The sequence below is a fragment of the Pseudomonas sp. NPDC089547 genome, assembly GCF_050280665.1.
GTDB lineage: Bacteria > Pseudomonadota > Gammaproteobacteria > Pseudomonadales > Pseudomonadaceae > Aquipseudomonas.
Genome location: NZ_JBNNVS010000018.1, coordinates 1 through 55785, shown reverse-complemented (window position 1 = coordinate 55785; position 55785 = coordinate 1). Strand labels below are relative to the sequence as shown.

Annotated in this window: 50 protein-coding genes, 1 tRNA gene and 1 pseudogene (1 of these 52 only partly in view); 22 read left to right on the top strand and 30 right to left on the bottom strand. The window is 62.9% G+C overall.

Annotation, left to right across the window (positions count from 1 at the left end; all coding sequences use genetic code 11):
• Nucleotides 1–778, bottom strand: the 5' portion of a protein-coding gene (rssB, locus tag ACQKPZ_RS14665) for a two-component system response regulator RssB (RefSeq protein ID WP_391132622.1). The gene continues 404 nt to the left of window position 1, outside the view; the window shows 778 of its 1182 coding nt (coding positions 1–778); it begins with the start codon at nt 776–778; the stop codon falls past the left edge of the window.
• 281 nt (nt 779–1059) lie between these two features.
• On the opposite strand from rssB, the gene ACQKPZ_RS14660 reads away from it, so the two are divergent.
• Complete coding sequence (locus ACQKPZ_RS14660; protein ID WP_427539187.1) at nt 1060–1359, top strand: PilZ domain-containing protein; 300 nt, start codon at nt 1060–1062, stop codon at nt 1357–1359.
• 166 nt (nt 1360–1525) lie between these two features.
• On the opposite strand, the gene ACQKPZ_RS14655 is transcribed toward ACQKPZ_RS14660, so the two are convergent.
• The gene (locus tag ACQKPZ_RS14655; RefSeq protein ID WP_264362440.1) at nt 1526–2233 is read right to left on the bottom strand and encodes an MlaA family lipoprotein; all 708 of its coding nucleotides are present in this window, start codon (nt 2231–2233) and stop codon (nt 1526–1528) included.
• Nucleotides 2234–2434: 201 nt separating this feature from the next.
• Between ACQKPZ_RS14655 and ACQKPZ_RS14650 the strand changes: the two genes are divergently transcribed.
• Together ACQKPZ_RS14650 and ACQKPZ_RS14645 are read left to right on the top strand one after the other, a co-directional pair.
• Nucleotides 2435–3001, top strand: coding sequence for a phosphonoacetaldehyde phosphonohydrolase-related protein (locus ACQKPZ_RS14650; RefSeq protein WP_427539184.1), 567 nt, complete (start codon nt 2435–2437; stop codon nt 2999–3001).
• Between the two features lie 122 nt (nt 3002–3123).
• On the top strand, nt 3124–3387 hold the full coding sequence (locus tag ACQKPZ_RS14645) for a DUF4404 family protein (RefSeq protein ID WP_427539181.1): 264 nt from the start codon (nt 3124–3126) through the stop codon (nt 3385–3387).
• A gap of 141 nt (nt 3388–3528) precedes the next feature.
• Here ACQKPZ_RS14645 and queF read toward each other — a convergent pair whose 3' ends face one another.
• Both queF and ACQKPZ_RS14635 read right to left on the bottom strand, forming a co-directional pair.
• Nucleotides 3529–4359 carry an NADPH-dependent 7-cyano-7-deazaguanine reductase QueF gene (gene queF / locus ACQKPZ_RS14640; RefSeq protein WP_391132533.1) on the bottom strand — a complete coding sequence of 277 codons (831 nt, stop codon included), beginning with the start codon at nt 4357–4359 and terminating at the stop codon, nt 3529–3531.
• Between the two features lie 67 nt (nt 4360–4426).
• The gene (locus ACQKPZ_RS14635) at nt 4427–4951 is read right to left on the bottom strand and encodes a cupredoxin domain-containing protein (RefSeq protein WP_427539178.1); all 525 of its coding nucleotides are present in this window, start codon (nt 4949–4951) and stop codon (nt 4427–4429) included.
• 178 nt (nt 4952–5129) lie between these two features.
• Here ACQKPZ_RS14635 and cinR point away from each other — a divergent pair, with 178 nt between their 5' ends.
• Nucleotides 5130–5810 (top strand): two-component system response regulator CinR, encoded by a 681-nt coding sequence (gene cinR, locus ACQKPZ_RS14630; RefSeq protein WP_427539175.1) that lies wholly within the window; start codon nt 5130–5132, stop codon nt 5808–5810.
• The gene (locus ACQKPZ_RS14625; protein WP_427539172.1) at nt 5810–7159 is read left to right on the top strand and encodes a heavy metal sensor histidine kinase; all 1350 of its coding nucleotides are present in this window, start codon (nt 5810–5812) and stop codon (nt 7157–7159) included. The genes cinR and ACQKPZ_RS14625 overlap by 1 nt, the downstream gene beginning before the upstream one ends.
• A gap of 143 nt (nt 7160–7302) precedes the next feature.
• Here the strand turns inward: ACQKPZ_RS14625 and ACQKPZ_RS14620 are convergent, their stop codons facing one another.
• The 3 genes from ACQKPZ_RS14620 to ACQKPZ_RS14610 all read right to left on the bottom strand — a co-directional run bounded on the left by ACQKPZ_RS14620 (nt 7303) and on the right by ACQKPZ_RS14610 (nt 10547).
• The gene (locus tag ACQKPZ_RS14620; protein ID WP_427539169.1) at nt 7303–8544 is read right to left on the bottom strand and encodes a lipoprotein-releasing ABC transporter permease subunit; all 1242 of its coding nucleotides are present in this window, start codon (nt 8542–8544) and stop codon (nt 7303–7305) included.
• Between the two features lie 61 nt (nt 8545–8605).
• Nucleotides 8606–9289: a lipoprotein-releasing ABC transporter ATP-binding protein LolD gene (gene lolD / locus ACQKPZ_RS14615; protein WP_391132543.1), complete on the bottom strand. Its 684-nt coding sequence runs from the start codon at nt 9287–9289 to the stop codon at nt 8606–8608.
• Nucleotides 9290–9296: 7 nt separating this feature from the next.
• Nucleotides 9297–10547 carry a lipoprotein-releasing ABC transporter permease subunit gene (locus ACQKPZ_RS14610; RefSeq protein WP_427539166.1) on the bottom strand — a complete coding sequence of 417 codons (1251 nt, stop codon included), beginning with the start codon at nt 10545–10547 and terminating at the stop codon, nt 9297–9299.
• Nucleotides 10548–10640: 93 nt separating this feature from the next.
• On the opposite strand from ACQKPZ_RS14610, the gene ACQKPZ_RS14605 reads away from it, so the two are divergent.
• Nucleotides 10641–11225, top strand: a complete 585-nt coding sequence (locus ACQKPZ_RS14605; RefSeq protein ID WP_391132547.1) for a PilZ domain-containing protein — start codon at nt 10641–10643, stop codon at nt 11223–11225.
• A gap of 31 nt (nt 11226–11256) precedes the next feature.
• Nucleotides 11257–11973 carry a glycerophosphodiester phosphodiesterase gene (locus ACQKPZ_RS14600; protein ID WP_391132549.1) on the top strand — a complete coding sequence of 239 codons (717 nt, stop codon included), beginning with the start codon at nt 11257–11259 and terminating at the stop codon, nt 11971–11973.
• Between the two features lie 48 nt (nt 11974–12021).
• Here the strand turns inward: ACQKPZ_RS14600 and sthA are convergent, their stop codons facing one another.
• The 3 genes from sthA to ACQKPZ_RS14585 form a co-directional block, all read right to left on the bottom strand.
• On the bottom strand, nt 12022–13416 hold the full coding sequence (sthA, locus tag ACQKPZ_RS14595) for a Si-specific NAD(P)(+) transhydrogenase (RefSeq protein ID WP_391132551.1): 1395 nt from the start codon (nt 13414–13416) through the stop codon (nt 12022–12024).
• Nucleotides 13417–13620: 204 nt separating this feature from the next.
• A complete protein-coding gene (locus tag ACQKPZ_RS14590) occupies nt 13621–14619 on the bottom strand; it encodes an FAD:protein FMN transferase (protein WP_427539164.1) in 999 nt (332 codons plus the stop codon).
• A 235-nt stretch (nt 14620–14854) separates the two neighbouring features.
• The gene (locus ACQKPZ_RS14585; RefSeq protein WP_016485650.1) at nt 14855–16318 is read right to left on the bottom strand and encodes a glyceraldehyde-3-phosphate dehydrogenase; all 1464 of its coding nucleotides are present in this window, start codon (nt 16316–16318) and stop codon (nt 14855–14857) included.
• Nucleotides 16319–16485: 167 nt separating this feature from the next.
• On the opposite strand from ACQKPZ_RS14585, the gene mfd reads away from it, so the two are divergent.
• Genes mfd through ACQKPZ_RS14570 form a run of 3 tightly spaced genes read left to right on the top strand, consistent with a single transcriptional unit; the run spans nt 16486 to nt 23836 of the window.
• On the top strand, nt 16486–19935 hold the full coding sequence (gene mfd, locus ACQKPZ_RS14580) for a transcription-repair coupling factor (RefSeq protein WP_427539161.1): 3450 nt from the start codon (nt 16486–16488) through the stop codon (nt 19933–19935).
• A gap of 9 nt (nt 19936–19944) precedes the next feature.
• Nucleotides 19945–20517, top strand: coding sequence for a CsiV family protein (locus ACQKPZ_RS14575; protein ID WP_391132560.1), 573 nt, complete (start codon nt 19945–19947; stop codon nt 20515–20517).
• Nucleotide 20518: 1 nt separating this feature from the next.
• A complete protein-coding gene (locus ACQKPZ_RS14570) occupies nt 20519–23836 on the top strand; it encodes an SNF2-related protein (protein ID WP_427539158.1) in 3318 nt (1105 codons plus the stop codon).
• Nucleotides 23837–23963: 127 nt separating this feature from the next.
• Here ACQKPZ_RS14570 and nagZ read toward each other — a convergent pair whose 3' ends face one another.
• Nucleotides 23964–24974, bottom strand: a complete 1011-nt coding sequence (nagZ, locus tag ACQKPZ_RS14565) for a beta-N-acetylhexosaminidase (RefSeq protein WP_427539156.1) — start codon at nt 24972–24974, stop codon at nt 23964–23966.
• A 71-nt stretch (nt 24975–25045) separates the two neighbouring features.
• Complete coding sequence (locus ACQKPZ_RS14560; RefSeq protein WP_427539153.1) at nt 25046–25753, bottom strand: TetR/AcrR family transcriptional regulator; 708 nt, start codon at nt 25751–25753, stop codon at nt 25046–25048.
• A gap of 215 nt (nt 25754–25968) precedes the next feature.
• Here ACQKPZ_RS14560 and lexA point away from each other — a divergent pair, with 215 nt between their 5' ends.
• Both lexA and sulA read left to right on the top strand, forming a co-directional pair.
• Complete coding sequence (lexA, locus tag ACQKPZ_RS14555; protein WP_264387500.1) at nt 25969–26577, top strand: transcriptional repressor LexA; 609 nt, start codon at nt 25969–25971, stop codon at nt 26575–26577.
• Nucleotides 26578–26590: 13 nt separating this feature from the next.
• Nucleotides 26591–27067: an SOS-induced cell division inhibitor SulA gene (gene sulA, locus ACQKPZ_RS14550; RefSeq protein WP_427539150.1), complete on the top strand. Its 477-nt coding sequence runs from the start codon at nt 26591–26593 to the stop codon at nt 27065–27067.
• A 50-nt stretch (nt 27068–27117) separates the two neighbouring features.
• On the opposite strand, the gene ACQKPZ_RS14545 is transcribed toward sulA, so the two are convergent.
• The 7 genes from ACQKPZ_RS14545 to ACQKPZ_RS14515 all read right to left on the bottom strand — a co-directional run bounded on the left by ACQKPZ_RS14545 (nt 27118) and on the right by ACQKPZ_RS14515 (nt 35652).
• Nucleotides 27118–27351 (bottom strand): hypothetical protein, encoded by a 234-nt coding sequence (locus tag ACQKPZ_RS14545; protein WP_201206570.1) that lies wholly within the window; start codon nt 27349–27351, stop codon nt 27118–27120.
• A 50-nt stretch (nt 27352–27401) separates the two neighbouring features.
• Nucleotides 27402–27917: a DUF6586 family protein gene (locus ACQKPZ_RS14540; RefSeq protein WP_391132572.1), complete on the bottom strand. Its 516-nt coding sequence runs from the start codon at nt 27915–27917 to the stop codon at nt 27402–27404.
• Between the two features lie 281 nt (nt 27918–28198).
• Nucleotides 28199–30808, bottom strand: coding sequence for a type I DNA topoisomerase (gene topA / locus ACQKPZ_RS14535; RefSeq protein WP_391132574.1), 2610 nt, complete (start codon nt 30806–30808; stop codon nt 28199–28201).
• A gap of 100 nt (nt 30809–30908) precedes the next feature.
• A complete protein-coding gene (locus ACQKPZ_RS14530) occupies nt 30909–31160 on the bottom strand; it encodes a DUF1653 domain-containing protein (RefSeq protein ID WP_025754461.1) in 252 nt (83 codons plus the stop codon).
• 77 nt (nt 31161–31237) lie between these two features.
• Nucleotides 31238–32413 carry an acetyl-CoA C-acyltransferase FadA gene (gene fadA, locus ACQKPZ_RS14525; RefSeq protein WP_013971712.1) on the bottom strand — a complete coding sequence of 392 codons (1176 nt, stop codon included), beginning with the start codon at nt 32411–32413 and terminating at the stop codon, nt 31238–31240.
• Nucleotides 32414–32444: 31 nt separating this feature from the next.
• Complete coding sequence (gene fadB, locus ACQKPZ_RS14520) at nt 32445–34592, bottom strand: fatty acid oxidation complex subunit alpha FadB (RefSeq protein WP_427539147.1); 2148 nt, start codon at nt 34590–34592, stop codon at nt 32445–32447.
• A 622-nt stretch (nt 34593–35214) separates the two neighbouring features.
• Entirely contained in the window at nt 35215–35652 is a 438-nt protein-coding gene (locus tag ACQKPZ_RS14515) for a hypothetical protein (protein WP_264362424.1), read from the bottom strand.
• A gap of 110 nt (nt 35653–35762) precedes the next feature.
• On the opposite strand from ACQKPZ_RS14515, the gene ACQKPZ_RS14510 reads away from it, so the two are divergent.
• Nucleotides 35763–36203 (top strand): universal stress protein, encoded by a 441-nt coding sequence (locus ACQKPZ_RS14510; protein WP_172225638.1) that lies wholly within the window; start codon nt 35763–35765, stop codon nt 36201–36203.
• Between the two features lie 125 nt (nt 36204–36328).
• Here the strand turns inward: ACQKPZ_RS14510 and ACQKPZ_RS14505 are convergent, their stop codons facing one another.
• A complete protein-coding gene (locus tag ACQKPZ_RS14505; RefSeq protein WP_427539144.1) occupies nt 36329–38257 on the bottom strand; it encodes an ATP-binding cassette domain-containing protein in 1929 nt (642 codons plus the stop codon).
• Between the two features lie 221 nt (nt 38258–38478).
• Here ACQKPZ_RS14505 and ACQKPZ_RS14500 point away from each other — a divergent pair, with 221 nt between their 5' ends.
• Entirely contained in the window at nt 38479–40404 is a 1926-nt protein-coding gene (locus tag ACQKPZ_RS14500; RefSeq protein WP_427539141.1) for a transglycosylase SLT domain-containing protein, read from the top strand.
• Nucleotides 40405–40523: 119 nt separating this feature from the next.
• On the opposite strand, the gene ACQKPZ_RS14495 is transcribed toward ACQKPZ_RS14500, so the two are convergent.
• Entirely contained in the window at nt 40524–41327 is an 804-nt protein-coding gene (locus ACQKPZ_RS14495; protein WP_427539138.1) for an MOSC domain-containing protein, read from the bottom strand.
• A gap of 55 nt (nt 41328–41382) precedes the next feature.
• Entirely contained in the window at nt 41383–42318 is a 936-nt protein-coding gene (locus ACQKPZ_RS14490; RefSeq protein WP_391132587.1) for a chemotaxis protein CheV, read from the bottom strand.
• Between the two features lie 352 nt (nt 42319–42670).
• On the opposite strand from ACQKPZ_RS14490, the gene ACQKPZ_RS14485 reads away from it, so the two are divergent.
• The 3 genes from ACQKPZ_RS14485 to ACQKPZ_RS14475 all read left to right on the top strand — a co-directional run bounded on the left by ACQKPZ_RS14485 (nt 42671) and on the right by ACQKPZ_RS14475 (nt 45091).
• Nucleotides 42671–43201 (top strand): histidine kinase, encoded by a 531-nt coding sequence (locus ACQKPZ_RS14485; RefSeq protein ID WP_427539135.1) that lies wholly within the window; start codon nt 42671–42673, stop codon nt 43199–43201.
• 344 nt (nt 43202–43545) lie between these two features.
• The gene (locus ACQKPZ_RS14480) at nt 43546–44442 is read left to right on the top strand and encodes a sensor histidine kinase (RefSeq protein WP_427539311.1); all 897 of its coding nucleotides are present in this window, start codon (nt 43546–43548) and stop codon (nt 44440–44442) included.
• Complete coding sequence (locus ACQKPZ_RS14475; RefSeq protein ID WP_427539132.1) at nt 44432–45091, top strand: response regulator; 660 nt, start codon at nt 44432–44434, stop codon at nt 45089–45091. Before ACQKPZ_RS14480 ends, ACQKPZ_RS14475 begins: the two co-directional genes overlap by 11 nt.
• Here the strand turns inward: ACQKPZ_RS14475 and yegS are convergent.
• On the bottom strand, nt 45075–45962 hold the full coding sequence (yegS, locus tag ACQKPZ_RS14470; RefSeq protein WP_427539129.1) for a lipid kinase YegS: 888 nt from the start codon (nt 45960–45962) through the stop codon (nt 45075–45077). The genes ACQKPZ_RS14475 and yegS overlap by 17 nt on opposite strands.
• A 310-nt stretch (nt 45963–46272) precedes the next feature.
• Between yegS and ACQKPZ_RS14465 the strand changes: the two genes are divergently transcribed.
• Nucleotides 46273–47520, top strand: coding sequence for a glycosyltransferase family 4 protein (locus tag ACQKPZ_RS14465; protein WP_391132597.1), 1248 nt, complete (start codon nt 46273–46275; stop codon nt 47518–47520).
• On the opposite strand, the gene ACQKPZ_RS14460 is transcribed toward ACQKPZ_RS14465, so the two are convergent.
• Entirely contained in the window at nt 47509–48735 is a 1227-nt protein-coding gene (locus ACQKPZ_RS14460) for a molybdopterin molybdotransferase MoeA (RefSeq protein ID WP_427539126.1), read from the bottom strand. The genes ACQKPZ_RS14465 and ACQKPZ_RS14460 overlap by 12 nt on opposite strands.
• Nucleotides 48719–49258 carry a molybdenum cofactor biosynthesis protein B gene (moaB, locus tag ACQKPZ_RS14455; protein WP_427539123.1) on the bottom strand — a complete coding sequence of 180 codons (540 nt, stop codon included), beginning with the start codon at nt 49256–49258 and terminating at the stop codon, nt 48719–48721. The genes ACQKPZ_RS14460 and moaB overlap by 17 nt, the downstream gene beginning before the upstream one ends.
• Nucleotides 49259–49444: 186 nt before the next feature.
• Between moaB and ACQKPZ_RS14450 the strand changes: the two genes are divergently transcribed.
• The gene (locus tag ACQKPZ_RS14450; protein ID WP_391132603.1) at nt 49445–49666 is read left to right on the top strand and encodes a YgdI/YgdR family lipoprotein; all 222 of its coding nucleotides are present in this window, start codon (nt 49445–49447) and stop codon (nt 49664–49666) included.
• Nucleotides 49667–49746: 80 nt separating this feature from the next.
• Nucleotides 49747–49823: transfer RNA gene (locus ACQKPZ_RS14445), tRNA-Pro, on the top strand.
• A gap of 67 nt (nt 49824–49890) precedes the next feature.
• Here the strand turns inward: ACQKPZ_RS14445 and ACQKPZ_RS14440 are convergent.
• The 3 genes and pseudogenes from ACQKPZ_RS14440 to ACQKPZ_RS14430 all read right to left on the bottom strand — a co-directional run bounded on the left by ACQKPZ_RS14440 (nt 49891) and on the right by ACQKPZ_RS14430 (nt 53461).
• On the bottom strand, nt 49891–50595 hold the full coding sequence (locus ACQKPZ_RS14440) for a methyl-accepting chemotaxis protein (RefSeq protein WP_427539309.1): 705 nt from the start codon (nt 50593–50595) through the stop codon (nt 49891–49893).
• Between the two features lie 228 nt (nt 50596–50823).
• Nucleotides 50824–50934 (bottom strand): annotated as a pseudogene (locus ACQKPZ_RS14435) (hypothetical protein); the annotation flags it as partial.
• Nucleotides 50935–51697: 763 nt separating this feature from the next.
• Nucleotides 51698–53461 carry an ABC transporter transmembrane domain-containing protein gene (locus ACQKPZ_RS14430; RefSeq protein WP_427539120.1) on the bottom strand — a complete coding sequence of 588 codons (1764 nt, stop codon included), beginning with the start codon at nt 53459–53461 and terminating at the stop codon, nt 51698–51700.
• Between the two features lie 209 nt (nt 53462–53670).
• Between ACQKPZ_RS14430 and ACQKPZ_RS14425 the strand changes: the two genes are divergently transcribed.
• Nucleotides 53671–53844, top strand: a complete 174-nt coding sequence (locus ACQKPZ_RS14425; protein ID WP_391132607.1) for a PA1571 family protein — start codon at nt 53671–53673, stop codon at nt 53842–53844.
• Between the two features lie 225 nt (nt 53845–54069).
• Here the strand turns inward: ACQKPZ_RS14425 and pdxB are convergent, their stop codons facing one another.
• Nucleotides 54070–55212 (bottom strand): 4-phosphoerythronate dehydrogenase PdxB, encoded by a 1143-nt coding sequence (gene pdxB, locus ACQKPZ_RS14420; protein ID WP_427539117.1) that lies wholly within the window; start codon nt 55210–55212, stop codon nt 54070–54072.
• Nucleotides 55213–55272: 60 nt separating this feature from the next.
• Nucleotides 55273–55515: a sulfurtransferase TusA gene (gene tusA, locus ACQKPZ_RS14415; protein ID WP_016500764.1), complete on the bottom strand. Its 243-nt coding sequence runs from the start codon at nt 55513–55515 to the stop codon at nt 55273–55275.
• Between the two features lie 14 nt (nt 55516–55529).
• On the opposite strand from tusA, the gene ACQKPZ_RS14410 reads away from it, so the two are divergent.
• The coding region (locus tag ACQKPZ_RS14410) for a hypothetical protein (RefSeq protein WP_427539114.1) at nt 55530–55785 on the top strand (256 nt) is incomplete at its 3' end.

Here is a 55785-nt window from a genome sequence, read left to right as displayed (position 1 = left end):
TATTGATCAGCCCTCGGTTGATATGGCTGAGCACTTCCGACGGCTTGAACTCGCGCATCTTGCTGCGCTTGAGCTCGAACATGAGGCGCGTGGTCATGAATTTCAACAGCACGGTCACAAACGCCGACGACGCGCCATGCCCGGAAACATCGGCGAGGTAGAAGGCAATGCGCCGGTCGTCCACGCGGAAGTAATCGACAAAATCACCCGACAGGTACAACGACGGGATGATCTGATGCTCGAAGGCAAAATCGCCTGCCAGCCAAGGGCTTTCCGGCAGCATGTTCATCTGCACCTGGCGACCGGCGGTCTGGTCCTCCTGCAACAGGTGCAGGCTGGCCTCCAGTTCGCGGTTGGCCGCTTCGAGCTTGTCGCGGTAACGCTGGTTTTCCAGCACCAGGCGCGAACGGTCGAGGGCGCGGCGCACCGAATGCTCAAGCACGGCCAGGTCTTCAAGCGGCTTGATCAGGTAGTCCGCAGCGCCCAGGCGCAAAGCTTCCACAGCATCACTCATGACGCCGGCACCTGACACCACGATCACCGGTAACTGGGGCGCACGCTCGCTGACCTGACGGATCAGTTCGAGGCCGCCCATCTGCGGCATGCGCAGATCGCAGATCACGAGATCGGGCTGGTGTTCTTCGAAGACCTGAAGCCCCTGCTGGCCATTACCGGCCTGGAGGACGCTGAAGCCACTGTCTTCAAGATAGGCGGCGAGGCTCGCACGGACCACGTCGTCGTCATCGATAATCAGCAGCGTTGCACTGGTTTTCTGCATGTGGGCGAACGGCGCCGATTTGGGTTTGTGCAGCGGTGTCGGCAAGGCAGACGGCCAGCTACGGGAATTCTTTGTGGTCACACTCTACTTGAGTTGTAGGACAAGAACACCTGACCGGCAACTGTCCGGCAACTGTGAGAGCTACCTTGTAAGGCGCAGACGGTACTCCCATCTGGCAGGCGTTTCAAGCATGCAAGGGCCGACCTCGCCGCTCTTTACAGGGCAAATCACCGGGAGTTATAAGAAAGTGGACCAGCGCAACCCGATGGGAAGGATGCAGCATGCCCCACACGCCCTCCAGCCACAGCGAGAAACGCGATTTCATCCGCATGCGCATCGACACCGAGGTGAACCTGTTGCACCAAGGCCAGGTCATTGCGGCGGTGTGCCTGGACCTGTCCAGCAGCGGTATGCAGGTGCAGGCCCCGCAGCGCTTCCAAGTGGGGGATCATATCGAAGTGAAGATTGATTCCGACCACCCGGCACTGAAAGGGCTGCACGCCAGCACAGAGGTGGTATGGATTGCCGACCAGCCGGGTGGGCAGCAGAAGTTCGGGCTGCGGATTCTGGCTATGCACTGAAGCCGCGCGCAACACCTGTAGGAGCGGCCTTGTGTCGCGATCGGGCCGCGAAGCGGCCCCAGATTTCAGCTTCGCCGCAAAGATTGCCGGGGCCGCTTTGCGGCCCGCTCGCGACACAAGGCCGCTCCTACAGGGGGGCAGCACCGAACCTCAGGATCGCGCGTGATCAGAAGTCGTCTTCGACTTCGCCGTCCTTCACCTTGAACTCGCGGTTCTGCAGGTAGGCGTTGCGAATGAAGATGTACTTGTCACCCTGGATCAGCTTCTCGGCCGACAGCAGGTCGGCACGGGTGTCGATCACGTCCAGCGCGAAGATCGAGTTGCGCGTCGGCACATGGTCGATGTAGCGGTAGGGTTTGGTGTAGGTATCCGGGTACTTGGCCACGCCGTCACGCACCGTGCTTGGGCCCAGCAACGGGATGACCACGTAAGGGCCGCTCGGCACGCCCCAGTAGCCCAGGGTCTGGCCGAAGTCCTCGTCATTGCGCTGCAGGCCCATCTTGGTGCCCACGTCGAAGAAACCGCCCAGGCCGAAGGTGGTGTTGACGATCAACCGCGCAGTGTCCACGCCCGCCGCATGGGGCTTGAGCTGCAGCAGGTCGTTGGCCAGGTTGGTCACATCACCCAGGTTGCGGAAGATGTTGTGGATACCGTCTTCAAGGAACTGCGGAGTAACCGCCTGGTAACCCTTGGCCAATGGCTTCAGGGCATAGGTGTCGAGGGTATCGTTGAAACGGAAGATCGGGCGGTTGACCGCTTCCCAGGGATCCTCCTCGGTGGCTGCCTGGGTGGCTGCCACGGGCGCCAGCAGCATGCTGGCGCAGACACAGGCCTGGGTGACTCGTTCGATCACACTGGCACCGATCCTACGCATAGATGTCTCTCCATCGAATTTCTCGGCCGCAAACGCGCCGGGGCGCGCTGCTGGTAAGGCGGCAGTATAGAGGCTTGCGGCCTGATAAACAGCTTTACACATTTTTGCTCAATATTTTGTGAACAACTGTTGCGCATCAGCCGATGTCACAGAGCGGTAACAATCAGCGAATAGCCTGCGGACTATTTGGGGGAAGTTGCCATGGACGCTGCACCCGCCTTCACTGCTGTGCTGTTCGGCTTGCGCGGCTGCCTGGTACAGGCCATCAATGGCGGCGCCCCCTCGCCCGCCCCCGGGGCCCTGGCTACCCTTGCCAGCCTGCGTCAGCGCCAGGTGCCATGCATCTGGCTGGATGACCTCAACGCCAGCCAAAGCAGGCGCCTGGCCCACGTATTACCCGACTGGCTGCCGGGGCATTCCGTCAACGGCGTACGCTGGCCTGCGCCCAACGCTTGCTGGCAGGCGCTGATGACCCTGGACAGCGAACGCCTGGACGGCTGCGTACTGGTCAGTGGTGACCCGCGCCTGCTGCAATCAGGCCTCAATGCGGGGTTGTGGACCGTGGGCCTGGCTGCCTGCAGCCCGTTCTGCGACCGTAGTTCGCAGCAATGGCAAGCCCTGACCCCGCAGGAACAGGACCTGGCCCGCGGCAAGGCGACGCTGGAGCTGTTCGGCCTGGGCGTGCACTCTGTGATCGACCACCTGGAGGCGCTGGACACCTGCCTGCAGGACATCGCCCAACGCCGGCGCAAGGGTGAAAAACCCTGATACAGCACCTTTGACGCGGATCATGCAAAGCGGCGACAGGTGGATTACGCTGAAGGTAGGCCAGAACCTTTGCCGCTTCGCTGAGGTCCATGGCTTGCCAAGCCATTGATGGAGAACTGCCAATGCCTGCCCGCGAATTGCAAGAGCGCCTGAACAACTTGCGCGAGCAACTGGACCGCAACGTACCGCTTTCGGAAGAAGAGTTGGCCGCGCTGCACGAAGAGGCGCGCCAGATCGAGGCGCAACTGAAACTTGAAGAAGCCACGCCAGACAATAACCTGGTGGATGGCGTGAACCTGGCAATCGAACGTTTCGAGGCCGACCACCCCGACCTCACCGCCACCCTGCGCAGTATTGCCAATTCATTGCACAGCATGGGGATCTGAAACAGCCGGGCTGCTTCGCAGCCCTTTCGCGACACAAGGCCGCTCCTACAGGTACAGCGCAAACCTCTGATCTTGCGCTGTACCTGTAGGAGCGGCCTTGTGTCGCGAAAGGGGCGCAGAGCGCCCCAGCGTACTTGAACCTTACTGCCGCACCAGGCGCTTGTTATCCGGGTTGATCGCCCCGGTGCTACGGTACGGGTTGATATCCAGCCCACCCCGGCGCACATAGCGCGCGTACACCGTCAGGTGCTCCGGCTGCAGCAGGTTCTTCAAATCCAGGTAAATGCGCTCCACGCACTGCTCATGGAAGTCGGCATGCTGGCGGAAGCTGATGAGGTAGGTCAGCAAGCTGGCATGGTCCAGCGCCCTACCCTTGTACTCGACCACCACGCTACCCCAGTCCGGCTGGCCGGTCACCGGGCAGTTCGACTTCAGCAGGTGGCTGTGCAAGGTTTCTTCCACCACCCGCTCCGCGTTGCAATGCAGCAGCTCTGGCTGCGGCTGCTCGTAGTTGCTGATGGCAACGTCCAGCACATCGATGCACTGCCCCGGCAAAGCCGTCACACCCTGGGCCTCGACCTCGGCCAAGGTGCGCACCTTCACGCCTACCGGCTTGCCAGCAGCGGCAGACAGGTCTTTCTCAAGGCAGGCCTGCAGCTCGCCCGGCGAAGCGAACACCGTCTGGTTCAGCGAGTTGAGGTACAGCTTGAACGACTTGGACTCGATGATGTTCGGGGAATCAGCAGGGATGGCGAACTCGCCAATCGCCACCACCGGCTTGCCCGACGGCAGCAGCCAGCTGAGTTCGAAGCAGTTCCAGTAATCCACGCCCTGCCAGGGCAAAGTCTGCGCGGTGACGCCCAGTTCGGCCCACTTGGCGGTACGCGGGATCGGGAACAGCTGTTCCGGGGAGTAGGTGGCGATGTATTCGCTGGACTTGCCCAGCGGGGAATGTTCGGCAGCAGGATGCATGGAAACTGACCTAGAGGTTCGAATTGCCCCTAGTCTACCGGTTTTGCACCCTGCCTTGGAGCGCAAGTCACTCGATGGTCAGTGCCCCGACCATGCCGGCCTGGTAATGCCCCGGTACGTTGCAGGCAAACTCGATGGGCGCCGACTTGCGGAACGTCCAGGTCAGCTCGGCGCGCTGGCCGGGCATTACCAGCACGGTATTGCCGCCGCCATGACCATGGCCGCCACCGTGGTCCATCATCTGGCCGTGGTCCATGCCTTCATGGTTCATGCCTTCATGGTTCATGCCCGCCGTGAACAGCTTGCCCTGCATGGCCACCATTTCCTTCTGGTGTTCGGCGTGCATGGCCTTGTCGCCCAGGTTGAATTCGTGGGGCAGCTTGCCCTCGTTGACCAGCACGAAGCGCACTGTCTCGCCGGCTTTTACCTGCAGGTTCCTGGGCTCGAAGGCAATGTCCTTGAGCACCACGTCTACGGTACGGGTGGCTTTGGCCGCCGGGGCTGGCTCACCGAAGGCGAAGGTTTGCGACTCGCCGGCAAAGGCAGGCAGGCTGGCCAGGGCAAGAGTGGCGGCGATGAACAGGCGTTTCATGATGACTCCGGGGATGCACAACGGGATGCAGCCACATTAGTCAGTGGCGACTGGCAGCTACCTGACAGGCAGATTACAACTTTGTCAGCTTGAGCGACCCTGAAGATCGTCACGTATCATTTCAGCATCACTCGCTCCCACGGGGGCTTTGCATCGCCTGCTGGAGTCAAACCACCTGATGAAACTACTGATCGTCGAAGACCAGGCCCGCACCGGCCAGTACCTGAGCCAGGGCCTGAGCGAGGCCGGTTTTGCCACCGAACTGGCAACCGATGGCGAGACCGGCCAGTTTCTGGCCCTGACTGGCGACCATGACCTGCTGATCCTCGACGTGATGCTGCCCGGCCGGGATGGCTGGCAAATCCTGCAAGCCGTACGCCACGCCGGCCTGGATACGCCTGTCCTGTTCCTTACCGCCCGCGACGCCGTCGAAGACCGGGTGCATGGCCTGGAACTGGGTGCCGACGATTATCTGGTCAAGCCGTTTGCCTTTTCCGAACTGCTGGCCCGGGTGCGCAGCCTGCTGCGCCGTGGCAACAGCCCCAGCCTGGACACCACCCTGGGCCTGGCCGACCTGCGGCTGGACCTGATCCGTCGCCGCGCCGAACGCGCTGGCCAGCGCATTGACCTGACTGCCAAGGAATTCGCCCTGCTCGAACTGTTGCTGCGCCGCCAGGGCGAAGTACTGCCAAAATCGCTGATCGCCTCGCAGGTATGGGACATGAACTTCGACAGCGACACCAATGTGATCGAAGTGGCGATCCGCCGCCTGCGCTTGAAGATCGACGACCCGCACACCCACAAGCTGATCCACACCGTACGCGGCATGGGCTACGTACTTGAAGAGCGCACCGAGTAATGCGTCGGGTTTCCCTTGGCAACCGCCTTGCCCTGTTGTTCGCCGCCTGCACCGCCGCCGTCTCGCTCGGCGCCGGCCTGTTGTTCAGCCGGGCCAGCGAGCAGCACTTCGTTGAACTTGATCAGCAACTGCTGGACTCGCGTCTGTCGCTGCTGCGTACCCAGCTGGCAGGCGTCAGTACGCCTGAAGCGTTACAGGCCCGCCTGCCCGCCCTGCGCGTTGAACTGAGCCACCAGGCCGACCTGGCCCTGCGCATCAGTGGCAACGATGGCGCCACCTGGTTCGAAAGCCGTACCGGGCTGCCGCTGCCCCCCCTGCCCGCCGGGCTGGCCACCCTGCATGCGCCAGGCACCGACTACCGCAGCCTGGCCGTGCACCTGGCGCAGGGCACACCAACGTCGCCGCAACTCACGCTGTACCTCGACATCACTCATCACCAGCACTTCCTGCAAGGCATGCAGCGCTTGATCTGGCTGACGGTCGGCTTGTCTGCGCTGCTCACCGCACTGCTGGGGGCCTGGGCTGCCCGCAGCGGGCTGCGCCCCTTGCGGCAGATGGGCCAGGTGGCCGCCAGCGTGTCGGCACGCTCGCTCACCACCCGCCTGCCGGTGGCGCAAATGCCCGAAGAGCTGGCCGAGCTGGCCAGCAGCATGAATGCCATGCTGCAGCGCCTGGACGATGCCTTCCAACGCCTGTCGGCGTTTTCTGCCGACATCGCCCACGAGTTGCGTACGCCGCTGTCCAACCTGCTGACCCACACACAGGTCACCCTCACCCGCCCGCGCAGCCTGGAGGAATACCGCGAAGCGCTGCATGGCAACCTGGAAGAGCTGCAATGGATGGCGCAGATGATCAACGACATGCTGTTCCTGGCCAAGGCTGACCACGGCCTGCTGGTGCCAGGGCAAGTGCCTTTGGCGTTGCATGAGGAGGTGGATGCGTTGCTGGAGTACTACGCGCCGCTGGCCGAGGACAGTGACGTGCAAATGCTTCGTGAGGGTGAAGCCGTGCTGGACGGTGATCGGCACATGCTGCGCCGGGCACTGTCCAACCTGCTGGATAACGCGCTGCGCTTTACCCCGGCAGGCGGGCAAATCCGGGTGACGCTGGGGCCCGGGCCGAGTATCAGTGTGGCAAACACTGGCGCGGCCATCGACCCCGCTGCTTTACCGCGACTGTTTGACCGTTTTTATCGGGTGGACCCGGCGCGGCGGGAAGGCAGTAGCGAGCATGCGGGGTTGGGTTTGGCGATTACCCGGTCCATCGTGCAGGCCCATGGCGGGCGTATTCGGGCGGAGTGTGACGGTGGCTGGACGCGGTTTGTGATCGAGTTCACTGAAGCTCGGTGAACCGGGGGCTGCTTTGCAGCCCATCGCGACACAAGGCCGCTCCTACAAGGGACCGCGATCCATTAAAGTTGACGCGAACGCTTGTAGGAGCGGCCTTGTGTCGCGACAGGGGCGCAAAGCGCCCCCAACAATCCCACAGGAAACTAGACAGCCAGGCCAATCGCCGGCTGCACCTGCGATGCCCGGTAAGCCGGGTAAATGGTCGCCAGGAAGCTCATCACCAACCCTGCAGCGCAGATCATCACCACATCCCCCCACTGCAACTGCGATGGCAAGCTGCTGACGAAGTACACATCCGAGGTAAAGATGTGCTGCCCGCTCACCCGCTCCAGCCAACCGACGATCTGGCTGACATTAAAAGCGGCAATCACACCCAGTACGCCACCAATCAGCGTGCCGACAATGCCGATCAGGCTGCCCTGGACCATGAACGTGCCCATGATCTGCGCCGGGGTGGCCCCCAAGGTGCGCAGGATGGCAATGTCCGGCCCTTTGTCGTTCACCACCATCACCAGGGTGGCGATGATGTTGAATGCCGCGACTGCAATGATCATCATCAGCAGCAGGCCGATCATCGTCTTTTCCATCTTCATGGCACTGAACAGGCTGCCCTGGGTGTGCGACCAGTCATCGGCGCGGTAGGCATCGCCCAACCCGGCAACAATGGCCTTGGACACCTGCGGCGCGGCATACAGGTCGTGCAGCTTCAGGCGTACGCCCTGCACCTGACCCGGTGCCCAGCGCTGCATCTCGCCGGCGTCGGCCACGTGGATATAGGCCTGCGAACCATCCAGCTCAGCGCCGACCTTGAAGATACCGACCACCGTCAGGCGCTGCATGCGCGGGGTGATACCGCCCGGCTCCTTGCTGATTTCCGGCACGATCAAGGTCAGCTTGTCGCCGGTATTCAGGCGGAAGCGCCGAGCGGTCAGCTCGCCGATGACCACACCGAATTCGCCCGGCTGCAAGTCCTGCAGGCGGCCCTGCACAATGTGCTGGCCAACGATCGAGACCTTGCCCTCTTCGGCCGGGTCGATACCGCCCACCTGGATCGGCTGCATCGCACCCTTGTACGACAGCATGCCCTCCATTTCGGTAATCGGCGCTGCCGCCATCACCGCCGGGTTCTGCATGGCCGCGTCGGCCACCTTGTGCCAGTCGTCCAGCGGCTGCACGCCAAGGATGGCGGCATGCGGCACCAGGCCGAGAATGCGCGAGCTCATTTCGCGCTGGAAGCCGTTCATCACCGACAACACCACGATCATCGCCAGCACGCCCAGCGACAGGCCGATCATCGAGGTCATCGAAATGAACGAGATGAAGTGGTTGCGGCGCTTGGCTCGGGTGTAGCGCGCGCCGATGAAGATGGGCAAGGGTCTGAACATGTACGGAATCACCCAAAGAAAACAGGAAAACGGGGCGGCACCTGCCACCCCGGGCTGTCGATCAGATCGCCACCAGGTGGCCGTCGTCGAGCTTCAATACACGGTCCATCTGCCGCGCCAGGTTGAGGTCATGGGTGACCACCAGGAACGCCGTGCGTGATGCGCTGGACAGCTCCCGCATCAGCTCCTGGATGCCTTGGGCGGTATGGTGGTCGAGGTTACCGGTCGGCTCGTCGAGCATCACCAGGCCGGGGCGGTTGACCAGCGCACGGGCAATCGCCACGCGCTGGCGCTCACCACCGGACAGCTCGGCCGGCTTGTGGTTGAGGCGGTGGCCCAGGCCCACGCGCTTGAGCAGCGCTTCGGCACGTTCGCGGGCTTCGGGAATGGGCGTGCGGCCAATCAGCAGCGGCATGCACACGTTCTCGATGGCGGTGAACTCCGGCAACAGGTGGTGGAACTGGTAGACAAAGCCCAGCTCGCGGTTGCGCAGCAGCCCGCGGGCACGTTCGCCCAGCGCCGACAGTTCTTCGCCCGCCAGCCAGACGCTGCCCTGTGTTGGCCGGTCGAGGCCGCCCAACAGGTTGAGCAAGGTGCTCTTGCCAGAGCCCGAGCTGCCGACGATGGCAATGCGCTCACCGGCGTGCAGCTCCAGGTTGAGGCCGGACAGCACCTGCACCGACTCCGGGCCCTCGTCGTAGGACTTGCCCAGGTTGCGGCAACTCAGAACGGCTTTATCACTCATGCGCGACTCACTCATAACGTAGCGCCTCTGCAGGCTGGGTGCGGGCCGCACGCCAGGCCGGGTACAGGGTGGCGAAGAAACTCAGGACCAGCGCCGCACCGCAGACCATGTACACGTCCTGGGCCTGGATCTGCGACGGCAGGTAATCGATGAAGTACACGTCGGCATTGAGGAACTTGTGCCCGATCAGTTTCTCGATGCCGGCGATCGCTGCGCTGACATTCAGCGCCGCAAGGATGCCGACCACGGCACCGAGCAGGGTGCCAATCACCCCGATCACCGTGCCTTGGACCATGAAGATGAGCATGATCTGCCCGGGGGTGGCGCCCAGCGTGCGCAAGATGGCGATGTCGCCACGCTTGTCGTTTACCACCATCACCAGCGTGGAAATGATGTTGAACGCAGCCACCGCCACGATCAGCAGCAACAGCAGGCCGATCATGGCCTTTTCCATGCGGATCGCCTGGTACAGGTTGCCGTGGGTACGGGTCCAGTCGCGGCTGTAGTACTCCTGGTCACCCAGCTGCTGGGCGATGCTCCAGGCCACCCGAGGCGCCTGGAACAGGTCATCGAACTTCAAGCGCAGGCCCTGCACCTGATCGGGCTTCCAGCGGTGCAGGCGGGACAGGTCGCTGATGTTGGTCAGGCCCAGGTAGCCATCGATCTCGCCCGCGCCCACGTGGAAGGTGCCTACCACGGTGAAGCGCTTCATGCGCGGGAACATGCCGGCAGGGGTCACGCTGACCTCGGGGGCGACGAAGGTGAGCTTGTCGCCGATGGCCACGCCCAGCTTGGCCGCGGCCTTGTCGCCGATCATGATGCCCCACTCGCCCGGCGCCAGCTGGTCGAGGCGGCCTTGCAGGACGAAGTTGTCGATGATCGACACCTCACGCTCGCGGGCCGGGTCGATACCGTTGAGCAGCACCTTCTGCACCTTGCCGTCATGGGTCAGCAGGCCCTGCATCTGGGTGAACGGCGCTACCGCCACCACCTGCGGATTCTGCTTTACTTGTTGGGCAAGGGCTGGCCAATTGCCAATCGGCTGACCGCTCTCCAGCGTGGCATGGGGGATCATGCCCAGCACGCGGGTGCGCATCTCATGGTCGAAACCGTTCATCACCGACAGCACCACGATCATCACCACCACGCCCAGGGCGAGGCCGATCATCGAGGTCAGGGAAATGAACGAGACGAAGTGATTACGGCGTTTGGCACGGGTATAACGCGTGCCGATGAATGCGAAAAGAGGTCTGAACATGTCGGGGCTTGTTCGGATGAAAGGGAACGTCCTTGTGGCGAGGCGCCAACGGCGGCTTTACACTCGGACCACCGCCGCTACCTTGGGTTCGCCATGACGACATTAGACGAAGAAGATCGCCGCGAATACTACCGCATCGAAGATCGGATCGCACTCCAAATCAGCCCCCTCAGCGCGGCCGAAGCCCTTGACCCAGATGTATTGCAAGATGATTCCCCGCTGTTCAACCTGCTCAGCGAACTGCACCTTTCCGACTTTGAGTCGCAGCACCTGCTGCGCCAGCTGAGCGACAAGGACCGCACCCTGGCCGCCTTCCTGAAGGCGCAGAACAAACGCCTCGACCTGCTCAGCGCAGTCGTGGCACAAACCCTGCTCGGCGAAGTGGGCCAGCCCCTGCCGGTGGTCATTTCCGAAGGCGGTATCGAATTTGCGCAAGCCACGCAGATTGCCCCCGGCACCCGGGTAAAAGTGAAAATGGTGCTGATGCCGCGCGCCCATGGCCTTCTGCTGCGCGGCAGGGTTACCCATTGCGACCCGCTTCCTGAAGGTGGCTTTGAGGTAGGCACCGAATTCATCGACATGACCGACGCCCAGCGTCAACTGCTGGCCCGCCATATCCTGCAGCGCCAGCAACAACAACGGCGCCAGCAGCTGGGACAGAACGACCCCGCCTCCTGAGGCCATTTCCCCCCGATTTGAAGGAACGAACGTGACTCTGATCTACGGCCATCGCGGCGCCAAGGGCGAAGCGCCCGAAAACACCCTGACCAGCTTCCGCCAGTGCCTGTCCCACGGCGTCACCCGCTGCGAACTGGACCTGCACCTGTCGGCCGACAATGAGCTGATGGTAATCCATGACCCAACCCTCAAGCGCACCACCGGCAGGCGCGGCAAAGTGGTCGAGCACCCGGCCGCAGACCTGGTGAAGATCGACGCCCGCAAAGGCGGCCCGGGCCATGTGCAACCCTGCCCGATCCCGAAACTGGAAGAACTGTTCGAGAAGTGCCCGTTCGAACACTGGCAGCTGGAGGTCAAGAGCGCTTCGCGTACCCGCGCCGCCACTACCGTGCTGGCAATCCGCGAACTGGCCCAGCAATACGGCTTGCTGGACAAGGTAACCATCACCTCCAGCTCACGCGAAGTATTGGGCGCTGCGCTGGAACTGGTGCCGGACGTGAAACGCGGGCTGGTAGCCGAATACGCCTGGCTGGACCCGTTGAAGGTGGCACAGAACTACGGCTGCGAGATGCTCGCATTGAACTGGACGCTGTGCACCCCCGAGCGCCTGCTCAAAGCACAGGGCCAGGGTTTGCACGTGTCGGTGTGGACGGTCAACGAACCGGCACTGATGCGCAGGCTCGCTGACTTTGGCGTGGACAGCCTGATTACAGACTTTCCCGGTTTGGCCAAGACCACCCTCGGGTAGGGTTGAAATCGGTCTCTCCGACCGGCTCAGGCCACCGGTCGGAGCCGCTCAAAAAAGCCGGTTCAGGCCGTCGTAGGCAGCTACCCGGTAGGCTTCGGCCATGGTCGGGTAGTTGAACGTGGTGTTGACGAAGTACTTCAGGTTATTCAGTTCGCCCGGCTGGTTCATGATCGCCTGGCCGATGTGGACGATTTCCGAAGCCTGGTAGCCGAAGCAATGCACGCCGAGGATTTCCAGGGTTTCGCGGTGGAACAGGATTTTCAGCATGCCCTGCGGCTCGCCGGCAATCTGCGCACGCGCCATACTCTTGAAGAAGGCCTTGCCCACTTCGTACGGCACCTTGGCCTGGGTCAGCTCTTGCTCGTTCTTGCCGATCGAGCTGATTTCAGGAATGGTGTAGATGCCGGTCGGCACGTCGTTGACGAAGCGCCAGCTGCCATTATCGACGATGCTGCCGGCAGCCGAACGGCCCTGGTCATGGGCAGCACTGGCCAGGCTTGGCCAGCCGATCACGTCACCGGCGCCATAGATGTTCGACACGGCAGTGCGGTAGGCCTCATCGACTTCGATCTGGCCACGGCTGTTAACCTTGATGCCGATGTTTTCCAGGCCCAGCTTGTCGGTGTTGCCGGTACGGCCGTTGCACCACAGCAAGGCGTCGGCCTTGATCTTCTTGCCCGACTTCAGGTGCAGGATCACCCCGTTGTCCAGGCCTTCGACGCGCTCATACTCTTCGTTGTGGCGAACGGTGATGTTGTTGTTGCTGAAGTGGTAGCTCAGCGCCTGGGAGATTTCCGAGTCCAGGAAGCTCAGCAGCTGGCCACGGTTGTCTACCAGCTCTACCAGCACGCCCAAACCACTGAAGATCGAGGCGTATTCGCAACCGATCACGCCAGCACCGTACACGATCAGCTTGCGCGGGGTGTGGCTGAGGCTGAGGATGGTGTCGCTGTCGTAGACGCGCGGGTGATGGAAGTCGATATCGGCAGGGCGGTACGGGCGCGAGCCGGTGGCGATGATGATGTGCTTGGCGTTGAGTTTTTCCACCACGCCGTTCGGGCACACGACCTCGACGGTTTGTTCGTCGGCGAAGCTGCCGGTGCCGAAGAACACGTCGACACGGTTACGGGCGTAATAGCCGGTGCGCGATGCAACCTGCTTGGAAATGACCTTCTCGGCGCTTTTCAGCACGTCAGGGAACGAGAACCAGCGCGGCTCGCCGATGGCACGGAACATCGGGTTGGTGTTGAACTGCATGATCTGCCGCACCGAGTGACGCAGTGCCTTGGACGGGATGGTACCCAGGTGCGTGCAGTTGCCACCGACCTGGCGACGGTCATCGACCATCGCCACCTTGCGCCCTGCTTTGGCGGCGTTCATTGCCGCGCCTTCACCGGCCGGGCCGGAACCCAGCACCACTACGTCGTAGTTGTAGACAGCCATGCGTACTCCTTCAGAACTGGCCCGCAAGCCACGGTCGCTCGCGGGGCGCGATCATGCCGCCGGGGCGTCATGAGAAAATTCGGGTGCAGTCTAATCAAGCGTGAACGCCGCGCACATTAACCCTTGGTCGCGTCGTAGGCCAATTTTGCCCGCACTACATATGGTTCACCCATTCCCTGGCGGCAATCATCCCTGCCTGCGCTTTCAATCGCCTTTCACTGCCCGTTCGAATGCGGGCGTAGCTCGAGAGACGAAGCCACCCTCGGCCCGAGTCACCAATACTGCAGCCAGGCCATGCGCCACGGCAAAATCCCAGCCACGCTCAGGGCCCAGGATCAGCAGCAACGTCGAATAGCCATCGGCCTGCAGCGCCGAGGCATCGAGCACGGTGACGGCGGCCAGGTCGTGTTGCACCGGGCGCCCGAGGCGGGCATCGAAGGTGTGCGAATAGCGCCGGCCATTCTCCTCGAAATAGTGCCGATAGTCACCCGAGGTTGATACTGAAAGGCCATTGACCGGGATGATCTGGCGGGCGATCTGGCGGTCTTCGCGGGGCAGCTCGAGGGCAATGCGCCAAGGGCTGCCATCAGGCTTGCGGCCGAGCGCCTTGAGCTCGCCAGTGGCTTCGGCGACAAAGCTGGCTACGCCCATGGCTTGCAGGCGTGCGGCGATCAGGTCGACAGCGTGGCCGGCGGCGATGCTGTTGAAGTCGAGCTGCACCGGGGCGTCCTTGCACAGGGTCTGACCATCGATGCGCAAGTGCCAGTAGCCCACGCGCTGGCGCACCTGGGCCAGGGTTTGCGGGTCTGGCACCTGCTCGTGGCGGGCCTGGGGGCCAAAGCCCCACAGGTCCAGCAACGGCTCGACGGTGAGGTCAAAGGCACCGTCGCTCTGCTCGGCCAGGTGCTGGCCGAGGTTGACCAGTTCGAGCATGTCGGCCGGCAGGGCCAGGCATTGATTGGCGGGCAACTGGTTGAACTGGCTGACGGTGGAGTCGCCGCGGTAGGTCGAATAATGCTGATCGATGTCGTGCAGGATGGTTTCGACTGCCGCCTGCACTTGCGCCGGCGCCGGGCCACCGGGCTCGCGCACGTACTGGATGCTGTAGCTGCTGCCCATGGTCGGGCCGCCAAGGCGCTCCAGGGTGGGGCCTTGGTTGCAAGCGGTGAGCAGCATGAGGGTAAACAGAAGAGCTGTGCGCAATCGGATTTTCTCGGTTCTACATGCCTGCACGGTCATTGTAGGAGCGGCCTTGTGTCGCGAAAGGGCCGCAACGCGGCCCCAGCAATTTTGCCTCTGCGCCGAAATCTTGGGGCCGCGTTGCGGCCCTTTCGCGACACAAGGCCGCTCCTACAATGACCGCGCCAGCACGAACAATATTCAGGCAAAAAAAACGGGAACCCGAAGGTTCCCGTTTTTTTATTGCCTTACAAGTGCATTAGCGTGGAAACGCTGGCGGGTTCACACCGGCCATGTCTTCCATCACGCGAACCACCTGGCAGCTGTAACCGAACTCGTTGTCGTACCAAACGTACAGGACAACGCGGTTGTCATTGGCGATGGTGGCTTCGGCGTCAACCACACCGGCGTGGCGCGAGCCCACGAAGTCGGTCGAAACCACTTCCTGCGAGCTGACGTAGTCGATCTGCTTGTGCAGTTCCGAGTGCATGGCGGTCTGGCGCAGGTACTCGTTGATCTCGTCGCGGTTGGTGGCCTTTTCCAGGTTCAGGTTCAGGATGGCCATCGACACGTTCGGCGTCGGCACGCGAATGGCGTTGCCGGTCAGCTTGCCCTTCAGCACTGGCAGTGCCTTGGCAGCTGCGGTAGCAGCGCCGGTTTCGGTGATGACCATGTTCAGCGGCGCGGCACGGCCACGGCGGCTGCCCTTGTGGAAGTTGTCGATCAGGTTCTGGTCGTTGGTGAACGAGTGAACGGTTTCGACGTGGCCGTTGACGATGCCGTACTTGTCGTTGACAGCCTTGAGCACCGGCACGATGGCGTTGGTGGTGCAGGAAGCAGCCGAGATGATCTTGTCATCAGCAGCGATGTCACCGTGGTTGATGCCGTGCACGATGTTCTTCAGCGCGCCCTTGCCAGGTGCGGTGAGGATCACACGGGCAGCGCCCGGGCAGGCCAGGTGCTGGCCCAGGCCATCGGCATCACGCCATACGCCGGTGTTGTCGACGATCAGCGCGTTTTCGATGCCGTACTGGGTGTAGTCGACTTCGCTCGGGCTCTTGGCGTAGATAACCTGGATCAGGTTGCCGTTGGCGGTGATGGTGTTGTTGGCTTCATCGATGGTGATGGTGCCATCGAACGGGCCGTGTACCGAGTCACGACGCAGCAGGCTGGCACGCTTGACCAGGTCGTTTTCGGCACCCTTGCGCACAACGATGGCACGCAGGCGCAGGCCGTCGCCACCACCGGTCTTCTCGATCAGGATGCGCGCCAGCAGGCGACCGATACGGCCGAAACCGTACAGGACAACGTCGGTGCCTTTACGGGCCGAAGCGTTCTGCTGGCCAACCACATCGGCCAGCTCTTCACGGACGAACTGCTCGGCAGTGCGGCCATTGCCTTCCTGCTTGAACTTGTTGGCCAGCTTGCCCAGGTCAACCGAAGCGGCGCCCAGTTTCAGCTCGCTCATGGCCTTGAGCAGGGGGAATGTCTCGTGGACGGACAGTTCGGTTTCGTCGGCTTGACGATGACGCGCAAAGCGGTGCGCCTTGAGGATCGAGATAACCGAACGGTTGATCAGGCTACGGCCATAAATCGAGCTCACCACGTTGTTGTTGCGGTAGAGCTGACCGATAAGCGGGATCATCGCTTCAGCCAGGGCTTCACGATCAATCCACTCACCAAGACACTGGTCGGGCTTCTGAGTCACGGGAACCTTCCACATGTAGGGACAGAAAAAAGGGGCTACATTATGACGCCCCGACGCGGAACGGGCAATGAGCGCCTGTCGTGGCGACGCAAGCCAGCATTCACGCCCTTTCGAGCCTGACAGCCGGCACCGTCACCGGTACAATCGGTCTCTTTGCCGCAACGCTTGGAGTGCAATCTCCCGTGTCAGTTCTGCGCCTACCGCACATGTCGGCCACGGCCGGCAAACAAACCTGGGGCAACCTGCCCGGTGCCGCCCTCAGCCTTGCCATCGCCGAGGCTGCCAGCAACGCTGGCCGCTTCACCCTGCTGCTGACGGCCGACAGCCAGGCCGCCGACCGTCTGGAACAGGAGCTGCGCTTCTTTGCCCCGGACCTGCCGGTGCTGCCGTTCCCCGATTGGGAAACCCTGCCCTACGACCTGTTCTCGCCGCACCAGGACATCATCTCCCAGCGCATCGCCAGCCTGTACCGCCTGCCGGAGCTGAGCCACGGCATCCTCGTGGTACCGGTCACCACCGCCCTGCACCGCCTGGCACCCACGCGCTTCCTGCTGGGCAGCAGCCTGGTGCTGGATGTGGGCCAGACCATCGACGTGGAGCAGATGCGCTTGCGTCTGGAGGCCAGCGGCTACCGTTGCGTCGACACCGTCTACGAGCATGGCGAGTTCGCCGTGCGCGGCGCATTGATCGACCTGTTCCCGATGGGCAGCAAGCTGCCGTACCGCATCGATCTGTTCGATGACGAGATCGAGACGCTGCGCACCTTCGACCCCGAAACCCAGCGCTCGATCGACAAGGTGGATTCGGTACGCCTGCTGCCGGCGCGCGAGTTCCCCATGCAAAAAGAGGAAGTCACCCGCTTCAAGGCACGCTTTCGCGAACGCTTCGACGTCGACTTCCGCCGCAGCGCCATCTTCCAGGACCTGGCCAGCGGCATCATCCCCGCCGGTATCGAGTACTACCTGCCGCTGTTCTTCGAAGAAACCTCGACCCTGTTCGACTACCTGCCAGCCGACACCCAGGTGTTCTCGCTGCCCGGCGTGGAGCAGGCCGCCGAACACTTCTGGAACGACGTGCGCGGCCGTTACGAAGACCGACGCGGCGACCTCAGCCGGCCACTGCTGCCACCGGCCGAGCTGTTCCTGCCGGTGGAAGACTGCTTCGCCCGGCTCAAGCAATGGCCGCGCGTGGTGGTCAGCAGCGAAGACCTCGACCCAGGCGCAGGCCGCGAGCGCTTCCCGGCGCGCGCCCTGCCCAACCTGGCCATCGAGGCAAAGGCCAACCAGCCGCTGGCCGAACTGGCCAGCTTCCTTGACCAGTTCCCCGGCCGCGTGCTGTTCACCGCCGAATCGGCGGGCCGCCGCGAAGTCCTGCTGGAGCTGCTGGAGCGCCTGAAACTGCGCCCGCACACCGTCGACGGGTGGGCCGACTTCATCACCGGCAGCGAACGCCTGGCAATCACCATCGCCCCACTGGACGACGGCCTGGTGCTGGACGACCCAGGCCTGGCCCTGATTGCCGAAAGCCCGTTGTTCGGCCAGCGGGTGATGCAACGCCGGCGCCGCGACAAGCGTGGTGAAACCGCCAACGATGCCGTCATCAAGAACCTCACCGAGCTGCGCGAAGGCGCGCCGGTGGTACACATCGACCATGGCGTGGGCCGTTACCTGGGCCTGGCCACCCTGGAAATCGACGGCCAGGCCGCCGAGTTCCTCACCCTGGAATACGCCGAGAACGCCAAGCTGTACGTGCCGGTGGCCAACCTGCACCTGATCGCCCGCTACACCGGCAGCGACGATGCCCTGGCACCGCTGCACCGGCTGGGTTCGGAAGCCTGGCAGAAGGCCAAACGCAAGGCCGCCGAGCAGGTGCGCGACGTGGCCGCCGAGCTGCTCGACATCTATGCCCGCCGCGCCGCGCGCAAGGGTTATGCGTTTGCCGACCCGTCCGCCGATTACGCCACCTTCAGCGCCGGCTTCCCGTTCGAGGAAACCCCGGACCAGCAAGCCGCCATCGAAGCCGTGCGCGCCGACATGCTGGCACCCAAGCCAATGGACCGTCTGGTGTGCGGCGACGTGGGTTTTGGCAAAACCGAAGTAGCCATGCGCGCCGCGTTCATCGCCGTGCACAGCGGCCGCCAGGTGGCCGTACTGGTGCCCACCACCCTGCTCGCCCAACAACACTACAACAGCTTCCGCGACCGCTTTGCCGATTGGCCGGTAACCGTGGAAGTGATGAGCCGGTTCAAGTCGGCAAAGGAAGTGGCAGCCGCCGCCGCTGACCTGGCCGAAGGCAAGATCGACATCCTCATCGGCACCCACAAGCTGCTGCAGGATGACGTGCGCTTCAAGGACCTGGGCCTGGCCATCATCGACGAAGAACACCGTTTTGGCGTGCGCCAGAAGGAGCAACTCAAGGCCCTGCGCAGCGAGGTCGACATCCTTACCCTGACCGCCACGCCAATCCCGCGCACACTGAACATGGCCGTGGCGGGCATGCGCGACCTGTCGATCATTGCCACGCCGCCAGCGCGCCGCCTGTCGGTGCGCACCTTCGTCATGGAGCAGAACAAGAGCACGGTCAAGGAAGCACTGCTGCGCGAGCTGCTGCGCGGTGGCCAGGTGTATTACCTGCACAACGATGTGAAAACCATCGAAAAATGCGCCGCCGACCTGGCCGAGCTGGTGCCCGAGGCACGTATCGGCATTGGCCATGGGCAAATGCGCGAGCGCGAGCTGGAACAGGTGATGAGCGACTTCTACCACAAGCGCTTCAACGTGCTGGTGGCATCGACCATCATCGAAACCGGTATCGACGTGCCCAGCGCCAACACCATCGTCATCGAGCGCGCCGACAAGTTCGGCCTGGCCCAGTTGCACCAGCTGCGCGGCCGGGTCGGCCGCAGCCACCACCAGGCCTACGCCTACCTGCTCACGCCCACCCGGCAGAAAGTCAGCGCCGACGCCGAGAAACGCCTGGAGGCCATCGCCAACACCCAGGACCTGGGCGCAGGCTTCGTGCTGGCTACCAACGACCTGGAAATCCGCGGTGCGGGCGAACTGCTGGGCGAAGGCCAGAGCGGGCAGATCCAGGCCGTGGGCTTCACCCTGTACATGGAAATGCTCGAACGTGCGGTGAAGGCCATTCGCAAAGGCACCCAGCCGAACCTCGAACAGCCACTGGGCGGTGGCCCGGAGATCAACCTGCGGCTGCCGGCGCTGATCCCCGAGGACTACCTGCCCGACGTGCATGCGCGGCTGATCCTGTACAAGCGCATTGCCTCGGCTGCCGACGAAGAAGGCCTGAAGGACTTGCAAGTCGAGATGATCGACCGCTTCGGCCTGCTGCCGGAGCCCACCAAGAACCTGATGCGCCTGACCTCGCTGAAGCTGCACGCAGAAAAGCTCGGCATCAAGAAAGTCGATGCCGGCCCCAATGGCGGCAAGCTCGAGTTCGAGGCCGAAACCCCGGTCGACCCGCTGACCCTGATCAAGCTGATCCAGGGCCAGCCCAAACGCTACAAGTTCGAAGGCGCGACCCAGTTCCGCTTCCTGGTGCCGATGGAACGCCCCGACGAACGCTTCAATACCCTGGAGGCGCTGTTCGAGCGCCTGACCCCACAGCCTGCCTAAGGAAGATCCATGCGTGCCATCCGTTGCCTGACCCTGCTGCTGGCGCTGTTCGCCCCGGCCGCCTTCGCCGAAGGCCTTTATCAGGTAGAAATGATCCTGGTGCGGCAGAACAGCGTGCCCGCCTTTACCAGCCCGTTCGCCCCGGAAAACTGGAGCGCCGGCGCCCCGCGCCTGGAAAAGGACGCCGAACGCCGCCTGGCACTGGAAGACGAAGCCACCCGCCTGGAAGCAACCGCCGACTACACCGTGCTGCTGCACAAGGCCTGGCAGCAGCAGGTTGGCAGTGAACCCAGCCGCATCGCCCTGGGCGAAGGTACCGAGCAGTTCGGCCACTTCCCCATCGAAGGCAACCTCAGCATCGCTGAAGGCCGCTTCATCACGGTCGACGCCAATTTCTGGGTCAACCAGCTGGACGGCAACGGCAGCGTGCTGCAAAGCGAGCAGTTCAAGCAAAGCAACAGCAACGTCAAGGGCGGCCAGCTGACCTTCCTCGACGGCGGCCACCTGGCCGTGCTGCTGAAGGTGACGCCGCCAGGCACGCCGAAAATGCCGGTGATGGACCCGGAGATGATGGAGCAGTGATGTGAGCGATGGCGATGCGCAGCAGCTGTTGAGGGCCTACCCGGACTGGGTCGACTTCATCGAGGCCGGCGCGATGGCACGAGGCCGCAATTATGCCGCGCAAGAGCAGGCTCGCATCCTGTCGCAGCATGGCCCAGTGATCGAAGCCATCTGCAAGGGCTCGGCAGGCCAGACCTACCAGCAAACCATTCGACTGGTCGTCAACCATGGCGACCTGCGCGTGTTCGGGCGCTGCACCTGTCCGGTTACGCACAACTGCAAGCACTGCGTTGCGGCGCTGCTGCAGTTACAGGGCAGCCTGGACCCCGAAGCCAGCCAGGATCAATCCAGCCTGTCGCTGCCACCAGACCTGAACCTGTGGGTTCAGGCCCTTGAGTCCCCATCCCAGCCTGCAACACCTCAAGGCCCCGCACGCAAAGGCCCGGCAATCTACTACCGCATTCATGTGGATCAAGCGATTTGGCGACTCGAACCGATCAAAGGCACCCGCCAGGCAGACGACACACTGAAGATCGGTCGCATCACATCGATGCCCGAGATGCTGTACTACACGCCTCGCTACGTCACAGAAGATGATGCGCGGCTTTTGCGCCTGATCGATTCCCGTAGCGAAACAACTACACCCGCAGCACAACTGGAAGGCAAACAGGGTGGGGAGCTCTACAGCTACGCCCTTGCCACTGGCCGCCTGCTATTCGAGGACGACTTGACCCCACTGTCCCCCGGGCCGGAGCTGCATGCCGAGTTTCGCTGGGTCAGGCTGGACAATGGTAGCTACCGCGGCGCCTGGTACCACGAAGGCCACGAGCCGTTGCAGGCGGTGCCCATCGAGCCGATGCACTATGTCGACAGGCAGCAACATTTGACCGGCACGCTGCGCCACGACCTCGACCCCTTCATTGCCAGCCAGCTTGCGCGCGCCCCCGTTGTACCCGAGCACCTGGTTATTCCCTTGAGCCATCGATTGAACGCCTTGAACCGCCACGTCCCCACCCCCACGACCGTGAGCACCGAGCAAATCGATGACGTCACGCCAAAGGGGCGGCTGACCCTGGGCAGCCTCGAATTCAGCGCCTATATGCCCAAGACGGGCCGCATGCAACGGCAGATGCAACACCGCGCCGCACTGGCGTTTGACTACGACGGCCTGCGCGCCAATGCCAGCGACGACAAGCCACTGACCCGCTTGGCGGGCGCCACCAGCCAACGCATTCGCCGCCAGTCCCAGGCCGAACAGGCGCTGCGCAAAACCTTGCGCGACCTGGGTTTCAAGGCCGCCACCCGGCAGAGCAAAGCCTTGCCCGACAGCGCCGGCGAAATGTTTCAGCTGCCAGACGACGAAGCTTGGCTACGCTTTGCCCGCGAAGGCCTGCCGCGCCTGCGCGAGGCCGGTTGGGACATCGACATCCACCGTGATTTCGCCTTCAACCTGCAAGAGGTGGACGACTGGTACGCCACCATCGACGAAGCACCCGGCCATGAATGGTTCGACCTGGAGCTAGGCATCGTGGTCGATGGCCAGCGCCACAGCCTGCTGCCGATCGTGCTGCAACTGCTGCGCAGCAACCCGGAGTTGCTGCGCCCCAGCGAGCTGGCCCGGCGCAGTGACGACGAACACTTGCTGATCGACCTCAACCGCGGCCGCCTGGATGCCCCGGCCCTGCGCGTCGCCCTGCCTTATGGCCGAGTGAAATCGGTCATGGCCACCCTGGGTGAGCTTTACCTGCACGAGCATGCCGCTGGCCCCGCGATGCGCCTGGAACGTGCCGACGCGGCGCGCCTGAACGAAATCGAAGGCATACCCCTGCTCTGGGAAGGTGGCCAGCATGTACGCGACCTTGGCCGCCGCCTGCGCGATGCCCGCGACCTGCACGCGGAACCGCCAGCCGGGCTGCAGGCCAGCTTGCGGCCCTATCAGCAACAAGGCCTGAACTGGCTGCAGGCACTGCGCGAAATGGGCACCGGCGGCATCCTCGGAGACGACATGGGCCTGGGCAAGACCCTGCAGGCCCTGGCTCACCTGCTTCTGGAGAAACAGGCCGGGCGCCTGAATGCTCCGGCCCTGGCAGTCATGCCCACCAGCCTGATACCCAACTGGCTGGACGAAGCCCAGCGTTTTGCCCCCGACCTGCGGGTGCTGGCACTGCACGGGCCTGGGCGCAGCAAGTATTTTGCCAAGCTCCAGGAATACGACTTGGTCCTGACCACCTACGCGCTGATGCCGCGCGACCTCGAACACCTGCGCACTCAGCCCTGGCATGTACTGGTGCTGGACGAAGCGCAGAACATCAAGAGCAGCACCAGCAAGGCCGCCCTTGCCGTCTGTGAATTGCAGGCCGCCCAGCGCGTCTGCCTGACCGGCACGCCGATGGAGAACAACCTGGGCGAGCTGTGGTCGATATTCCACTTCCTGATGCCCGGCTGGCTGGGTGACCTCAAGCGTTTCAACCAGGACTACCGCACGCCGATCGAGCGCCACGGCGACAGCGAGCGCATGGCCCACCTGGCCAGCCGCATCCGCCCGTTCCTGTTGCGCCGTACCAAGGAGCAGGTGGCCACCGAGCTACCCGCCAAGACCGAGATGGTGCACTGGGTCGAGCTCAGCGACGCCCAGCGTGACACCTACGAGGCCGTGCGGGTGGCCATGGACAAGAAAGTCCGCGATGAAATCGCCCGTAATGGCGCCGCACGCAGCCAGATCGTCATCCTCGACGCCCTGCTGAAGCTTCGCCAGGTGTGCTGCGACCTGCGCCTTGTCAAAGGCGTGGAAAGCAAAGGCAACCAGGCCGACAAAGGCAAGCTGGGCGCACTGCTGGAAATGCTCGAAGAGCTGCTGAGCGAAGGCCGTCGCGTGCTGCTGTTCTCGCAGTTCACCTCGATGCTGGCATTGATCGAGCAGGAGCTGGAAAAGCGCAAGATCCGCTACAGCCTGCTGACCGGTGACACCCGTGACCGGCGGACGCCTGTGCAGCAGTTCCAGCAGGGTGACAGTGAAGTGTTCCTGATCAGCCTCAAAGCCGGGGGTGTCGGGCTGAACCTGACGGCTGCGGACACGGTGATCCACTTTGACCCCTGGTGGAACCCGGCCAGTGAAAACCAGGCCACCGACCGCGCCTACCGCATTGGCCAGGACAAACCGGTGTTTGTGTTCAAGCTGATTACCCGGGGCACGGTGGAGGAGAAAATCCAGTTGCTGCAACAAGAGAAAGCGGCGCTGGCGGCAAGCCTGCTGGATGGAGGCCAGGGTGGGCAGTGGCGCATGGGCGATGAAGAAATCGAGGCGCTGTTTGCGCCATTGCCCGGAAAGCGCGGGCGATAAAGCCTGAGTCTTCTGGCGCTTTTACCGGCCTCTTCGCGGGCACGCCCGCTCCCACAGGTACTGCGCATGCCTTGAAGGCTATGCGCCCCCTGTGGGAGCGGGCGTGCCCGCGAAGAGGCCAGTACAGTCAATCGACCAGTTGAGCCTCTTTCAACGCCCCCAACGCCTCCAGCCAGCGCGGCTGCTGTCGGTAATCGGTCCGCGCAAACCCTTGCCCACGCATCCGCGCAATGCGCGCCGAGGGTTTCACCTTCATCCGCTGCGCCGCGCTCAGCGCCAGCTCTGCCGCCGCCCGGTCATTGCATACCAGGCCCATGTCACAGCCTGCGCTCAACGCAGCCTCGATACGGCTTGCCGCATCACCCACCACATGCGCACCGGCCATCGACAGGTCATCACTGAAGATCACCCCGTCAAAGCCCAGCTCGCCACGCAGGATGTCCTGCAGCCAGCGCCGCGAGAAGCCGGCCGGCTGGTTGTCGACCTGCGGGTAAATGACATGCGCCGGCATCACCGCCGCCAGCTGCCCGCTCAGGCGGCTGAACGGCACCAGATCGGCCTTGCGCAGTTGTTCGAGGCTGCGCTCATCGGTCGGGATGGCCACATGCGAGTCGGCCTCGGCCCAGCCATGCCCCGGAAAGTGCTTGCCACAGGCAGCCATGCCCGCTGCATTCATGCCACGGATGAACGCGCCGGCCAGTTGCGTGGCGCGCAGCGGGTCACCCTCGAAGGCGCGGCTGCCAACCACGGCGCTGCGTTGGTGATCAAGGTCGAGTACCGGGGCAAAGCTCAGGTCCAGGCCAACCGCCAGCACCTCGGTCGCCATCAACCAGCCGCACTGTTCGGCCAGGTATTCGGCATTGTCGTTGTCAGCCAGCGCACGCATGGCCGGCAGGCGCACAAAGCCCTGGCGCAGGCGCTGCACACGGCCACCCTCCTGGTCCACCGCCAGGATCAGCTCGGGGCGAATGGCGCGAATCGAAGCACACAATTCACGCACCTGGCGCGGGCTGTCGATGTTGCGGGCAAAAATGATCAGGCCAGCCACTTCGGGCTGGCGCAGCAGGTGACGGTCTTCGGCGGTCAGCCATTTACCGGCGATATCCACCATCAGGGAGCCTTGTAGGCTGACGGGCATGGGTAATCCTTCATTGAAGACTGAACAGAAGCCGCGCTAGCTTAGCCCAAGCGCCCCGCCCCGCCCAGCCTTCAAGCCTTGGCGGTGGTGGCGCTGGTCTTGGTGCGCGGGCGCAGCTGGGCGGCAGCCATGGCGTCGTCGGTAACACCGCTGTCGGCGCGCATGCCCGCCGCCAGGAACGGTACCATCAGGCGCATGACCTGCTCGATCGAGGTATTGATGCCGAAGTCGGTCTCGGCAATTGCCCGCAGCGCCTTGATACCCGACATGCTGAAGGCCGCAGCGCCGAGCATGAAATGCACGCGCCAGAACAGTTCCAATGGCGGAATACGCGGTGCGGCCTCGTTGACCAGCAGCATGTAGCGGCGGAATACCTTGCCGTACATGTCCTCCAGGTATCGCCGCAGGTGGCCCTGGCTCTGGCTGAAGGCCAGGCCCAGCAAGCGCATGAAGATAGACAGGTCGTTGTTGCTGCGCGGCTGCACGGCCAGCGCCTGCTCCACCAGCATTTCCAGCAGCTCTTCGAGGCTGGGCTTGTGCTCTGGCTTGGCCTGGCGCCGCTCCAGCTCACGCTCAAGGCTGGCGCAGAATGGGCCGAGGAAGCGCGAGAACACCGCCTGGATCAACGCCTTCTTGGAGCCGAAGTGATAGTTGACGGCCGCGAGGTTGACCCCGGCCTTGCTGGTAATAAGCCGCAACGAGGTCTCGGCGAACCCCCTTTCCGCGAACAGCTGCTCGGCAGCATCGAGAATGCGTTCAACGGTTTCCGATTGGGCCATGACTGCTCCGAGTGCTCCGCCAGACAAACAGGTGTTTGAAACATACGTTTCAGCCCTGCGTCTGTCAAGGCTCGGTGACCGGGCGGTCGCCATTTAAAAACGCCAGACAGCCGGCTGCAAGCGCCACCCACGCTGTTTATTGCTTCTTTTGGCTTGCAGCGCATCCAGTACTGTATATAATCCCAGTCACTGTACAAAAAGACAGAGCGCTCACCATGTTGAAACTGACGCCACGCCAAGCTGAAATCCTCGCGTTCATCAAGCGCTGCCTGGAAGACAACGGCTTTCCGCCAACACGCGCCGAGATCGCTCAGGAGCTGGGCTTCAAGTCGCCCAATGCCGCCGAGGAACACCTCAAGGCCCTCGCCCGCAAAGGCGCGATCGAGATGACCCCGGGCGCCTCACGCGGCATCCGCATCCCGGGCCTGGAAGCCAAGGCCGAAGAAAGCGGCCTGCCGATCATTGGCCGGGTTGCTGCCGGCGCACCGATCCTTGCCGAGCAGCACATCGAGCAATCCTGCAACATCAACCCGGCCTTCTTCCACCCTCAGGCCGACTATTTGCTGCGCGTACACGGCATGAGCATGAAAGACGTCGGCATCTTCGACGGCGACCTGCTGGCAGTTCACACCTGCCGTGAAGCGCGCAATGGCCAGATCGTAGTGGCCCGCATCGGCGACGAAGTGACCGTCAAGCGCTTCAAACGTGAAGGCAGCAAGGTCTGGCTGCTTGCCGAAAACCCCGAATTCGCCCCTATCGAAGTCGACCTGAAAGAACAGGAACTGGTGATCGAGGGCTTGAGCGTCGGCGTCATTCGCCGCTGATCCAGGAGGCGTCATGCAGCAGTTCATTCACGCACCCGAGCAAGCCCAGTTGCCACTGTTCGAAGCATTCCTCGCCCAGCCCGTACTACCGGGTCTTAAATCCAGTGAGCCGACACGCAAGAGCAGCCAACCCGAGCTGTTCAGCGAACTGTCACTGCGCGGCGCCCCTGGGCACTGCCAAAGCCTGCTGGCACCGGTTTTGCGCGAGCTGAGCGAAGAAGACGAGACCCGCTGGCTGACCCTGATCGCCCCGCCGTCGAGCCTGACTCAGGCCTGGCTGCGCGACGCCGGCCTCAACCGTGAACGTATCCTGCTGCTGCACCCTCGCAGCAACCAAAGCCCGCTGCAACTGGCTTGCGAAGTGTTACGCCTGGGGCTCAGCCACACCGTGGTCAGCTGGCTAGGCAGTGTCAACGCCACTTCACGCCAGCAACTGCTGCGCGCAGCCAGTGCCGGAAATGCACAAAGCCTGAACATCCGCCTCGGCTGATGTTCAGGCTTTGCCTGTCAATTCAAGTAGCCTGACGCCCAGCTGCTGCATCAGTGCAGCACACGCGGCCCTTCATCTTTCTCCAGCTCGCCATCCATCAGGCGACCGGCCATCTGCACACCCACGCTGAGCATGGCCTTGGCCACTTCAACATGCTGACCCTGCAGGAATACCTTGGCGTCTTCCGAGAAATCCAGGGTTACCAGAGAGCCCTCATCCTCGGCGCGACGCAGTTCGATGCGGCCATCAGGCAACTCGACAATTTCCAGAAAAGACGTAGACATAAATGGCAGTTCTCCGCGAAAGGCCAACATTGTACCAGCCGAAGCGGCTATCAGCACTCACTCAACGCGTCGCGGAAACGTCTCACCAAACCTTTGAGGTTGTTGCGCCAGCTTTCCAGCTCGGCACGGGACAGCGCAGGGTGCTCGGGTTCATCAAGGTTGACGGCCTGGATCAGGGGCTGGGTAACATCCGTTTTCGGCGTTTTCTTCGCGACAGGTGGTCGGAACAAATCAGCATAAGCACCTAGCATTTGCGCTAGCCAGGTTTCGCGCTGACGGGCAATTTCCAACAGCTCAGCCACTTCCGGAATGGCGATACCATTCAGCGCGTCGTCGGCCAGCGCTTGCTCAACCGTTGCCACAACCGGCAAGCGATAGAAACCACCGATTTCATGGCACAAGCCCAGCAGCGCGCCGTACAGGTGGAACAGCGCCGACTCGCGCTCGGCCTGCACCAGGCCCTGGGCGTTCATGGCCTGGCTTTGTTCAGCCTTGGCCATGGACTCCAGGGCCAGGCCGGCAAAGAACAGTTTCTGGTTGGTGCGGGTGTAGAGTTCCTGGGCCATTTCTGTGCCCTCCCATGAGGCTGCAAGGCGGATAGCTGCATCATAAATGATTGGGGCCGCTTTGCGGGGTTGCCCCCTCACCGGTTAACGCGGTCAGTGTAGGAGCGGCCTTGTGTCGCGAAAGGGCTGCAAAGCAGCCCCAGGATTTCGGCGCCAATGCATAAATTTCTGGGGCTGCTTCGCAGCCCTTTCGCGACACAAGGCCGCTCCTACAAGTACCGCGCAGGCCAGAAGATTGATGCAAGAGCCGACATGGCGGCCCCAATTACTGCACTGATGAATCAGCGCTTGTCTTCAACCTTCCACGCATTACCGTCGTAGAACGCCTTCCAGCCGGTCGGCTTGCCATCAACCTCGGACTGCACGTACTGCTCCTTGGTCTTGCGGCTGTAACGGATTACCGCCGGGCGGCCTTCCGGATCCTTCTGCGGCGCCTCGCACAGGAAGTGGTACTTCGGGTCGATCTCATGTTTGTGCGGCACAATTTCCAGCACCAGCGGCGCACGGGTTTCGCGGTTCTTCGGGAACTGGCTGGCGGCCAGGAACAACCCCGAAGCGCCATCACGCAGCACGTAGGTGTCGTCGACCTTCTCGCACTTGAGCTCCGGCATGTCCACCTTGTCCATCTTCGGTGGCGCCGCTTCGCCGCTCTTGAGCAGCTTGCGGGTGTTCTTGCACGCCGGGTTGGTGCAACCGAAGAACTTGCCAAAACGGCCGGTCTTCAACTGCATCTCGCTGCCGCACTTGTCGCACTCCAGGCTCGGCCCTTCGTAGCCCTTGATGCGGTAGTTGCCTTCTTCGATCTCGTAGCCGGCGCAATCCGGGTTGTTACCGCAGATGTGCAGCTTGTGCTTCTCATCGAGCAGGTAGGCATCCATCGCCGTGGCGCAGATCGGGCAGCGGTGCTTGCCCAGCAACACTCGGGATTCCGACTCACCCTCATCATCAGCGGCAATCTCGTCGCCCGGCACCAGGTTGACGGTGGCCTTGCAACGCTCTTTGGGCGGCAGGCTATAGCCCGAGCAGCCCAGGAATACACCCGTGGAAGCGGTGCGGATCATCATCGGCCGGCCACATTCCTTACAGGCAATGTTGGTCATGGTCGGCTGGTTGGCGCGCATGCCGTCTTCGCTGGATTCGGCAGTCTGCAACTTCTTGCTGAAGTCGCCGTAGAACTCGTCGAGCACGTTCTTCCAGTCACGCTCGCCCTGGGCCACGTCGTCGAGGTTCTCTTCCATGTCGGCGGTAAAGCCGTAGTCCATCAGGTTGGAGAAGCTCTCCGACAGGCGCTCGGTGACGATATCGCCCATCTTCTCGGAATAGAAGCGGCGGTTGTGCAAGGTCACATAGCCGCGGTCCTGGATGGTGGAGATGATCGCCGCATAGGTCGACGGGCGACCAATACCGCGCTTTTCCATTTCCTTGACCAGGCTGGCTTCGGTGAAGCGCGCCGGCGGCTTGGTGAAGTGCTGGCTCGGGTCGATCTGGATCAGCTTCAGCGCTTCGCCCTGGACCATTTCAGGCAGCACATCGTCTTCGCCCGGCTTGCTCTGCTGTGGCAGTACGCGGGTGTAACCGTCGAACTTGAGGATACGGCCCTTGGCGCGCAGCTCGAAGTCGCCAGCGGCCACGGTGACGCTGGTGGAAAGGTACTGGGCTGGCGGCATCTGGCAGGCCAGGAACTGGCGCCAGATCAGCTCGTACAGGCGTTCGGCGTCGCGCTCCATGCCAGTGAGCTTGGTCGGGTGGGTATTCACATCGGAAGGACGAATGGCTTCGTGCGCCTCCTGGGCCCCTTCCTTGCTGCCGTAGACCAGCGGCGCATCCGGCAGGTACTGCTTGCCGAACTCGCGCTCGATGTAGCTGCGTGCCATGTCCAGCGCATCGGCCGACAGGTTGGTCGAGTCGGTACGCATGTAAGTGATGTAGCCGGCTTCGTACAAGCGCTGGGCCATCATCATGGTCTTCTTCACCCCGAAGCCCAGGCGATTACTGGCCGCCTGCTGCAGGGTGGAGGTAATGAACGGTGCCGACGGCTTGCTGCTGGTCGGGCGGTCTTCACGCTTGACCACGCTGTAGCTGGAGGCCTTGAGCTTCTCCAGCGCGGCCATGGCCTGAGCTTCGTTCAGCGGCTTGAAGGCCTCGCCCTTCTCGCGTGCCACCTCGAAACGCACCTTGGCGTTCTTGGCCGTACCGAGGTCGGCGTGGATCTCCCAGTACTCTTCCGGGATGAACGCACGGATTTCGCGCTCGCGCTCCACCACCAGCTTTACCGCCACCGACTGCACGCGGCCGGCAGACAGGCCACGGGCGATCTTGGCCCACAGCAGCGGCGAGACCATGTAACCCACCACACGGTCGAGGAAGCGGCGCGCCTGCTGGGCATTGACCCTGTCGATGTCCAGTTCGCCCGGCTGCGAGAAGGCCTCCTGAATGGCCTTTTTGGTAATTTCGTTGAACACCACGCGCTTGTAGCGGGTGTCGTCGCCGCCGATAGCCTCGCGCAGGTGCCAGGCAATGGCTTCCCCTTCGCGGTCCAAGTCGGTTGCGAGATAGATGGTGTCGGCATCCTTGGCCAGGCGGCGCAGCTCTTCGATCACCTTTTCCTTGCCAGGCAGGATCTCGTACTTGGCCTTCCAGCCATGATCGGGGTCGACGCCCATGCGTGCCACCAGCTGGCGGCGGGCCTTCTCTTTCGGCGAAAGGGCCGGTGCCTCACCCGCGGCCTTGCCACGCTTGGCGGCCGGCTCTTTGCTTGCGCTGGCCGAACCGCTGGTGGGGAGGTCTCGGATATGGCCGATACTCGACTTCACCACGTACTGGTTGCCCAGGTACTTGTTGATGGTCTTGGCCTTGGCCGGGGATTCCACAATGACCAGCGATTTGCCCATGGATCGGAGTATTCCTGAATCTGAAGATAAAAAACGCGTCAGGTGCCGGACGCGGCACCGCTATATATAGTGGCAAAAGTGTGAGGTCAAGTTCGAACGATCATGCGTGCGACTTGCCCAGCAACCCAGGCAGCCCCTCTTCGGCCTTGACCAAAGCAAAGCGTGGCACTTGCTCGCCGTCAACCTCGACAGATTCCTGGAACATCGAAAGTGGCCGCACCCAGAAGCTGTAATCACCATACAGGCACTGGTAGAACACCATCCACTCTTCGCTCTCGGAGTGCCGCGCAACACTGAAGACACGGTACTCAGGCCCTTTGTAATGCCGGTATACGCCTGGTTGTATCTGCATGTTGCCCACCCTCTTGACTAAACCTGAAAAAAACAAAAACCGGGGCACAAGGCCCCGGCTGCTGTCCCGCTACGCGATCAGACGCGTTCGAAGACAGTGGTGATACCTTGGCCAAGGCCGACGCACATGGTCGCCACCCCCAGGGTACCGCCATTCTGCTTCATGACGTTGAGCAGGGTGCCCGAAATACGGGCCCCGGAGCAACCGAACGGGTGGCCCAAGGCAATGGCGCCGCCGTGCAGGTTAACCTTCTCATCCATCTTGTCGAGCACTTTCAAGTCTTTCAGCACAGGCAGGGCCTGTGCGGCGAAGGCTTCATTGAGCTCGATGAAGTCGATGTCGGCCATGGTCAGGCCGGCACGCTTGAGGGCTTTCTGGGTCGACGGCACCGGGCCATAGCCCATGATTGCCGGATCGACACCGGCCACCGCCATCGAACGGATCACCGCCAACGGCTGGATACCCAGGTCCATGGCGCGCTGGCCAGACATCACGATCATGCACGAAGCACCATCGGTGATCTGCGACGAGGTACCGGCAGTGACGGTACCGCCTTTCGGGTTGAACGCCGGCTTGAGCGACGCCAGGCCTTCAAGGGTGGTTTCCGGGCGAATGGTTTCGTCGAAATCGAACACCTTCAGGAAGCCGTTCTCGTCATAGCCCTGCATCGGGATGATTTCGTCCTTGAACTTGCCTTCGACCGTGGCCTTGTGGGCCAACTGGTGCGAACGCAGGCCGAACAGGTCCTGCTGCTCACGGGTGATGCCGTGCATCTTGCCGAGCATTTCCGCAGTCAGGCCCATCATCCCGGAAGCCTTGGCAGCATGCAAGGACAGGTGCGGGTTGGGGTCAACGCCGTGCATCATGCTGACATGGCCCATGTGCTCCACGCCACCGACCACGAACACATCACCGTTACCGGTCATGATGGCCTGGGCAGCGGTGTGCAGTGCGCTCATCGACGAGCCACACAGACGGCTGACGGTCTGCGCTGCAGACGTATGCGGGATCTGGGTCATCAGCGAGGCCATGCGGGCGATGTTCCAGCCCTGCTCCAGGGTCTGGTTGACGCAGCCCCAGATCACGTCCTCGACCTCTTTCGGGTCGACCTTGTCGTTGCGCTCCAGCAGCTTGCTGATCAGGTGCGCCGACATGTCTTCGGCGCGGGTATTGCGGTGCATGCCACCCTTGGAGCGGCCCATTGGCGTGCGACCGAAGTCGACAATCACCACGTCTCTTGGATTCAGGCTCATATCAAATCTCTCGCTCTAGCTCGTTGACCGCTCAGTTGAAGAAGCGCTGGCCGTTCTTGGCCATTTCACGCAGCTTCGCAGTCGGGTGGTACAGCGGCCCCAGATCGGCGTACTGATCGGCCAGGGCGACGAATTCGGCCACACCGATCGAGTCGATGTAACGCAGCGCACCACCGCGGAAGGGAGGGAAACCAATGCCATAGACCAGGCCCATGTCGGCTTCAGCGGCAGTTTCGACAATGCCGTCTTCCAGGCAACGCACGGTCTCCAGGCACAGCGGCACCATCATCCAGTTGATGATGTCTTCGTCGGTCACTTCACGCTGCTCGAACACGATCGGCTTGAGCACATCGAGCACGGTGGCGTCGAAGACTTTCTTCGGCTTGCCGCGCTTGTCGGTTTCGTAGGCGTAGAAGCCCTTGCCATTCTTCTGGCCCAGGCGGTTGGCCTCGTACAGCGCGTCGACGGCCGAGCGACGCTCGTCCTTCATGCGGTCAGGGAAGCCTTCGGCCATCACGTCGCGGCCATGGTGGCCGGTGTCGATGCCGACCACGTCCATCAGGTACGCCGGGCCCATCGGCCAGCCGAACTTTTCCATTACCTTGTCGATGCGCACAAAGTCGACACCGGCGCTGACCAGCTTGGCAAAGCCGCCGAAGTATGGGAACAGCACACGGTTGACCAAGAAGCCCGGGCAGTCGTTGACCACGATCGGGTTCTTGCCCATTTTCTTGGCGTAGGCCACGGTAGTGGCGACCGCCACTTCACTGGACTTTTCACCACGGATCACTTCCACCAGCGGCATCATGTGCACCGGGTTGAAGAAGTGCATGCCGACGAAGTTTTCCGGGCGTTTGAGTGCCTTGGCCAGCAGGTTGATGGAGATGGTCGAGGTGTTGGAGGCAAGGATTGCATCTTCCTTCACCTGGCCTTCCACTTCAGCCAGCACGGCCTGCTTCACTTTCGGGTTCTCGACCACGGCTTCGACGACGATGTCGACATTGGCGAAATCGCCATAGGACAGGGTCGGGCGAATGGCGTTGAGCGCCTCGGCCATCTTGGCCGGGGTCAGGCGGCCCTTGTCGACGCGGTTGCCAAGCAACTTGGAAGCCTCGTTGAGGCCCAGTTGAATGGCTTCCTCGCGGATGTCCTTCATCAGGATCGGGGTGCCCTTGACCGCCGACTGGTAAGCGATGCCGCCACCCATGATGCCAGCGCCGAGCACGGCGGCCTGCTTCACGTCGTGGGCGATCTCGTCATGTGCCTTGGCCTTGCGCTTGAGTTCCTGATCGTTCAGGAACAGGCCGATGAGGCTTTCGGCAACCGAGGTCCTGGCCAGCTTGGCAAAGCCTGCGGCTTCCACTTCGAGCGCTTTGTCGCGGCCAAAGTTGGCGGCTTTCTGGATAGTCTTGATGGCTTCGACCGGGGCCGGGTAGTTCGGGCCGGCCTGGCCGGCAACGAAGCCCTTGGCAGTTTCGAAGGCCATCATCTGCTCAATGGCATTGAGCTTGAGCTTTTCCAGCTTGGGCTGGCGCTTGGCCTTGTAGTCCAGCTCGCCACTGATGGCGCGCTTGATCAGGTCCAGGGCACCGGCCTGCAGCAGCTCAGGCGCAACCACAGCGTCGACGGCACCCACTTTCAGCGCGTCTTCGGCGCGGTTTTCCTTGCCGGAGGCGATCCACTCGATGGCATTGTCCGAGCCGATCAGGCGCGGCAGGCGCACGGTACCGCCGAAGCCCGGGTAGATCCCCAGCTTGACTTCCGGCAGGCCGATCTTGGCGCTGGTGGACATGACCCGGTAGTCAGCCGCCAGGCACATTTCCAGGCCGCCGCCCAGGGCGATGCCGTTGATGGCAGCAACGGTCGGCACTTCGAGGTCTTCGAAGGCACTGAAGATGCGGTTGGCTTCCAGGTTGCCGGCGACCAGTTCGGCCTCGGGCAGCTTGAAGTTGTCGACGAACTCGGTGATGTCGGCGCCGACGATGAACACGTCCTTGCCACTGCTGACGATCACGCCCTTCACCGAGGCGTCGGCCTGGATGGCGTCGACAGCCTGGCGCAGCTCGTTCAGGGTCAGGCGGTTGAACTTGTTGACGGACTCACCCTTGAGGTCGAACTTGAGCTCGACGATGCCACTTTCAAGAGCCTTAACCGTGATGGCTTTACCTTCGTAAATCATCAACTGATCTCCACGATATGGAAGCTGAACTGTACACGCCGATCGCTGCAGCAGAAGCAGGCCTATCTGCCCCGCCCCAGGCACACCCGTCAGCGCGCTAGTCGGAAGTATGGCTTGGCGTCATGACATACAAACGCTCAATTCATACGCCCGTTTGATTTGGGTGTGCACACATTCTCCGAAAAGATCGGCGTTGTCAAATGCTCGCGAGCACGGCGAAAACGCGACTTTCCAGTCATTTTGTATCGTCTTGGTACAAAACATGATGACAGTGATCGCCGACCATTCATGTCAGCGATTGACCACAGCTGCGGCAAGAACGCTGCAACTTTTCGCTTGCGCGGCGACTTCGGGCGGCTACACTGGCACTTGCTTGAATGAATACCCGGCCTGCCTGGCCTTTTCTGCGACAGCAGAACGCAAAGCGGCGACTTGGCACCCCACCCCTTCAGGGGATCTGCCAAGCCGCCGCTTTGTCGTTATGTGCTATTGAATTCAACTCGTTCCCTGTGGGAGCGGGCGTGCCCGCGAAGCTGGCAACTCGGTGTGTGGCACCGGCTTTGCCGGTGTTCGCGGGCGTGCCCGCTCCCACAGGGATTGGCGTCAGGTCATGAATCAACTGTCACGCCAGGGTTTCGAGTACGTAGGCAACATCCTGCAACACAGCCGTATCGCCCCGTTCAGTCCAGTACAACGCAATCATCCGCGCATCGGCCTCGACCTTGTAGACGCTCGCCGGCAAGCGCGCCAGAGCTTCCATGAAGCGCGGGTCTTCGCAGGGCTCACGCCATTGGTTCCACCACACCCCAGGGCTTATCTGCCAGAAGCTGAAGCTGTCCTCATGGCCGCGACGCCGCGCCCGATGGTACTGCGGGCAAGGGCTTGGCGGCTCCTTCTCCAGCCAATGCGGCCACTGCTGCGGCGCCAGCTGCATGGCCAGCCCCATGCGCCGCGCCTCCAGGCGCAGCTTCATCTGCTCGCTCTGCTTGCGCGAGGAACGCAGCCAGGAAAGCGGGCTGAGAATCAGCGCAAGGATTGACACCACCAGCAATACCGTCATATCAGTAGATCCCATAAAGCGTTGCAAATGAGCTGGTTAGCCATTTTTCACGGAAGACCCGCCCGAAAGCGACCATACTTCTTCTATCGCGATTGTCAGGAGTACCGCTCATGCAATACGAACATTTGTTGGTCGCCGTCGACCTGACCGAAGAATGCGATCCGGTGATCAAGCGCGCCATGGCGCTGGCCAAACCTTCGAATGCCAAGGTTTCGCTGGTGCACATCGTCGAGCCGATGGCCATGGCATTCGGCGGTGACGTACCGATGGACCTGTCGCAGCTGCAACAGCAACAGTTCGATCAGGCCAAGGAGCGCATGGACCGCCTGTTCAACAAGTACCCGGACATCCAGCGCGGCGACTCGCACCTGACCTACGGCCAACCACGCCAAGAGATTCACCAGCTGGCCAAGGACCAGAAGTGCGACCTGATCGTGGTCGGCAGCCATGGCCGCCATGGCCTGGCATTGCTGCTGGGCTCCACGGCCAATGACGTGCTGCATGGGGCGCCGTGTGATGTGTTGGCAGTGCGGTTGCTGAAGAAGGAATGATTTAACCTGTTCCGGCCTCTTCGCGGGCAAGCCCGCTCCCACAGGGACCGCACCGCTATCAAATGCAGTGCAACACCTGTGGGAGCGGGCTTGCCCGCGAAGAGGCCGGGTCAGGCTAACGCAAATCAGCCTTCCAGCTCGGCCCAGCGCTCTACCAGGGCATCCAGCTCACCCTGCAACTTCTCGATCTTCGCCAGCACTGCCGAGGTTTCTGCAATCGGCCGCTGATAGAAGCCCGCCGCACTCACTTCTTCCTGAGCCTCAGCCATACGCTGCTCAACTTCGTCGATCTGCCCTGGCAGCATCTCCAACTCACGCTGCAGCTTGTAGCTGAGCTTCTTCTTCGGCGCTTCTTCCGCCACCGGCGCAGCAACGGGCACAGGCTTGGCCTCGACCTTCTCCACCACCGCGCTGTTGAGCGCCGATTTGCCGCTCTTGCTTTCGGTGACACCCAGCAGCTTCGGCGAGCCGCCCTGGCGGATCCAGTCCTCGTAGCCACCCACGTACTCACGCACCTTGCCCTCGCCTTCGAACACCAGGGTGCTGGTGACGACGTTGTCGAGGAAGGCCCGGTCGTGGCTGACGATCAGCACGGTGCCCTTGTAGTTGGACAGCACTTCCTCGAGCAGCTCGAGGGTTTCCACGTCCAGATCGTTGGTCGGTTCGTCGAGTACCAGCAAGTTGGCCGGCTTGCTGAACAGCTTGGCCAGCAGCAGGCGTGCACGCTCACCACCGGACAGCGCCTTGACCGGCGTACGCGCACGCTGAGGGCTGAACAGGAAGTCGCCCAGGTAGCTCAGCACGTGGCGGTTCTGGCCATCGATCTCGATAAAGTCACGGCCTTCGGCCAGGTTGTCGATCACGGTCTTTTCAAGGTCAAGCTGGTGGCGCATCTGGTCGAAGTAGGCCACTTCCAGCTTGGTGCCACGCTCAACCTTGCCTGCGGTCGGTTCAAGGTCACCGAGCATCATCTTGAGCAAGGTGGTCTTGCCGGTACCATTGGCGCCCAGCAGGCCGATACGGTCCTCGCGCTGCAGGACCATGGAGAAATCCTTGACCAGCATCGGCCCGTCAGGGTGATGGAAGCTCACGTTCTCCAGCACCATGACCTGCTTGCCGGACTTTTCCGCCGATTCGATCTGGATATTGGCCTTGCCCTGGCGCTCGCGGCGCTCACCACGCTCCATACGCAGGGCCTTCAGTGCACGCACGCGGCCTTCGTTACGGGTACGGCGGGCCTTGATGCCCTGGCGGATCCACACTTCTTCCTGGGCCAGGCGCTTGTCGAACAGCGCGTTGGCAGTTTCCTCGGCGGCCAGTGCGGCCTCCTTGTGCACCAGGAAGCTGGCGTAGTCGCCATTCCAGTCGATCAGGCCGCCACGGTCCAGTTCCAGGATACGGGTGGCCAGGTTCTGCAGGAAGGAACGGTCGTGGGTAATGAACAGCACCGCGCCGTTGAAGCCGCGCAGGGCTTCTTCCAGCCAGGCGATGGCACCGATATCCAGGTGGTTGGTCGGTTCGTCGAGCAGCAACAGGTCTGGCTCGGATACCAGCGCCTGGGCCAGCAGCACACGGCGGCGCCAGCCACCGGACAGTTCGGCCAGGGTCTTGTCGGCCGGCAGTTGCAGGCGGCTGAGGGTGCTCTCTACCACCTGCTGCAGGCGCCAGCCATCACGCGCTTCCAGCTCGTGCTGAACGTGCATGAGCTTTTCCAGGTCTTCGTCACCCTGGATGTTCATGCTCAGGTGATGGAACTGCGCCAGCAATTCGCCTACGCCGTCCAGGCCAGCGGCCACCACATCGAACACCGTGCGCTCGTCGGCCACCGGCAGTTCTTGCGGCAGCTCGCCGATCTTCAGGCCCGGGGCACGCCAGACTTCACCGTCGTCGCCCTTCTGCTCGCCCTTGACCAGGCGCAGCATGCTCGACTTGCCGGTGCCGTTGCGGCCGATGATGCACACCCGCTCACCACGAGCGATCTGCCAGGACACTTTGTCCAGCAGCGGCATGGCGCCGAATGCGAGGGACACATCGCTGAATTTGAGCAGGGTCATGTTGGTCTCCATAAATCGGGCGCGCATTCTACCTGACTTGGCCCTCGACGGCATCCGCCTGGCCACCCGACGAAGGCTTTGCGACATCTGGTCGAACTTAATATCCCGATACAAGCACAGTGCTTTCACCCGCCGCCGGCAAACGGCTAAGCTAAGGCAATTGTTTCCAACAGTGCTGGCTCCGCCGTCACTACCCCATGGTTCAACTGCCCGGACGTATCATGCGCAGCCGCCTGTTACACATTGCATCCTGCCTGCTGCTCACCGCTGCCACCTGCGCGGCGCAGGCCACCGACCTCACCCAGCAACGCCAGTATTACGACGAAGCCAAGCGTGCACTGGCCAAGGGCGACAAAGGCCCGTACCTGCGCTATGCGCAGGCCCTCAGCGACTACCCGCTGACCCCGTACCTGGCTTACGACGAACTCACTGCCCGCCTGAAAACCGCCAGCAACCAGGAAATCGAAGGTTTCCTCGCCAAGCATGGCGACCTGCCCCAGGCCAACTGGATGAAACTCCGCTGGCTGCGTTGGCTGGCCGAACGCGGCGAATGGAACACTTTCGTCAAGTACTACGACCCCAAGCTCAACTTCACCGAACTGGACTGCCTCAACGGCCAGTATCAGCTCAGCCACGGCCTGCGCGCCGAAGGCTACGCCACGGCCGACAAACTGTGGAACGTCGGCAAGTCGCAGCCTGCCGCGTGCGACACGCTGTTCGGCATGTGGGCAGCTGAAGGCCAGCTGACCGAGGCCAAGCGCTGGGAGCGCACCAAGCTGGCGGCCCAGGCGCGCAACTATGCGTTGGCCAACAACCTGGTCAAGACCCTGACCACCCTCGGCCCGCAGGGCCGCCTGCTGGTCGACGTGGCCCAAAAACCTGAGTTGCTCAACCAGCCGTCGCGCTTCACCCCGGCCAACGAAGCCATGTCCGATGTTGTCAGCCTCGGCCTGCGCCGCCTGGCCCGGCAAGACCCCGAACAGGCCATGGCACTGCTCGACGATTACGCCCAGCGCATGCACTTTTCCCGCGACGAGAAGGTCGCTATCGCCCGCGAAATCGGCCTGACCCTGGCGCGCCGCTACGACCCCCGCGCACTCGACCTGATGACCCGCTACGACCCTGAATTGCGCGACAACACCGTCAGCGAATGGCGCCTGCGCCTGCTGTTGCGCCTGGGCCGCTGGGAAGACGCCTACGAGCTGACCAAGCGCCTGCCCCAGGACCTGGCCAGCAGCAGCCGCTGGAAGTACTGGCAGGCGCGCAGCCTGGAGCTGGCACAGCCGAACAACCCGCAGATCCCGCTGCTGTACAAGACCGTGGCACGTGAGCGCGATTTTTATGGCTTCCTCGCCGCCGACCGGGCGCAGACGCCTTACCAGCTGAACAACAAGCCGCTGCTGCTGAGCCCACAACTGGTCAACAAGGTGCGCAACACGCCGGGTATCCGCCGGGCCCTGGAGTTCCACGCCCGCGGCCAGATCGTCGAAGGCCGTCGCGAGTGGTACCACGTGAGCCGCCACTTCACCCGTGACGAAATGGTTGCCCAGGCACGCCTGGGCTACGACCTGCGCTGGTATTTCCCGGCCATCCGCACCATCAGCCAGGCGCAATACTGGGACGACCTGGACATCCGTTTCCCGATGGCCCATCGCGATACGCTGGTGCGCGAAGCCAAGGTCCGTGGGCTGCATTCGAGCTGGGTATTCGCCATCACCCGCCAGGAGAGTGCATTCATGGAAGATGCGCGCTCACCGGTGGGCGCCAGCGGCCTGATGCAGCTGATGCCGGCCACCGCCAAGGAAACTGCGCGCAAGTTCAGCATCCCGCTGGCATCACCCGCGCAGGTGCTGAACCCGGACAAGAACATCCAGTTGGGCGCAGCCTACCTGAGCCAGGTGCACAGCCAGTTCAACGGCAACCGGGTGTTGGCTTCGGCGGCCTACAATGCCGGCCCCGGGCGCGTGCGCCAGTGGCTCAAAGGCGCCAAGCACCTGAGCTTCGATGTGTGGGTGGAATCCATCCCCTTCGACGAAACCCGCCAGTATGTGCAGAACGTGCTGTCGTATTCGGTGATCTACGGGCAGAAGCTGAACTCGCCCCAGCCACTGGTGGATTGGCATGAGCGGTATTTCGACGACATGTAAAATTTGCTGAGGCTGTGCCGGCCTTTTCGCGGGCAAACCCGCTCCCACAGGTCCCAATGTGACATGAGGGGAGCGAGATTCCTGTGGGAGCGGGTTTACCCGCGAAGAGGCCGGCTCAGCTATTCGAGGATTTCGACTTCCATCCCTACTTCCAGCCTGCCACTGCCATCCACCGCCAGGTTCTGCCCGAACAGCACATCCCCCTCCTTCTCACGAAAGGTCTTCAGCGTGGCCATTGGCTCGCGGTCACTACTGCGCTCTCCGGTTGCCGGATCGATCGTGGTGAAGATGCACCGCACACTGGGCTTGAGCACACGAAATTCAAGGTTGCCGATGCGAACCCGCTTCCAGCCATCTTCGGCGAAGGGCTCTGCCCCCTGCACCACCAGATTGGGCCGAAAGCGCAGCATATCCATGGGCCGGCCAATACGCCGGTTGAGCTCGTCAAGCGAGCCCTGCCCAATCAGCAACAACGGAAAGCCATCCGGAAACGCCGCACGGTCACTGTTGAAGCCATAACCATTGGGCAGGTAGCGCGCGCGCTGCTCCGGGCAATGCACCAAGCGCACGGCCTTGCCCAGCAACTCGCTCAGCCAGGCCGCAGCAGCATCGCCGGCATCCGGTACACGCAGCGTGTCACGCCAGATGGTCACACCCCGCAGGGCGTCATCGGCAGGTGGTACCGCCACTTGCAACGGCGCCTTTCCGGGCGCCTGCAACAGCAGCTGGCCACTGTCGTCATCGCTCGCCTGAAGCTGGCCAAGTTGCGGCCAGGCCCGCTGGGTCAGGAAGCGTCCATTTTCTTCCTCGACCACCATCCAGCGCCGGTCGCCCTGCAACCCCAACAACCCTACCCTTGAAGCCTGCAGGCGTTGCGCCTGCCCTGACTTCACCGGGTACCGATACAACTCACTGACAAACATCCCTGCCGCCTCGCGTCATGCCAAAAGCCAAGCTTATACCCGGCTGGCCTGGCGATCACGCAGTGGTGGTATCCAGCAGCAGGCGTTGTTTGACTACATCGACCAGGCGATCAGGCTGGAACTTGGACAGGAAGTTGTCGCAGCCCACCTTCTTCACCATGGATTCGTTGAAACTGCCCGACAACGAGGTGTGCAGGACGACGTAGAGCTGCCGCAAGCGTGCGTCGCTGCGAATCTCGGTGGTCAGGCGATAGCCGTCCATTTCCGGCATTTCGGCATCCGTAAACACCATCAGCAGCTTCTCGCACACGTCCTCGCCGGCATCGGCCCAGCCTTTGAGCATGCGTAGCGCCTTCAGGCCGTCACTGGCCACATGCAGCTTCACCCCCAGCTGGGACAAGGTGTCGCGCAATTGCGCCAGGGCCACGCTGGAGTCGTCCACCAGCAGCACCTCGCGCCCACGGGCCCGGGCCAGTACCGGGTCGGCGAGCTTTTCGCCCGACACCCGGGCGTTGTACGGCACGATTTCGGCCAGCACCTTTTCCACGTCGATCACCTCCACCAGCTTTTCATCGACCTTGGTGATGGCGGTCAGGTAGTGCTGGCGGCCGGCACTGGTAGGCGGCGGCATGATCGACTCCCAGTTCATGTTGACGATGCGGTCGACACCGCCCACCAGGAAGGCCTGCACCGATCGGTTGTATTCGGTGACGATGATGGTGCTGTCCGGCCCCGGCTGCAGCGGGCGCATGCCGATCGCCTGGGACAGGTCGATCACCGGCAAGGTCTGGCCACGCAGGTTGACCACCCCGCAGACGAAGGCGTGGCGCTGGGGCATCAGGGTCAGCTTGGGCAGTTGCAGCACTTCCTGCACCTTGAACACGTTGATCGCGAACAGCTGACGGCCGGCCAGGCGAAACATGAGAATTTCGAGGCGGTTCTCGCCCACCAGTTGCGTGCGTTGGTCTACGGTGTCGAGAATGCCAGCCATTGGAAAGCCCCCAGGCTTGAGTCGGAAAAAGAGAAATCATCCACCCTGTATCGGCGGTTTCACGCACACCTTGACCCTTGAGGGAAAATGCCGCCAAGGCAATTGATATCACTTTAACATCATGCTTGACTGTGGGCATCGCACGGTCAATCATCAAGGCTGAAAAAAGCCCCTCACCTTAGCCAGACATCAGGGAAACCCTTAGTCGCAATCGGGTGCAACCTGATATTCGCGATATCCTTTAGCCATTAATGTGACGCCATTCTCAATGCATGAATGGAGTCAGGCTTTTGCTAGTTATCGTTTCGGCGTGCCCGCCCTCTGCGCCTGCGCCACGCGCGGGGACCTGATGATGGACACTGCCTTATCGTTCGATGACGCCTTGCAGGGTTACTTGGTGGATGCCCAGGTATTGCTGACCCAGGCCCAGGAATGCCTGCAACATCTGGAACTGATCGACAATGACCCGGACGCGTGCTGCTGCCTGGACAAAGCCCTTGGCAGCCTGGCCAGGCAGGCTACGCGCCTGGGCCTGCGTGAAGTTGCCCATTACACCACTGCCCTACAACAGCTGCTGGCACCGGCCTGCCATGGCGGCTACCTGCAACGCGAAGCACTGCCAGTAGTAGGGGAATGCCTTACTTTGCTGGCCTGGCAACTGGAATTGGTCGACACCCGTACCGGGCGGCTGAACCTGGACATCGGTGAGCAACTGGTGCTGCTGAGTAGCCTGGCCAAGGCCCTACGGCAACCCCTTGCACCCGCCTGCGCCGCCTGCAACGAGCAAGGTAGCGAGTGCGTCCACCTGCACGAAGAAGTCGCAGCTGGCACATTCCACGCGCACTCAAGCACACCGTATCATCCTGATGCAAAGTGCAACTAAGCACGTTCATTCAAGCCCCGCCACTGTCGAACTTGGGAAGTTCTCCAAGTTTTCGGGGGACGCTGTTGAATCATTGCCGCGTTAGTTGTGAGGCAAGTGCATCACGCGGGATTAAAAGGTGGCATTTTGCTACCCAAAACCGCCGAACTGTCAGGCGTTTCAAAGCATTTCCCGCCGCGACCGAAACACTGCGAAGTGGTAATATGCGCGCCCATAAACGCTTGCTACCTGAAGAGCGGTTGAAAGGTAACGCGCTCGAGTAAACAGCGAAAGTACTGCGCCAAAGCCTCTGAACAGCATTGTGCAAGGCCTCCATCAGCAATACTTCAGTGGCTTCCCTACCTATGTTCCCACGCTTGAAGACTTCTGTGCATTGTTGCTCCCGTGTTGCCTTGCTGCGTTGGGCGACTGTCGGGCTGGGCGTGGCCTCGTTGGTCGCCAACCTGATGTTGTACCTGGCCAACCAGTCAATCCCGGCCGGCCTGCTGGTGCTGCAGTTGGTCGCTACGCTGGGTACCGCCGCCTACCTTGGCCTGGGTGCCAGGTCGATTAGCCTGCGCCCGGCAGAACTGGCCGAGCGCATGCTCAAGGTGCAAGAAGACGAGCGCCAGCACCTGAGCCGGGAACTGCACGACGACATCGGGCAGCTGCTCACCGCCGCCAAGCTGCAACTGCAATGGCTGCAACGGCGTATGCCCGATGATCTTCAGGGCCACTGCAACGCGCTGCGCAGCACGCTGGATGACACCCTGGGGAATGTGCGCGACGTCTCCGCCCTGCTCAACCCGCGGCAGTTGGCGAGCCTTGGCCTGGAAGCCAGCCTTCGCGAGCACCTGGTGCGCACCCTGGCCAGCAGCAGTGTGCACTGGAGCCTGGCGTGCAACCAACGCCTGGGGGGTATCGACGAGGCCGTGGCCATGGCGGTGTTTCGCATTACCCAGGAAGCCGTGACCAACATGCTGCGTCACGCCCAGGCAAAAAACCTGGTCATCCGCTTGCAGCGCACCGCCGAGGGGCTGGCGTTGTCGATTCACGACGACGGCCAAGGCTTCATTCCCGCCCGGCACCCGGCTGAGGCTGGCCAGCGCGGCCTGACCGGCATGCAGGAGCGGGTAACCGCGTTCCAGGGCTGCCTCGACATCACCAGCCAGCCTGGCCAGGGCACGCGCATCGAAGCGGTTTTCCCGTGGCCTGCGCGTACCCAGCAACGTGCCAGGAGCATTACCGACCATGACCTGTAGACTGCTGCTGGTAGACGACCACTCGCTGATCCGCGCGGGTGTGCGCGCACTGGTCTGCGACATTCCCGGCTATGACGTGATCGGTGAAGCCGACGATGGCGGCCAGTTGCTTGAACAGGTGCATGCACTGGCCCCGGACATCATCTTGCTGGACATTTCCATGCGTTCGACCAGCGGCCTGGACGCCCTCACCCTGCTGCGCGCCAGCGGCAGCAACTGCAAGGTGCTGATCCTGTCGATGCACACCGACCCGGACCTGATCATGCGGGCCCTGGAAAGTGGCGCCCACGGCTACCTGCTCAAGGACACCAGCGCCACCGAACTGGAGCAGGCCCTGGCCGCAGTGCGCAATGGCGAGCGCTACCTCAGCCCGGCCATCGCCCACACTGTCATCGACCAGGCACTACGGCACACCAGGCAGGGCAAGCACACCACGGGCGAGCGGCATAACCTCACTGCGCGACAACTGGAAATCCTGCGCCTGATCGTGCGCGGCAAGTCCACCCGGGAAATCGCCAATGGCCTGGGCCTGTCGATCAAGACCGTGGAAACCCACCGCTCGCAAATCATGAAGCGCCTGCAGATTCATGATGTGGCCGGCCTGGTACTGTTCGCCGTACGCGAAAAAATCATCAGCCTGGACGACTGAGCAACGGTGACCCGGCCGGCAGGTGCAAGCGCAACGCGGCAGGCCTGGCCTGGAAACGCAGGTTGTCGGCCTGCAAAGGCTCGCCATCAAGGTTGATATCCAGGCCTTGCGAACTCTTGATCTCGACCCAAGGCAACCTGGCGCGCACGAACAGGCCGTCACCGGCCAGCAGGTCACGCAGGGCCCCGACCACCTCCTGTGGCGCGGGCAGGATGGCGATGTCAAGCAAGCCATCGTTCACCACAGCCTCGGGGCATAGCACCTGCCCGCCCCCGGCCTGGCGACCATTACCGATACCCAGCGCCAGCAAGCTCCCCTGCCAGTGGAAGTCAGGCCCTTGCAGCTCTACCGAAGCGGCCTGCAGTTCGCTGAAGCGCGACAGCCCGGTGAACAGGTAGGCCGCGGCACCCAGTACTTTCTTCAGGTCTTCGGAGGTGTTGGCAGTGACCTGGCTGCCAAACCCTCCCGTGGCCATGTTGAGGAACAACTGGTCGCCGGCCTGGCCCAGGTCTATGGGTTGCGCCGGGGTATTGAGCAGCTGCAGTGCTGCGGCAGGCTCCAGGGGTACGCCGGCAGCCTTGGCGAAATCGTTGGCCGTGCCCAGCGGCAACAAGGCCAGGCTGGCCTGGCCACCGGCCTGGCCCATGGCTTCGGCCACATCGCGCAACGTGCCGTCCCCGCCGCCCGCGACAATGTGCGTGTAGCCGGCAGCCAACGCTTCGCCAACCAGTCGCTGGGCGTCGCCACCTTCCCAGGTCACTCGCACATCCAGCGGCCAGCCGCTCTCGCGCAGTTCGTACACGGCACTGCGCAGTTCTTCGTTCATTGCCTGCTTGCCGTGCAGGATCAGCATTGCCTTGCGCCCTTGCATCGCGCCTCTCCGTGAAGTTGACCAACCCAGATCTCGACCACGCCGCTGCCAGGATCGTTGCATGGCTGCAAAAAAAATGCGCAGCCAGCAGGGTCTTTTCCCCACAGCCGAGAATGCGCGGCTATGCTCAGAAAATGAACTTTTGACAAGTTTTTGACCCAGGCAAAGATTTTTCCCAGGAAGGTCAGCCTTTTGACTTCTGTTGCCGGGCCGAATTCAACCCTGCCATGGACGCGCCCCGACAGCGGCTACACGTTGCTGCCAACGGGCGCGTCTTGCTATCTGCAGCCTTTACTGAGGGTTCCGGGTCATGCGTATTCTCTGGACACTGCCCTACCTGCCCTGGCCGACCACCAGCGGTAGCAAGACCCGGCAATATCACCTGATACGTGCACTGGCACAGCAGGGCCACCGCATCACCCTGCTGGTGCAGTCGAAAGTCCCCCTCTGCGATACGGCCCGGGAAGCCCTGGAGCCGCTACTCGAACGGCTGATCGTGATACCCCGTCGGCCACTGCACAGCCCGCTGAACCTGCTTGCCTCGCCGATCATCGACTACCCCATGCGGGCTATCATCAACGGCCTGTCCGCTTGCCTGCGGCACCGCTTCGAGCAATTGCTGGACGAACCCTGGGATGTGATCCAGATCGAGCACAGCTACAGTTTCCAACCCTTCGAAAAAGCCCTGCAGGCCCATGGGCTGCCGTACATGCTCAGCGAGCATACCCTTGAGTCGGTGATGGGCGGCGCCTGCCACGACCGCCTGCCCCTGTGGCTGCGCCCACTCAACGCCTTTGACCGCTGGCGCTACCGCCGCTGGGAAAACCGGGTGCTACGCCAGCCCACCGAACTGGTAGCGGTCAGCGCCCACGATGCCGAACTGATCGCACAGATCAGCGGGCGCCCGGTGAACGTGGTGGTCAATGGTGTGGATTGTGATTTCTACCAGCACGTGCAACCGGCGCTGCACAGCCAGCGCCTGCTGTTTGTCGGTAACTTCGAGTATGGCGCCAACCTGGAGGCTATCGAGTGGGCCCTGGAAGACATCATGCCGCAGGTATGGATGAGCAACCCGGCGGTACGCCTGGCCATAGCAGGGCATGCCCTGCCGGCCAGCTGGAAACTGCACTGGAACGACCCGCGCATCGAATGGTTCGGCTACCGCCCCGACCTGCGTGAGCTGCAGAAGCGTTCGGCACTGTTCTTTGCACCGTTGCGCTATGCCGGCGGCTCCAAGGTCAAAATACTGGAGGCCATGGCCGCAGGCCTGCCGGTCATTACCACCGGCAAAGGTGTATCGGGCCTGGCGGCCAACAACGGTGAGCATTACCTGGGCAGCGATGACGGCGACCAGCTGGCGCTGCTGATCACCCAACTGCTCAACCAGCCGTGGCGCATGAGCCAGTTGAGCGATGCCGGGCGGCAGTTCGCCCGCCAACGCCACGACTGGAGCGTGGCGGCCCAGCAACTGGAGAACGTGCACATGCGCCTGGCCCAGGCAGCGCCAGCCGAGGCTGCGCCGCTGGGCAGTGCCTGGCTGGGCCGCTCAGCCAAGTAGCTCGCTGAAAGGAATGAACGGCACGCTGTCGCCCTGCTTCAGCGTGCGCCCCTCACGCACCTCCACCAACCCTTGCGCCCAGGCTGCGCTACGCAGCACGCCGGAGCTCTGGTTCTTGTAAATGCGCACCTGGCCCTGCTCGATACGTGCACGCAGGTATTCACGCCGCGTGCCCGCCTTGGGCCAGTCGAAGCCCGCCTGCATGTCGAACTGCAGCGGCGTGACATCGGCCACGCCCTGGCGACGCAACAGGTAGGGCCGGGTCAGCAGGCCGAAGGTGACCAGGGTCGAGGCCGGGTTGCCTGGCAGGCCGATCACCGGCACGCCCTGGAAGTGGCCGAAGGTGAGTGGCTTGCCCGGCTTGATCGCCAGTTTCCACAACGCCAGCTCGCCGGCTTCGCGCAGGGCAGCACCGAGGTAGTCGGCCTCCCCCACCGAGACGCCACCGGTAGACAGGATCAGGTCAACATCGCCCAAAGAGGCCAGGCAAGCACGGGTACGGGCCAGGTCATCCGGCAGGATGCCTGCATCAACCACGTCGCAGCCCAGCCGTTGCAACCAGCTGACCAGCAGCCGACGATTGCTGTTGTAGATTTGCCCGGGGCCCAGCGGCAGGCCGGGTTCGACCAGTTCATCACCCGTGGAAAGCACCGCCACCCGCACCTTGCGTATCACGTCCAGGCGCCCGTGGCCCAAGGTCGCAGCCAGGCCCAGCTCGATCGGCCCCAGCCGGGTGCCGGCGCTCATCACCTCCTCGCCCTTGCGGGTTTCCTGGCCTTGCGGGCGAATGTTCTGCTGGGTTTGCAACGCTTCGAGAAAGCGTACCCGCCCATCGTCGAGTACTTCGGTGTTCTCTTGCATCTCGACGCAGTCGGCACCTTCCGGCACGGGCGCACCGGTAAAGATCCGCGCACAGGTGCCCGGCTCCAGCGGCTGTGGGGCATGGCCGGCAAAAATACGCTGGCTGACCGGCAGTGGCTGGCCCTGCCAGTCGGCCAGGCGCAAGGCATAACCGTCCATGGCACTGTTCGGCCAGGGCGGCAGATCGAGCGAGGCCACCAGGTCGGTGGCCAGCACACGCCCCTCGGCCTCGGCCAACGGCAGGTTCTCGGTATCGCGCACAGGTGCCGCCTCGGCCAGCGCCAGCAGTTGCTCCAGGGCCTGCTCCACCGGCATCAGTGGCCGGGCCTGGCTGGCCTCAACCACGGCTGTCACAGGCCGCTGCCTGCTTCAGGTGCGCCACGAAGTTGCACGGCCGATGGCGGGCATCCAGCTGCTCGGCCAGGATGCCATCCCAGCCCGTGCGCACCGCGTTGGTCGAACCCGGCAGGCAGCATACGAGGGTGCCGTTGGCCAGCCCGGCCAAGGCACGCGACTGCACGGTGGAGGTGCCAATGTCGGCCACGGAAATCTGCCGGAACAGCTCACCAAAGCCGTCGACCTGCTTGTCCAGCAGGCAGGCAACGGCCTCGGGCGTGCTGTCGCGGCCGGTAAAGCCGGTACCGCCAGTAATCAGCACCACTTGCACACTGTCATCGGCAATCCAGGTAGCGACCTGCGCGCGGATCTTGTACAGGTCATCCTTCAGCAGTACACGCTCGGCCAGCCGATGGCCGGCCGCACTCAGGCGGTCGACGAACATCTGCCCAGAGGTGTCTGTGTCGAAGGTTCGGGTGTCGCTGACCGTGAGCACGGCGATATTCAGCGGCACGAAGGGGGTATCAGCCTTGGCTTTCATGGGGGTCCGTCACTGGGAGAGGGAATGGCGCAGTTATATCACAGCGCATGCCCTGCGCAGCGTGGCAGCATGGACCATGCCCTTGATCAATACCTTGGTCTTGAGGCTATGCTGCACTGTAGAAGGAACTTGCGTGGACGCCTTGCGTCATAAAGTCATCTAGCACCATCGCACTGGAGAAACACGATGATTCAACGGACCCTACCCGCCTTCCTGCTTGCCCTGGGCCTGGGCGCCCTCGCCGGCTGTGCATCGCCCACTGTCATCACGCTGAACGATGGTCGGGAGATCCAGGCCACCGACACACCGACGTACGATGAAGACTCCGGCTTCTACGAATTCGAGCAACTGGATGGCAAGCGCACGCGCCTGAACAAAGACCAGATCCGCACCGTGAAAGAGCTTTGAAATAGCCCCCGTTCAGGCAAAGGCCCTTTAAACAACAAGGGCTTGTTCGCAAAAACGGGATGCAGTAGGATTTTGTTCATCGGAGTGTAGCGCAGCCAGGTAGCGCGTCTCGTTCGGGACGAGAAGGCCGCAGGTTCGAATCCTGTCTCTCCGACCAGATCCTCATCAAGAAGCCCGCCTTGCGCGGGCTTTTTGTTGTGCCTGGTGCTTGTGCCTCAAAACCTTCAGGCGCTCAGGCGGGCGGTTACTTCGCCCAGCTGCCCCGACAAGCCATGCAGGCGCTGCCCGGCCTGCTCGGTATGCTGCACGGCCTCCTGGTTGGCGGTGGCAATGCGGGTGATTTCGATCAGGTTGCGCGAGATGTCCTCGGCCACGCTTGTCTGCTCTTCGGCCGCGGTGGCGATTTGCCGGTTCATGTCGCGGATCGCTTCCACCGCCAGGGTGATGCGCTGCAGCATCTGCCCAGCCTGCTGCACCTGTTCGGCACCTTCCTCACTGCGTTGCTGGCCGCTCTCGATGGCCTTGACCGCCTCAACCGCGCCCGACTGCACGGCTTCGATGATCTGGTGGATCTCGGCAATCGACGCTGCAGTGCGCTGGGCCAGGCTGCGGACTTCATCAGCCACTACCGCAAAGCCACGCCCGGCCTCACCGGCGCGGGCTGCCTCAATGGCGGCGTTGAGCGCCAGCAGGTTGGTCTGTTCGGCGATACCGCGGATCACTTCCAGCACCTTGCCGATGCGCGTGCTGTCATGTTCCAGGTCGCGAATGACCGCTGCCGTGCCGGCAATTTCGCGGTTGACCACGCCGATGATATCGATGGTCTGCTGCATCACCTGTTCACCTGCCTGGGCACTGTGGTCGGCGTCGTCAGCTGCACGCGCAGCCTCGGCGGCGTGGCGGGCGACTTCCTGGGCGGTGGCGGACATCTCGTGCATGGCCGTGGCCACCTGGTCGGTACGCTGGAACTGGTCGTGGGTACCGCGGGCCATGTCGCCAGCGATGTTGCGCAACTGCCCGCTGGCACCTTCCAGCTCTTGGGCGTTGTCCTGCAGCCGGCCAACGGTGTCGGCAAGGAAGTCACGCAGGGTGTTGGCCGCCCGCGCCAGGCGCCCCAGTTCGTCCTCACGGCGGCTGTCCACCCGGGCGGCAAAACGGCCTTGGCTAAGCTGCGCGACATACTCGATCAATTGACGGATCGGCTCGATCAGGCTGCGGTTGACCAGCCACAAGCTAAGCAGCCCCACCAGCACCGCCGAGGCCAGCATTACCAGCAGGCCAAGCCATACCGTACGCTCGGCGCTGGCGTTGATACTGGCCGCACGCTGGCGGGCATCGGCACGCAGTTGCTCGACCAGTTCACTCATTTGCTCGCTGGCGGCACGGTCCACGCCCTTCACCGCCAGGTCACCGGCTACCGGGTCGCCACCTGCCGCAAGGAAGGCCTGGCGACCCTGTGCATAGGCCTGGCCCAACTGCCGGTGGCTGTCACGCAGTTGCTGCAACGGCACCGTCAGCCTTGCGTCGCTGCTGTCGATCAGCTGCCCGAGCAGCGCTTGCACCTGCTGTTCGCGGGCCTGGAACTGCTGCCAGTACTTGTCCATGTCTGCCGGCTGGCGCCCACGCAGCAGCACGTTCTTCCATTCCTGCACCTGGACCTTGAACTGCAGGTTGGCTTCATCGATCAATTGCGAGGCCCGCAGCGGCCCGTCTACCAGCTCGGCGTAGCCGCGCACGCTGGACGACAGGAACTGGAAACACACCAGGGCGATCAGCAACATCGCCGCGAGGCTGCCGCCGAGCAGCGAGAGAATTTGCACTCTGAGGGATTTACGCAACATGGTGGATCTCGAAACCGGAAGGAAAGGAATGGCGCGCATCCGCAACACCAGGTCAGACATTCCATGTCCTTGTTGGCAGGCCAAAAAAAAGCTGCCATCAAGCAATGGCAGCCAGGCCGAGCACTTACGCAACAGTTGAGGCAGATACTCTCAGGCAATTACTACAAAAATGTTACAAAGCCACGACACGCTACCCCGTCGTGAATTGCAAGGCGGCCAGCCGCGCGTACAACGGGCTTTCTTCGATCAGTTGGCGATGGGTGCCCACCGCCACCACTCGGCCCTTGTCGATGACCGCGATGCGCTCGGCATGCTGCACCGTGGCCAGGCGATGGGCGATCACCAGCGTGGTTCGCCCGGCCATCAGGCTGGGCAGCGCCTGCTGGATCAAGTGCTCGCTTTGCGCATCGAGGGCGCTGGTGGCCTCGTCCAGCAACAGGATTGGCGCATCCACCAGCAACGCCCGGGCAATCGCCAGGCGTTGGCGCTGGCCGCCGGAAAGGCCAATGCCGCCCTCTCCTAGCGGTGTCTGGTAGCCCTGCGGCAGCTGCCGGATAAATTCGTCGGCATACGCACCGCGGGCAGCTGCTTCGACCTGCGCCAGGGTCGCCTCGGGCCGGCCATAACGGATGTTGGCCTCCACCGTGCCACGGAACAGCGCAGGGTTTTGAGCGACCAGGGCGAACTGGCGGCGCAACTGGTCAGGGTCGAGTTCGGTAAGCGGCAGGCCATCAAGCAGGATGCGCCCTTGCTGAGGGTCGTAAAAGCGCAGCAACAAATCGAACAGGGTCGACTTGCCTGCCCCCGAGTGGCCAACCAGGGCCACGGTTTGCCCGGGCTCGATGGCCAGGCTCAGGCCGTCGATGGCCGCCACCGTGGGCCGTGACGGGTAGGCGAACACCACCTGCTGCAATTCGATACGCCCGCTGGCCCGCTGCTGCGGCAACACCTGCGCCACGGCAGGTGGCAGGATGGCACTGCGCGCCGCCAACAGTTCGGCAATCCGCTCGGCGGCGCCCGCTGCACGTTGCAACTCGCCGATGACCTCGCTGAGGGTACCGAAGGCACTGCCGACGATCAGGCTGTAGAACACGAACGCCGCCAGCTCGCCTGCAGAAATCCGCCCGGCGATCACATCCATGCCGCCCACCCACAGCATCACCCCAACCGCCCCCAACACCAGCACGATCACCAGGGTGATCAGCCAGGCCCGCTGGGCAATCCGCTTGCGGGCCACGGTAAATGCGGCCTCGACCGTGCCGGCGAACAGTTCGCGGTCGTGCGCCTGGTGGTTATAGGCCTGCACGGTCTTGATCTGCCCCAAGGTTTCGGCCACGTAGCTGCCCACATCGGCAACACGGTCCTGGCTTTGCCGTGACAGGCTGCGTACCCGGCGCCCGAACAGCAGGATGGGCGCCAGCACCAGCGGCAGGGCCACCACCACGATGCTGGTGAGCTTGGGGTTGGTGATGAACAGCAGTACCACGCCACCGATCACCATCAGCGCGTTGCGCAAGAACATCGACAGGGACGAGCCGATGACCGATTGCAGCAGCGTGGTGTCGGCGGTGAGCCGCGACTGGATCTCTGAGCTGCGGTTGTCTTCAAAAAAACCAGGATGCAGGCCAATCAGGTGGTCGAAGACGGCACGGCGGATATCCGCTACACATCGCTCGCCAATCCATGACACCAGGTAGAAACGGCTGAAAGTGCCCACCGCCAGGGCCAGCACCAGCAGCAGGAACAGCCCGATGGTCTGGTTGAGCTGATGTGCGGAGCGGGTCATGAAGCCTTGGTCCACCAGCAGGCGGATGCCTTGGCCCATGGACAGGGTGATGGCGGCGGTGACCACCAGCGCCAGCAAGGCCAGCAGCACTTGCCGGCGATAGGGGCGGATGAACTGCCAGGCCAGGCGCAAGGCGCGGCGTTGGCCTGGGGAAACCGATTCGGGCATGGCGACGACCACAATGGCAGGGAAGCCGCAGACTACCACTCATCCGGGCTCGGGGAACGCGTACAGGTTGCTATAGCCTATCGGTCTAACCAGACTATGGAGCTTTCACAGCGTTTCTGTTGGACTGTTTCCAGCGTGATACGCAAACAGTCACAGGCCAGTCACGGCTCAGGGCTATCCTGGGCCAGAACCTGATGAGGAGACACCGAATGAGCTTGCAGCATGGCAGCGACAACCAGAAGCCCAAGACCACCCCGCAACCGAAGGTGTGCGGCTCGATCATCGACGCCCAAGGGCGCGAAGTGCCAATCACCGAGCAAATGATCCAGCAGGCCTGCAAGGCCCTGGAAGAAAGCCGGGTCGAGCGCGTTCGCAAAGGTTGATCGGCGATTTTTTCCCAACCCGGCCCTGGCGCCGGGTTTTTATTGCCTGGTAGGCGGTATACACCGCCCTGCTGTAGGAGCGGCCTTGTGTCGCGATCGGGCCGCAAAGCGGCCCCTGCAAGTCATGCGACAAAGCTGAAATCCTGGGGCCGCCCTGCGGCCCGATCGCGACACAAGGCCGCTCCTACAGGGGGACTGTACAAACCTGCGGGAATTGCGAGCCTGTCAGACCAACTCCGCACCCAGGGCGCTGACTAGTTGCGCCAGCTGCGGTGACTCGCCACGCAAGCGCACTGCCAGCCCTTCGATCTCGCGCCGTGGCGGGTACTGCTTGCGCAACTGGTCGAAGGCCGCCCGCTGCTGCTGCGGGTCGTCGCTCAGGCTGCGGCGGAAATCGGCGTCGTCGCGACGCGGGTCATACACGGCGCGGCACAGGGTCGCCAATGCCCATGCCGGGTCGGTGTTGGCGTCCAGCTCAATCTGCGCCAGCGACGGCCGGGGCAGCAAGTCGGCCAGTTGCACCTGCTCGTCCACGCCGAGGAAGCGGCACAGCGCTTGATAGATCTGCGCCGTTCCGCGCTGGCGACCGTCAAGGCTGTAACCGGCAATGTGCGGCGAGGCCAGCGTGCACAGGTCGGCCAGTTGCAGGTCAACCTGCGGCTCGCCCTCCCATACGTCCAGCACCGCATGCACGTCTTCACGGTCCAGCAGCAGCTCACGCAGGGCAGCGTTGTCCACTACCGGGCCGCGGCTGGCGTTGACCAGCCAGGCACCCGGGCGCAACCGAGCCAACTGCGCCGGGCCCAGCAGGTGCCAGGTCGGGTGCTCGCCACCGCGCTGCAACGGGGTGTGCAGGCTGATCACATCGCATTGCTGCAAAATCGTCTCAAGGCTGACGTAGTCGCCGCCTTCGGCGGCCTGGCGCAGCGGGTCGCACACCAGCACCTTCCAGCCCAGGCCGTGCAGCACCCGCACCAGGCGGCCCCCCACTTCGCCCGCACCTACCACGCCGTATACACGCTCGGGCAGTGCCACGCCATCCAGCTCGGCCAGGGTCAGCAGGCTGCCCAGCACATAGTCGACCACACCGCGGGCATTGCAGCCCGGCGCGCTGCTCCAGCGAATGCCGGCCTCGGCAAAGTAATCCAGGTCGAGGTGATCGGTGCCGATGGTGCAGGTGCCAACAAAGCGTACACGGCTGCCTTCGAGCAATTGGCGGTCGACTTTGGTTACCGAACGCACCAGCAGGATATCGGCGTCCTTGACGCTGGCGGCATCGAGGCTTCGGCCTGGATAACGGCGGATTTCACCGAAACCCTGGAAGAAGGCATCGAGCAGCGGGATATTCTCGTCGGCAACTATCAGCATGGCGCTCTCCTGTCTGGGGAACGCAGTGTAGGCGCAACGCGGGGCGTGTTCCAGAGCGCTTCAGTCGGCTTTCTTGCGAATCCAGTACAGGAAGGTGCCGGCGTCTTCCTGCTGTTGCAGCAGTTCGTGGCCGAGAAAGTTGCAGAACTTGGGGATGTCGCGGCGGGTCGACGGGTCGGTGGCGATGACTTTGAGCAGGCCACCAGCGGCCAGGTCACGTACGTGCTGATGCAGCATCATTACCGGCTCCGGGCAGTTCAGGCCGGTGGCGTCGAGGATGGCGTCGGGGGTGAAATCGGTCATGGGGGGCTCCGCAAATGATCGTCATTGTCGCGCATAGCGCGACGTCGTCCAAGCACCGCCTGCGAACGACGCCGTCTGCCGTTGACCTGGCTCTTGATCCTGCTCCTGCTCTTGCTCTTGCTCTTGCTCTTGCTCTTGCTCTTGCTCTTGCTCTTGCTCTTGCTCTTGATCTTGATCTTGATCTTGATCTTGATCTTGATCTTCGCGACTTCAGGAGGCCGAGCGGAGGGATTGCGGAGGGAGGTGACGGGCATGGATGCCCGTCAAGCG

Bases quoted from the DNA above. Each gene is read 5' to 3' on its own strand.
- ACQKPZ_RS14645 (WP_427539181.1), top strand. From the start codon at position 3,124: ATGCCTGCCCGCGAATTGCAAGAGCGCCTGAACAACTTGCGCGAGCAA.
- ACQKPZ_RS14635 (WP_427539178.1), bottom strand. From the start codon at position 4,951: ATGAAACGCCTGTTCATCGCCGCCACTCTTGCCCTGGCCAGCCTGCCT.
- ACQKPZ_RS14610 (WP_427539166.1), bottom strand. From the start codon at position 10,547: ATGTTCAGACCTCTTTTCGCATTCATCGGCACGCGTTATACCCGTGCC.
- cinR (WP_427539175.1), top strand. From the start codon at position 5,130: ATGAAACTACTGATCGTCGAAGACCAGGCCCGCACCGGCCAGTACCTG.
- topA (WP_391132574.1), bottom strand. From the start codon at position 30,808: ATGGGCAAATCGCTGGTCATTGTGGAATCCCCGGCCAAGGCCAAGACC.
- ACQKPZ_RS14605 (WP_391132547.1), top strand. From the start codon at position 10,641: ATGACGACATTAGACGAAGAAGATCGCCGCGAATACTACCGCATCGAA.
- ACQKPZ_RS14625 (WP_427539172.1), top strand. From the start codon at position 5,810: ATGCGTCGGGTTTCCCTTGGCAACCGCCTTGCCCTGTTGTTCGCCGCC.
- ACQKPZ_RS14495 (WP_427539138.1), bottom strand. From the start codon at position 41,327: ATGTTTGTCAGTGAGTTGTATCGGTACCCGGTGAAGTCAGGGCAGGCG.
- ACQKPZ_RS14505 (WP_427539144.1), bottom strand. From the start codon at position 38,257: ATGACCCTGCTCAAATTCAGCGATGTGTCCCTCGCATTCGGCGCCATG.
- ACQKPZ_RS14655 (WP_264362440.1), bottom strand. From the start codon at position 2,233: ATGCGTAGGATCGGTGCCAGTGTGATCGAACGAGTCACCCAGGCCTGT.
- ACQKPZ_RS14500 (WP_427539141.1), top strand. From the start codon at position 38,479: ATGCGCAGCCGCCTGTTACACATTGCATCCTGCCTGCTGCTCACCGCT.
- ACQKPZ_RS14515 (WP_264362424.1), bottom strand. From the start codon at position 35,652: ATGACGGTATTGCTGGTGGTGTCAATCCTTGCGCTGATTCTCAGCCCG.
- ACQKPZ_RS14545 (WP_201206570.1), bottom strand. From the start codon at position 27,351: ATGTCTACGTCTTTTCTGGAAATTGTCGAGTTGCCTGATGGCCGCATC.
- moaB (WP_427539123.1), bottom strand. From the start codon at position 49,258: ATGAAAGCCAAGGCTGATACCCCCTTCGTGCCGCTGAATATCGCCGTG.
- ACQKPZ_RS14490 (WP_391132587.1), bottom strand. From the start codon at position 42,318: ATGGCTGGCATTCTCGACACCGTAGACCAACGCACGCAACTGGTGGGC.
- ACQKPZ_RS14660 (WP_427539187.1), top strand. From the start codon at position 1,060: ATGCCCCACACGCCCTCCAGCCACAGCGAGAAACGCGATTTCATCCGC.
- ACQKPZ_RS14430 (WP_427539120.1), bottom strand. From the start codon at position 53,461: ATGCCCGAATCGGTTTCCCCAGGCCAACGCCGCGCCTTGCGCCTGGCC.
- nagZ (WP_427539156.1), bottom strand. From the start codon at position 24,974: ATGCCCGTCAGCCTACAAGGCTCCCTGATGGTGGATATCGCCGGTAAA.
- ACQKPZ_RS14510 (WP_172225638.1), top strand. From the start codon at position 35,763: ATGCAATACGAACATTTGTTGGTCGCCGTCGACCTGACCGAAGAATGC.
- ACQKPZ_RS14585 (WP_016485650.1), bottom strand. From the start codon at position 16,318: ATGTGGAAGGTTCCCGTGACTCAGAAGCCCGACCAGTGTCTTGGTGAG.
- ACQKPZ_RS14620 (WP_427539169.1), bottom strand. From the start codon at position 8,544: ATGTTCAGACCCTTGCCCATCTTCATCGGCGCGCGCTACACCCGAGCC.
- ACQKPZ_RS14575 (WP_391132560.1), top strand. From the start codon at position 19,945: ATGCGTGCCATCCGTTGCCTGACCCTGCTGCTGGCGCTGTTCGCCCCG.
- tusA (WP_016500764.1), bottom strand. From the start codon at position 55,515: ATGACCGATTTCACCCCCGACGCCATCCTCGACGCCACCGGCCTGAAC.
- pdxB (WP_427539117.1), bottom strand. From the start codon at position 55,212: ATGCTGATAGTTGCCGACGAGAATATCCCGCTGCTCGATGCCTTCTTC.
- yegS (WP_427539129.1), bottom strand. From the start codon at position 45,962: ATGCAAGGGCGCAAGGCAATGCTGATCCTGCACGGCAAGCAGGCAATG.
- sulA (WP_427539150.1), top strand. From the start codon at position 26,591: ATGCAGCAGTTCATTCACGCACCCGAGCAAGCCCAGTTGCCACTGTTC.
- ACQKPZ_RS14485 (WP_427539135.1), top strand. From the start codon at position 42,671: ATGGACACTGCCTTATCGTTCGATGACGCCTTGCAGGGTTACTTGGTG.
- ACQKPZ_RS14450 (WP_391132603.1), top strand. From the start codon at position 49,445: ATGATTCAACGGACCCTACCCGCCTTCCTGCTTGCCCTGGGCCTGGGC.
- lolD (WP_391132543.1), bottom strand. From the start codon at position 9,289: ATGAGTGATAAAGCCGTTCTGAGTTGCCGCAACCTGGGCAAGTCCTAC.
- ACQKPZ_RS14560 (WP_427539153.1), bottom strand. From the start codon at position 25,753: ATGGCCCAATCGGAAACCGTTGAACGCATTCTCGATGCTGCCGAGCAG.
- fadB (WP_427539147.1), bottom strand. From the start codon at position 34,592: ATGATTTACGAAGGTAAAGCCATCACGGTTAAGGCTCTTGAAAGTGGC.
- ACQKPZ_RS14530 (WP_025754461.1), bottom strand. From the start codon at position 31,160: ATGCAGATACAACCAGGCGTATACCGGCATTACAAAGGGCCTGAGTAC.
- ACQKPZ_RS14440 (WP_427539309.1), bottom strand. From the start codon at position 50,595: ATGTCCGCCACCGCCCAGGAAGTCGCCCGCCACGCCGCCGAGGCTGCG.
- ACQKPZ_RS14480 (WP_427539311.1), top strand. From the start codon at position 43,546: ATGTTCCCACGCTTGAAGACTTCTGTGCATTGTTGCTCCCGTGTTGCC.
- lexA (WP_264387500.1), top strand. From the start codon at position 25,969: ATGTTGAAACTGACGCCACGCCAAGCTGAAATCCTCGCGTTCATCAAG.
- ACQKPZ_RS14465 (WP_391132597.1), top strand. From the start codon at position 46,273: ATGCGTATTCTCTGGACACTGCCCTACCTGCCCTGGCCGACCACCAGC.
- ACQKPZ_RS14650 (WP_427539184.1), top strand. From the start codon at position 2,435: ATGGACGCTGCACCCGCCTTCACTGCTGTGCTGTTCGGCTTGCGCGGC.
- ACQKPZ_RS14425 (WP_391132607.1), top strand. From the start codon at position 53,671: ATGAGCTTGCAGCATGGCAGCGACAACCAGAAGCCCAAGACCACCCCG.
- sthA (WP_391132551.1), bottom strand. From the start codon at position 13,416: ATGGCTGTCTACAACTACGACGTAGTGGTGCTGGGTTCCGGCCCGGCC.
- fadA (WP_013971712.1), bottom strand. From the start codon at position 32,413: ATGAGCCTGAATCCAAGAGACGTGGTGATTGTCGACTTCGGTCGCACG.
- ACQKPZ_RS14540 (WP_391132572.1), bottom strand. From the start codon at position 27,917: ATGGCCCAGGAACTCTACACCCGCACCAACCAGAAACTGTTCTTTGCC.
- ACQKPZ_RS14475 (WP_427539132.1), top strand. From the start codon at position 44,432: ATGACCTGTAGACTGCTGCTGGTAGACGACCACTCGCTGATCCGCGCG.
- queF (WP_391132533.1), bottom strand. From the start codon at position 4,359: ATGCATCCTGCTGCCGAACATTCCCCGCTGGGCAAGTCCAGCGAATAC.